This window comes from Microcoleus sp. N9_A2, assembly GCF_036701775.1.
GTDB lineage: Bacteria > Cyanobacteriota > Cyanobacteriia > Cyanobacteriales > Microcoleaceae > Microcoleus.
In genome coordinates this window covers 78,429-136,099 of record NZ_JAUBRH010000003.1, presented here as the reverse complement: position 1 = coordinate 136,099, position 57,671 = coordinate 78,429, and the positions used below count along the sequence as shown (strand labels likewise).

Sequence of the window (57,671 nt, the reverse complement as noted above, 5' to 3'; positions counted from 1 at the left end):
TTTCGTTTGTCCGTAAAAATTCATGGTATCATCAGGGCGATCGCTCAGAGATGACGATATCTGACAAAGATACTGCCCGTTTGATTGAGCGCAAACGTCGATCGCAATTGTACCAGCAGTGCGATCGGGATTTATTTGAGTCATAAGCTGTTCGGCATTTAAAAGACGATAGTAGGCTGCGTCAGTCCATAAGCGTTTCCCTTGTCCCGTAACTATTCTAACTGACGCACCCTACAAGGCTGAAACTCACCACAGCACAAGTTTTAGGAGCCGGGGAAGCATGACCTATTTTAGGATATGTCGAAAAAAAAGCTAAAATATAGATTAGTTTTCGTTGCACTTGTCATGTCGAAGAATAAATATAAATTGTCACAAATCGTTGACTTGCCACTGATAGGGTCTGCTGAACAATATCTCTTCTCAGTCGAAGACAATCGAGAGCGTGCTGATAAGCTAAAAGAATTACTTGTACCTAAGCTTAAAATACTCATTGAACAAGCTTGTGACCTTATTCACCAAGTTTATGGCACAGATGTACTCTCAGATTGCCGAATAACGACTACACCAGCTCATCGCCCTGAATCCAAGAAAACAATGCCCTTCAAACTAGCAACCGCTGGCTTGGCTATAAAAGGAAAACTTTGGATTTTTCAACTGAGATTCGAGTGTACTTCTGATAGTTTATGTGTGAAATTTTTTGGATTAAGAGGGCTAGAAGCCAATCCGATTGTCCAAGTTTTGAAGAACCATGTGGAAGATGTTACTCGGATTTTGGAGCAGGGTGGATATGAACTTTACTCTGAGGCTATTGCACCGGGAGAACCTGAAAAGTTAGAGTATGATGAGTTAATTAACAAGATGCAATTAGTTCCTGAACGAGAGTGGCAAGCTACCTCTATTACGAGTCCACATCTAGTTCTTCCTATTAAAGACCTAGATGCAGCTCAGCCAGTGATTGATAACTTTGTCGAACTCTTTGCGATCTTTCGTGCTGCAATAAATGTGTTTCTTGGTGAGGAAGATCGTTTTGAGGAATACCTAAAATGTTTGTGGGATTGGCAAAATCCGCTTCAAGTTCAGGAATCTGTAACTCCTACTAAATTCTTTCCTGATGAAGTAGATTTAGTACAAACATTTCGTGAGGGGGCAGTACGGCAAGTTTCAGTCAACGCCTATGAACGAGAGCCTAAAGCTAGGCAAAAATGTATTGATTATTACGGTTCAACTTGCTCTATTTGTGGTTTCGATTTTGGCAGAGCTTTTGGGCAACTGGGAAAAGGTTTCATTCATGTTCATCATCTAAAACCCCTTTCAGAAATTGCAGAAGAGTATGAAATTGACCCTATAAAAGATTTGCGTCCTGTTTGCCCAAATTGTCACGCTATGATTCATCGTAGTTCACCACCATTAAGTCTTGAACAAATCAAGATGTTGTTGAAGTCTGCTCGTGATTCTACTATCTAATATGTTTTGTTGACTTATTCTAACCGATAGTTTACAAAAATTAGATCCCCGATTTCTTCAAAAAGCGGGGATCTAATTTTTCTGTTTGACTCCAGATAGCACCTACCAGGAGTCAAATACACTACTTCGCAGCTTGACGCTCTTTCGCTTCCTTGATCACTTCCTCAGCGATGTTGCTCGGACAAGGAGCATAGTGCGAGAAGGACATGGAAAACTGGCCGCGCCCAGATGTCATAGTACGCAAGTCGCTAATGTAACCAAACATTTCGCTCAACGGCACATCTGCCTTGATCCGTGCTCCTGTCTGGCTTGTCTCCTGAGATTTCATCATCCCCCGGCGGCGGTTGAGGTCGCCGATCACGTCGCCCATGTAATCATCTGGAGTGAATACATCGACATTCATAATCGGTTCGAGCAACTGAGGGCCAGCTTTCGGCAAAGACTGCCGATAGGCCGCTTTGGCCGCAATTTCAAATGCCATCGCTGACGAGTCAACGGGGTGGAAACCGCCTTCTAGAAGCGTGAATTTCAAGTCTAGGCAGGGGAATCCGGCCAAGACGCCTTTGTCGATGCAGCTTTCAAAGCCTTTTTCCACGGATGCCCAATATTCTCTCGGCACGCTACCACCCGTCACTTTTGACTCAAATATGAAGCCGCTTCCAGGCTCACCAGGCTCGATCACGTAGCCGATTTTGGCGAATTGACCGGAACCACCTGATTGCTTTTTGTGGGTGTAATCGTCTTCGAGGCGCTTGGTAATTGACTCGCGGTAGGCTACCTGCGGTTCGCCGACTTCTACTTCGACGCCGTGGGTGCGCTTGAGAATGTCTACTTTGATGTCGAGGTGTAACTCGCCCATCCCCTTCAGAATCATTTCGCCGCTTTCTTGATCCGTCACCATGTGGAAGGATGGGTCTTCTTGTACCATCTTGGTGAGGGCTGCTCCCATTTTTTCTTCGCCGCCTTTCACCTTCGGTCTGACCGAAATCGAAATGACGGGATCGGGGAATACCATCGGCTCTAGGGTTGCGGGATTTTTGGGGTCGCAGATGGTGTGTCCGGTGCGGACATTTTTCATGCCGACGATCGCCACAATGTCCCCTGCTTGCGCGGATTCAATTTCTTCGCGAGAGTTGGCGTGCATCTCCACCAAACGGCTGATGCGCTCGGTTTTGCCTGTGGCGGTGTTGAGTACGGTGTCGCCTTTAGACAGCTTACCGGAGTACAGGCGCGTGAAGGTTAGAGCACCGTAGCGATCGTCCATGATCTTAAACGCCAGTGCCCGCAACGGCCTGTTGGGATCGACGATCGCAAACTCGCCGGTTTCTTCGCCATCGAGATCGACTTCTGGCTGCGGTGTGACTTCCATCGGGTTCGGCAGGTAGTCAACTACAGCATCGAGAACCAACTGCACGCCTTTGTTTTTAAACGATGAGCCGCAGTATGTGGGGAAAAATGCCCGATCGCGAGTACCTTTGCGAATACAGCGCTTCAGGTCGTCAATACTCGGTTCGTTGCCTTCGAGATATTGTTCCATCAGAGCGTCGTCTTGCTCGACGGCCAGTTCGATCAACTGTTCGCGGTATTTTTCGACATCATCGACCATATCGGCGGGGACATCTTTGATTTCGTAGTTCATCGGGTCGCCGGAGTCATCCCAGATCCAGGCTTTGCGGGTCAGCAAATCGACTACGCCGCAAAACTTTTCTTCTATGCCGATCGGCAATACCATCACCATCGGCTTAGCTGCGAGGATTTTATCAACTTGCTTGACAACGCGGTAAAAATCTGCACCTGTGCGATCGAGCTTGTTGATGTAGACGATGCGAGCGACTTTGGAATCGTTAGCGTAGCGCCAGTTGGTTTCAGATTGCGGTTCAACTCCACCGGAACCGCAGAACACGCCGATGCCACCATCGAGAACTTTCAGCGAACGGTAAACCTCGATCGTAAAATCGACGTGTCCGGGAGTATCAATGATATTGAGCTGATGCTCGTTCCAGAAGCAGGTGGTAGCAGCGGACTGAATCGTAATACCGCGCTCTTGCTCCTGTTCCATGAAGTCAGTAGTCGCCGCGCCTTCGTGAACTTCACCAATTTTGTGGATTTTACCTGTCAGTTTGAGGATTCTTTCTGTTGTGGTGGTCTTGCCAGCATCTACGTGGGCGAAGATGCCGATATTTCGATAACGAGTGAGATCTTTCATAATTACTGTTGAGATTAAATGCGACGAACCGTCGGCGACCACCTGCAAGCGTGACAAGCGAGGAATCAATGTTGCCTGGTAAGGCCAGTACAGGCCGGATTTCCTTTTCCCTGTTTCTGGCAGGACTATCTTAATTTTGACACTTCCTCGTCATTCCTGCGAAGGATTCTTGGGTCAATAAGTGCTTGAACCATGATAATTCATAAAAATAACCCAGACAAAGCTGAAAAACCCGGTTTCTTTGGTCGGAGAAGACCGGGCGGTTGAAACCGCGTCTACACAAAACCTGCCTCCGCAGGTTGAAGACCTGGCGATTTAAATTGCGTTATTTTATTCAGTCCGCGGAGGCGGACTTCGTTTTTGTAGACGCGGTTTCAACCGCCGTCTAAGTCAAAATCGACCCACTCATCATCCGCTGATATCTCCGCTCCAATTCATCGCGCACCACCGGCCACTGATTCAAACTTTCATCATTCTCAATTACCATTTGAGCCGCCGCCCTCGCCAACTCCAAAACCTCCTGATCCTCCACCAAACTCGCCAAAGCAAAATCCGGCAAACCCGACTGCCGAGTTCCCAAAACCTGACCGGGCCCGCGCAATCTCATGTCCATTTCCGCAATAAAAAAACCATCTTGAGATTGTTCTAAAACCTTCATTCTCTGCATAGCTTCCGCAGTCTTAGAACCGGGCATTAACAAACAATAAGAACGATCGCGCCCCCGACCGACTCGCCCCCGCAACTGGTGCAGTTGCGACAGTCCAAAACGCTCAGAATTTTCAATCAGCATTACCGTTGCATTCGGCACGTCTACTCCCACTTCAACCACAGTAGTAGATACTAAAATATCAGTTTCTTTGTCCCGAAATTTAGTAATTGCCTCATCTTTGTCAGCACTGCTCATCCTACCGTGGAGCAAACCCACCTTAAACTCAGGAAATACACTTTTTTCAAGTTTCTCTTTTTCCTCAATTGCCGATCGCACGTCCAACTTTTCCGACTCCTCCACCAGCGGCAGCACCACATAAACTTGACGCCCGCTTGCCACTTCCCGCCGAATCAAATCGTAAGCTTGAATACGTTCTTTGGCAGACAGTACAGTGGTTTGAATCGCCTGCCTACCGGGGGGAAGTTCATCAATTTGACTCACATCTAAATCCCCGTGCAGCGTCAGCGCCAGCGTCCGGGGAATGGGAGTTGCCGTCATCGTCAAAACGTGTGGAGCTTCGCCTTTTTGCTGCAACTTAGCGCGCTGCTGCACACCGAATCTGTGCTGTTCGTCAATTACCGCCAAACCCAATTTATGGAAATTCACCGTATCTTGAATCAGCGCGTGAGTTCCCACTAAAACAGGCAATTCTCCGGTTTCTAACTGGCTGTGAATTTCGCGGCGCTTTGCTACTTTTGTCGAACCAGTTAACAGTTCGACAGACAAGTGCATCAAGTTAAACCAACCTACCAATTTGCGGTAATGCTGTTCTGCTAAAACTTCTGTCGGTGCCATCAAAGCGGCTTGATAGCCGGATTGAATTGCTGCTAGCATTGCGACTACGGCGACTACAGTTTTGCCAGCCCCGACATCGCCTTGCACTAATCGGTTCATCGGTTGCGGCGAAGCTAAATCGTTGAGGATGTCATTGATGACTCTTTCCTGAGCATTAGTCAAGGCAAAAGGCAAGATTTCATAAAAATGTTCGATCAATTTGCCACTAGGAAGGATGACTGCACTAGCTTGAGCTTTTCTTTGGGTTTGGCGACGCTTTAAAAGGCCTAATTGCAGGTAGAAAAATTCGTCAAAAACTAAGCGGCGGCGGGCGGCGGCGAGACAATCTCGATCGAGCGGAAAGTGAATATTAGTCACAGCATCCGCTAAACCCATTAAACTGTAACGCTCGCGCAAATCCTCCGGTAGCGATTCTGGCAACATTTTCGCCGCCGGCATTGCAGCTAAGATCGATCGCCTCACCGAACCGGCATCCACCCCCTCAGTCAGCGGATAAACAGGTATCAGGCGGCCGACTTTCATCGATTCGATCGCACCGCCGGAGTCGTCTAATACTTCTAACTCGGGATTTTCTAAAGTAATTCCATATTTACCCTGCTTCACCAAGCCCGAAGCTGCTAGCACTGCACCGGTACAATACTCGCGCTTTTTGAATTCTTGCCAGCCGCGATTGCTGTAGCGAGGCCCTGCAAAAAAACGACTAATTTTTATTTCTCCGGTGCGGTCTTTTAAAATTACTTCTAATATGGTTAACTTCTTATTTTTTGGACTAGAAAAGCAATTGCAGCGCTTTACTTCAGCGATTAAAGTTACAGTTTCCCCGGCTACTAGCTCGCGAATTTGTACTTGCTTTGCATAGTCGATGTGGTTGCGTGGATAGTAGTAAAGCAAGTCATATACAGTGTATAAACCCAGTTTTGCCAAGCGGTTGCCGTTGGCAGGGCCGATGCCGGTGACGCGGGTTAACTGTTGGTCTAGAGTCAGGCTGGGGGGTGGGGGTGCTGTACTCAGGGGTGCAGTTCGGGGAACGGAAACTGCTGGGGCGGTTGGTTCAGAAGCGTTTGCGGGTCTGACTTGTCCTGCCTGTTCTTCTTGGTGGCGAGTTTCTTGTTCCCAAACTTGCTCCATTTGTCTCAGAAAACTGACCGTAATGGCGATCGAATGTTGGCGCTGTTCGAGATCTTTCTGAGGGTAGATGTCAAATTCAGCGGCTAGTTGTCTAGCTCGATCGCGCGAAGAACCTGCTACAGAACCTGCCAACTGTCTCAAACTCAGGCCGAGAAACTCGCTGAAGCGGTATTGACTGCCTTGGATGTCGTTAAATCCGCGATCGGCTTCTACTGAAAGAGCTTTTTGCAATCGCTGCCATTCGGGTTGGTTATTAGTCATCAGTCATTAGTAATTAGTCATCAGTCATCAGTCATTAGTCATTAGTCATTAGTCATTAGTCATTAGTCATTAGTCATTAGTTATTAATCATAGCTCAAGAATTCCAGACAACTGACAACTGACAACTGACAACTGACAACTGTCAACTGTCAACTGTCAACTGACAACTGTCAACTGACAACTGACAACTGACAACTGACAACTGTCAATTGACAACTGACTAATCTTCAAACCAACTCGATCTCCAAGCGGACTCAGCCTCCGCCACAGCGAGTTCCCGCTGCTTTTTCTGGTAATCGCGGCCCAGCGAGTTCAACTTTACAGACAGGTTACGAATTTGCTGGCGCCAAGCCGAGGTTCCCGCATCGGCAAACTCTATTTCCGATAGCCGCAGTTTAATCGCTGTAATGTGCAGGGCCCTACTACTAAAGGTTGCTGCCAATTTTCGCGATGCTGATGAGGCATCGGTTTCAATGATTAAGTTTAATAAGTTAGGCGGCCCAGCAACACTATCGCCGGAGGATTCAGCACCAGAAGCAGCTTCTAGAACCGGTTCTGGCAATTGACTCGGCAAGATTCCCGACTGTTGCAGCAAGCGGTTGGTGTCGCGAGAAAGCAGCTTGAGTATATGGACGATCGACTTTTCAATACTCTTTTGCCAGCGTGCCAAACTTTCAGGGGAATTGGCGTTTGGCAATTGATAATTTGCCAATGAAAATAGATAGTTAATTGCGGAAACTTGGTTTTTTTCCTTTTCGTCTTCCTCTTCTTCCTCTTCTTCCTCTTCCTCTTCGTCTTCGTCTTCGTCTTCGTCTTCGTCTTCGTCTTCGTCTTCGTCTTCGTCTTCCTCTTCCTCTTCCTCTTCCTCTTCCTCTATTTCTTCCTCTGCTTCTAATTCAGTCACCAGCGATCGCAATTTTTCCTCCGACGCCGCAGCCAAATCCCTTACAGACTGCTGCATTTTTTGCCTCCCCTCGAAGGACAACTTAAGAAACGACTCCGGTACTGCTTGAGTGCAAAGGTGATAGCAAGCCAAAATTAACTGCTGCCGCACCGCTTGTCCCAACGCAGTTAAATAACCTTCGTAGGTACTGCGAAACTCCAAAGTCAAGGCTGCTAAAGCCTCTTCGAGTCCTGCCAAATCTTGCTCTATTCGCTCTCTTGGTCGCACCATATCTCTCGTATAAAATTAAAATAGGATTTACGCAAGTTTTAAATTTTTACAATTTTTACGCTATCTGTCTGTAGTAGCAAGGTTTGCAGTGTACCTCATACAAATATAGTCTGTCCATAAGTCCTGTAAAAATTAACAATTTAAAATGTGAAAAATTAATTTTTCACATTTTAAATTGTTAATTCTCAATCTTAATTTGGGATTATTTAGCACCCATTTGGGCTGCCACTTCATCGGCAAAGTTAGCTTCTACCTTTTCAATGCCTTCGCCCAAGACAAAACGCACGAAGCGGCGCACTTGGACATTTTCGCCAATTTGGGCGATCGTTTGTTTCACCAACTCTTCCACCGAGATATTCTGATCTCTAATAAAAGGCTGATCCATCAAACATAACTCTTTCATGCGCTTCTCAATCCGCCCTTGAACAATCTTTTCTTTGATGTTGTCCGGCTTGTTGCCCAAGTCATCCTTGCCCATTTCAATTGCCTTTTCTCTTTCGACAATTTCGGCGGGGATATCTTCAACTTTCACGTATTCCACATTTGGGCAAGCTGCAATTTGCATTGCAATATTGCGTACCAAAGTTTGGAAATCTTCGCGGCGGGCGACAAAATCGGTTTCGCAGTTAACTTCCACCAACACGCCGACGCGGCCGCCGGTGTGAATATAGCTGCCTACTATACCTTCTGAGGCAACTCGTCCACCTTTGTTACCTGCCGAAGCCAGACCTTTTTTCCGCAGCCACTCAATGGATGTTTCGATATCGCCATCGTTTTCAACCAGGGCTTTTTTGCAGTCCATCATGCCCGCGCCGGTTTTCTCGCGCAGTTCTTTAACAAGTTTTGCAGATATATCCGCCATCTTCCTTAAGTTCCCAATCAAAATTAGTTATTAGTCATTAGTCATTAGTCACCAGTCATCAGTCATTAGTCATTAGTCACTAATTTTAATGTTAATGATTAGACCAAAGTGAATAAATACCCACTCGATCTTAGTACCGACTTTGTACGTGTAGCACCATAATTAATTTTGGTGCTAACACTAACACAATGAATGCTTTTGCCAGAATTATACTAATGACTTAGACTCGTGCCATGTACAATTAAAAATTAAAAATATCCAACTAAAAATAATAATTATTTTTAATTTTTAATCTTTAATTTTTAATTTCCTGGTGTTAAATTCCGATCGCAATATTAGCTTTCGGTTTCTTCGCTTTCAGCCTCAGCTTCGTCGGGATCTACATAATTGGGGTCATCCAATTCTTCGATTTCGCTATCATATTCAGCGCCTTCATAACCACCTTCGTAGTCGTAGTCTTCGTCAGCGTCGCCGCCCTGCTGACCGTGACGACCTTCGTAAATGGCATCAGCCAACTTGCCGACAATCAGCTTGATCGATCGAATAGCATCGTCATTTGCCGGAATCGCAATGTCAACCAAATCCGGGTCGCAATTGGTGTCCAACAGAGAGACGATGGGAATTCCCAACTTTTGGCATTCCAACACAGCATTATACTCGCGGCGTTGGTCTACCAGCACCACTCCGTCAGGAATCTTACGCATAGTTTTGATTCCGCCCAGATACTTCTGGAGTTTTGCCATTTCTCGGCGCAGCACCGAAGCTTCTTTTTTCGGCAACATATCGAGAGCACCGATTTCCTCGCGGCGCTCCAAATCCTTGAGGCGCTCGACTCGCGACTTAATCGTCGTCCAGTTGGTGAGCATTCCACCAAGCCAGCGCTGGTTGACGTAGTAAGCGCCGCAGCGTTGAGCTTCTTGGGCTACAATCCCGGCAGCTTGGCGCTTCGTACCCACGAACAAAAACTTTTTGCCTTTTTCCGAGGCCACTCTCATGTACTCGTAGGCATCTTCCATAAGCTGAGCGGTTTGCACGAGGTCGATGATGTGAACCCCGTTGCGCTCTGTAAAAATGTAGGGAGCCATTTTCGGGTTCCACCGACGGGTTTGGTGTCCGAAGTGAACTCCTGACTCTAGCATTTGAGCCAAACTGACTACTGGCATTGTATTTTGAACTCCTGTATTCGGGTTAATCCTCCACCCGGTAGTATTTCTCAAGGCTTGCGCCCTCGAAACACCCGAAAACCCGGATGTGCGAATTTAAACAACTTTTCTAGTTTATCACAGCGCGCGCTACTTTTTCTAACAATCTGATATCTGTAGGGTTGGCTTGGCACTCGGATGTGAGATTTAATGGGCGGGTTGGGTGCGGGGTGTGCACGATGCGGTTAGAGTTACTCGCAAGCGCTTCTTAAAAACGAAAAATCTAGGTGGGAGGTTGCCAAAGCCTTTGTTCGCTTGCTTGTGAGAGAATGGCGTTGTTGGTGCCTCTGGCGCCTTTTACCTTCGATCGAGCTGGTATCCATTTTTTCGATCGGCAATTCAGTCAGCTTTAGTAGCCTGCCCTCTCGATCCGCAAAAATCCCAAAGCTAAAAACGCCATGCCCATCCCCATTCTCGTCTTGCTTGAAGTTCTAATTGTGATCGCACTTTCGAGACTTGTCGGTTTAGCATTTCGATCGATCAAACAACCTCAAGTCATTGGAGAGATTGTCGCAGGAATTATGCTCGGCCCTTCTCTGTTGGGCTTAATTGCACCAGATTTAGCAACAGCACTTTTTCCCGCCGAAGCCGTTCCATTCCTCAACGTCCTATCTGAAGTGGGGCTAATATTTTTCATGTTTTTAATTGGTTTGGAACTGAATCCCAAGTATCTCAAAAGCAATTTAGATATAGCAATTTTAACTTCCCACGTCAGCATTTTAGTGCCGTTTTCCCTGGGAAGCATCCTAGCACTGCTGCTGTATCCGATCGTTTCAAATAATAGCGTTTCCTTTACCGCCTTTGCTTTGTTTTTGGGCGCTGCGATGTCAATTACGGCCTTTCCGGTGCTGGCAAGAATTATTACCGAGCACAACTTGCAGAATACAAAATTGGGGACGCTGGCCCTGACTTGCGCTGCGGTAGATGACGTAACGGCGTGGTGTTTGTTAGCGGTGGCGATCGCAGTTACTCGAACTAATTCGATGTTGGGCGCTTTGCCGACCATTATTGCATCTTTAATTTACATTGGTTTCATGATGACTGTAGTTCGCTGGTTCTTGCAGCGGCTTTCCAAGCACTACAACCGCACGGGCAGATTAACGCAGTTAGTGCTGGCGGGAATTTACATGGGAGTTGTAGCTTCTGCCTTAATTACTGAATTGATCGGCATTCATTTAATCTTCGGTGCATTTTTGCTTGGGGCTGCAATGCCAAAAAATGCCGGACTCACCAGAGAATTAGCTGAAAAAACCGAAGATTTTGTCCTAATATTTCTGCTGCCAATCTTTTTTGCTTACAGCGGTTTGCGTACTCAAATCGGCCTGCTCAACAGTCCCGAATTATGGCTGCTGTGCGCCGCAGTTTTGGGAGTAGCAATTGTCGGCAAATACGTCGGCACTTATGCGGCTGCTAGAGTCTGCGGCATTAGCAACCGGGAAGCTTCTGCGCTTGGTTGGATGATGAATACTCGCGGTTTGACTGAACTAATTGTGCTGAATATCGGTCTTTCTCTGGGTGTAGTTTCGCCGCTACTATTTACAATGTTAGTCATCATGGCTTTAGTGACAACTTTTATGACTTCGCCGCTGTTGGAGTGGACTTATCCAAAACGGTTAATTAGATTAGATATTTCAGAAGTTAACTCTGAGGATTCAGAATTAGAAGATTCACAAAGTGGTGACAGCAGCGAAGAAATTGCTAACAAATTGCTGCACACTTATCGAATTTTAGTACCTGTTGCCAATCCCAGCACGCAGAAAGGTTTACTGCGACTAGCGGTAGCGCTGGCGCAGCCGGCTGCTGGTATGGGCGGTGATGATTTAAAGTCGGCGGCGGTTCATCCTCTGAGTTTGATAGAATTAAATGATGACTATGCATTTGAAAGTACGCCTGCAGAAGCCGATCGCATTATTCAAGAACGCCACTCGAAATTATCAGAATTGATTGATAGTTTGGAACTGGCAGAGGCGAGAAAATTCGTACATCCCATCATTCGGGTTACTAATGATGTGGCGCGGGAAACGGCACAAATTGCGGAAATCGATCGCGCGGATTTGATTTTGGTAGGATGGCACAGGCCGACTTTTAGCAGCAACCGTTTGGGAGGACGTGTCGGCCAAATTCTCAGCAATGCTAAGGTGGATGTAGCAATTTTTGTTGACAGAGGTCGGGAAAAATTGAATAACTTGTTAGTACCTTACGCGGCAAATATTCATGATGATTTGGGGTTAGAATTGGCGCTGAGACTATTAGTTAATAGCGAGGAACGCCGTTTGACGGTGCTGCGGGTGGCGGTTGACGGGGAATCTGGAAACGAGCTGAGTTACGAGTTTCAACGAGTGATGGAACAGTTGCCGGTTGAGGTACGATCGCGCATTGAAACTCCAATTGTGGAGGCTGCTGAGCCAATTCAAGCGGTGATTGCTGCTTCTGCTAATGCTGATTTGACTATTGCGGGTACGAGTCGGGAGTGGGGAATTGAGCGCCAAACTTTGGGACAGTATACTGATGAATTGGCGGTGCAGTGTCATTCTTCGCTGCTGATTGCACGGTGTTACGTTAAAGCGCGATCGCACTTGGCTTCGGTACTTCCTCAAATGTAGTCAGTTGACAGTTGGCAGTTGACAGTTGGCAGTTGGCAGTTGGCAGTTGGCAGTTGACAGTTGGCAGTTGACAGTTGACAGTTGACAGTTGACAGTTGACAGTTGGCAGTTGGCAGTTGTTATTAGTTATTGGTTATTGGTGAGTTAGTACCAATGCCCAATGCCCAATGCCCAATTCCCAATTCCCAATTCCCAATGCCCAATGCCCAATGCCCAATTCCCAATTCCCAATTCCCAATTCCCAATGCCCAATGCCCAATTCCCAATTCCCAATTACTAATTACCAAGATTATGAATCATTTAAGCCTTAAATCGCTGGCATTTTACGGGATTGCGATCGGCTCAGTTTCACTGCTGTTTAAAGTAGTAACTGCTTATGGGGAAGCAAATTTAAACGCTCCTCCGGCAATTGCGGGAAATTATCGCTTCGATCCTAACAGTTTGCCCGAATGTCTGAAATCTGATGTTTTGGTATTGACAATCGAGCAATCGGGTGTTTATTTGAGCGGTAATTTGCGATCGGGTACTAACGAGGGCGATCGCGAAAAAAGAGCCGAGGACACACCTTCTCTACATGGCAAATGGGAAACTCAAGGATTGAGTTTGTCGGGTGCGGTTCCTAATTTAACGGGTTGCCGCGATGCCACAGCAACGGGTCAAAACAGTTCTGTTAGAATGCGAGGAATTGTGGAGGGAGAAAGCCTCAAGGGAAAAATTAGTCTAACTGATAAGGCGGGGGCTACTGATTTTACGGCTCAAAAAGAAGCGCCGCCGAAACCCCAGAAGAATGAGCATTGATCGATCCCTATTGGGATCGATAATTGTCACATTCATTGTCAGTTTCCGACTCTGTGATATTAAATCCGGTTAGGTCGGAAGGATGTCGAGGGTGCGATCGTCCCGCTCGCTTTCGGGAACTACAGCGCGACCCTGGAAAAATTATAATTTCAGATACGGGCGATCGAACTCTCGCCGGAACTCGCCCGCGACGGTCGGTTGCTGCTAGATTGTAAAGATATACATAAAAGTCAACGATCGAAATAAAGTATCGCTGAGGAGTCGTCGGTTCTGAATTTGTCATGCCCGATACCCCACATACCCGTATAGTTTGTTTGGAATGGATGTTGCCGTGATCTTAATGCCGTCAGAAACTTCGCTTACCCAGTCAAACCCGTTGATTTTAGACAGTTTGCCAGACTTGTCGCCGAACGATGGCGGGTGTCCCCGCCGGGCCAGATTGCAAATTGACTTGATGTTGCTGGCGATCGAAGCCTTGTATCTCGGAGGTGCCGAAGAAATGCTGGCAGTGTCAAAAGACCTGGAATTGGAATCAATTATCAAAAATCGGGTTGCCCTTTGGCTGATGCGTAATACTAACCCGCTGAGACGCTATACCCAGCGCCGCTCCCTTACCATTGTGGAGGCAAAAGCGCTGGTGGCGATCGCCTGTAATATGGCGCGTAAGTTAACCGCCACAATTCGCCAGTTGCTGCTAGACTCGCAGCAGTTGCGATCGAGAAATATCCCCCTCAGCGAGAACTTGCAGCTTGCCGAGTATTTAGAACGCTTTCGAGCTCATTTTCGATCGCGTATGAACCCCAAGCGATCGCTAGTTGCAGCTTACGATTCCGACGACAAGCTCAACGAACTAGCTTTGAACTTGTTGAGTAAACTGCTATTTTGTACAGGCACAGCCGGAATGCAGCGCTTCTGGGTTAGCCTGTTTGATGGAGAAGTTGAATAAAAAATGACTATTAGGCGTCAGTACAGTCTGCCAAATTGCACCCTAGTTCTAGAAGGGTTGAGCGATGGATCGGCAGCCAGCCAGTTAGATATACGGCCGGTGCTTTCCATATTAATGAGCGCTGAATGCTATGTGAAAGGTCTCGGCGAGCCCCTGACGGGGGGGCGGGAGTTTTTTGAAAGCTTGGTGAGGGCCGTCAGCAGCTACGCCCAAGAATTTATGAGCGGAGTGCATTATCCCGATCGCTACGGCCCGAATGTGGGTATGGTGCAGTTACACAGAATTGACGGGAATTTGCACCGATTGACCGTTCTACCCGCCTCCACAGGCAGCGCAACCCAAATCGATCAAAAAACAGAACTGTCGGCAAAAGTTGATTTGACGACGGTACAGCTATTTGACTTGGTAGAGGCGATCGATCAATTTTTTGCCGACACCCAGACGCTGCCGGAATTGTCGCTGCAATTAACCCCAATTTCCAAGCGTTATATCAAGTCGGCCGAACCTTTGGCGAAGCGGAGTTTGCCTGCTGTCGTGGGGGTGTCGAGTTTGGCTTTGGCGGCGATGGCGTTTTTCTTGGTGCCGGTGCCGGAAGTCCAGCGCCAGAGAGATCCGGTGCCGCAGCCCAATCCAGCGGGCCAGAATCAGGGGACGCGGAATCCGGGCGGATCGGGTTCGCCTAATCCCAATCCCACGCCTCCTGCTGACGGTTTGCTGCCTGGGAATAGGACTCCGAATACTGAACCGAGTTCGCCGACTCCGAACTCCGCGCCGCAGTCGGAGGCTTCACCTAGTGCCACACCGCAGTCGAACACTTCGCCGGAAAGCACGCCCCGTCCTGTTTCTGAAGGTTTGGCAAGCCCTGATGCTGCAGCCGTGCCGATTACCGATCCGGCAGAAATCGAGCTGTTGAAGGGCCAACTTTCCCAGCAAATTGACGGAGTTGTGAAAAATCAGCCTGCTGTTGATGCGGAGTTGGTTTATCGGGTGAGTGTGGCCCAAGACGGCGCGATTGTCGGTTACAAGTCCGAGAATTCCGCAGCAGTCGATCGATCCGAAGCGCCGTTGTCGGAGTTGCTTTACAAACCGATTGGCACCAGGCCACCTGCAGAACCGCTGGCTGATTTCCGAGTAGTTATTGCACCTGGGGGCACTGTTGTAGTCACTCCTTGGTAAGAGTGAATAATTACTCGGCGGTTGAAACCGCTACTACACAAACAAAGTCCGCCTTCGCGGACTAAGAAATAAGCCGGATTTGGTATTAGTTATATCTCACATCTTGCACCATTCTCAAGAACGGGCAAGATGCCCGTTCCACAAAAGATAAATTTTCTTGTGGAACAGGCATCTTGCCTGTTCATAAAAGGCTAATTGATACCATTTCTCTAAAATCGTGCAACACTCTTCGACCCCCCCTAGCCCCCCCTTGCAAAGGGGGGGAACAAGAATACTGTTGCATTCTTTTTTAAAATTGGTATGACAATGGTGCAACCTATGAGTTATATCCCTTTTTCACGAAAGAGTTTTGCAGCTTTTTCTAAGTCTTATACCAAATCGGGCTTAAATGCCTCTCGATCTCTTAGTCTGCGGAGGCAGACTTTGTTTTTATAGTAGCGATTTCAATCGCCGAATCATCTACAAACCGATTGCTGATTCAAAGCCCTGTAGGTGCGATCGGCTCAATATCTGGGTCAAATCCCCCGACTTGATTGGTGCGAATTATCCACAAAAATTCTCCCTGTTTTAAGAGAATTTTGGCGATTTCATCTTGGGTGCGCCTGGGCAGCATTGTTCGGTAACTAATAGCAGTTTTTATCAGGGTTACTATACCAGCAAAAAAGGTTTTTTTCAGTTCAGAATCAATCCCCGCCAATCTCGAATTTTTCCGCCAATCTGGACGGACAATGCCGAGGGGCATTAATACTTTTTCTAAACTCTCTCCTAAAGCCAGCAACTGCTGAAATCTTTGAGTTTGTGCGTGGGTGGGATGTGTTTTCAGCCAGTCTTGAATCTGAGGATTTGACTCGATTTCGGAAGTGATTTTTTTAATTGTCGCGTAAATTGCCTGACTTGAATCTTGCACGCAAGAAGTTGCTGGCGTGACTAAACTTGCGCCGGTGCCGTCTCCGCTGCGGTAGCGGGCCATCATGATATCTAGTTGCTGGTTTAATTCGGTTAAAGGCGACAAGGTGATGCCGCCAAAATCGTAGTCGCAACACACGCAGTCTAATTTACAGATGATATCGCAAACCGGGCGATCGCCCAACCAGCCGCGCTGCAAGTCTCCCATGTAGCTTTGCCATTTGCTGGAACCGGCGACAATTCCGTCGGGATTGTGGGCGTAAACTTGTTTGTATTCTATGTCAAAACGCAGTTCGCTGGTAAAGCGATCGCGCACTACTTTTGCTACTCCCAAAGCAAAATGTCCGGTGACAATTCCCAGCGGTGGCCGTTCGCCTTTTTTGCCACCTATACCCCCGAAACTGTGAATCACTATCCCGATATCTCCTTCTTGCCAAGGAGAGATGGAATCGTTTTCTGTAGCATCATTTGGGGTTAACAATACTCTTTTTGCTTGCCCTTTTTGGGCGGGTGTATTTTCCCAAGTTTTGCTGTTTAAATAAGCGAGAGATTTTTTCAGTCCTAAATGTGTTTCATCTGGTGTTAATTGGGCAATTTTACGGGGTTCGATTGCCTCTACTACAAATATACTGTCTTCGTCTCTTTCGCCGTAAATATACCAGCCGTCTGGATTTAATGGCGATTGTTCGATCAGGTGATTGGTAGACCTCGCTACGCCATTTTTGTCTGGCTGTACTTGTGGAATCCGAATGATTTCGGCTGCGCCGTCAAATTGTTGAGATGTTTTGTTGAAATGCCGGACAATAAATTTGTCGCTGTCGGGTTCTTTTCTCTGTAAAATTGAGACTAAGGCGCAGAAACGTCCGATAATTTGTACTGGTTCGCGATCGATCGTGAGTTCCTGGCGATCGCTGCTGCTATAATTAACCGCAATCACGGGTCTGCGTAGCATCACAGTCACACTGTCTTCGAGTCTGCTGCCTGCTAGAGTTTCTAAAGGGCCGACATTTCGCCAGCCGTTCAATCTATCTGGATGGATGTTGCCAGATTTTTGACTTTTTTTAGTTTCTTGTGTGAAGTTTATATCTTGACTGACTGCGTGGACAAAAAACTGTACTTCGCGATTTGTACTCCACTTCAAAAATGCTGTTTTGCCAATGAAAGTTTTATATTTTTTGGGGGCATTTATTACTTCAAAAAACACTGAACCGTAGGGCTGGCGCTGTTCGTTTGAGGGCAAAATTAAGCGCCCGTGCCAAAGGGCTATCGGCTTGTATAGATAGGCAACCGCTGCTGAATTTTCGCAGATTATATCGGGTTCAAGCGCTTTTGAAATATCGCTTTTGCCTCCAAAAATAGTAGCAGTTAACTTGCCGTCACTTTCTACGAATCGGGGTTCTAAAAAAACCTTTTCAGGTGGTGAAATATTAGCGGTTAAATGACCAGTGTTTCTTGTGAACAAGCGTCTCAAAAAAAGACTGTTGTTTTCCAATTTTGCCTGCAACCAATTGAAAAAAATGCGAATAAAAATAAACGCTGTTAAACCCAAAACAACAGCTAAAATAATCAGCCCCAGGGTCAAAATGAATTGGTTGAAAGACTGACCTGACACTAAAAAAATTGTTGGCCCGATCAAAGAAAATGCCGCCATAATATCTAAAAACGAGTTTTAGGTTCGATCCAGTCTGTGCTGGCTTGACTGCCGAAAACTAGGGGTTTGTCCTCGGTGACAGGTACCGTTTGCCCTGTCATATCCACTGCACACAGAGGCCAAGATCGATCGCCCAAATTGCCTGCGCGGAACAGAACTTTTCCGGGACAAACTTGACTCCAACCCAACAATACAGCATGAGTGTAAAGACTGCGAGCGGGAGCAACGGTATAAGTGTAATTATCATTTTTGTCCCAAATGACACCGTAGTCGGACATATCCGAAGAGTTGAAAAGTGCTTCAAATTCGCGGGCGAGAATGCGGGAACCGTCTTGATTCCAAGAAACAGGCACTAAAATGGCGATCGTCCCGGACATATCTGTATCATCGCTAGCATACATCCCGCTTTCCGCCAGTGGCGAAGCAGCCGCCACTGTTTGCAGTTCGCCGGTTTTGAGATTTTCGACAAACATGACGCTGCTAACCCGACACCGGGCAAATTCCGGCTGTACTTGCAACTCAATTCGACTGTAAGCTGCGTATTGGCCGTTAGTTGAAACTAGGGAAGGGCTGCGATAGTAGCGCAGCCCTGTGCCGACGCTGGAGCTCACTTTAGCATGAGTGGCACTAATCCATTCCCAAGGAACGGGATAAGGGCTATTTAAAGGGTCGGTCATCGGTTTTTTCCCCAAAAGTTCTACCACATTATCTAACAGATTCAGCCTTACACGCAGGGGACTAGAAACCCGGTTTCTTCCTCGATGCTTCGCCGCCCAACCCCAGATTTGTAGAAACCGGGTTTCTTTTTTAGATTTTAGATTAGAGGACAAATCTCAAATCTCAAATCTCAAATTTCAAATCGACAGACAAAGGTGGCAAGGTCTGCTAACTTAATTTAGTTGGTAACAGAACTTAACTCAAGTCCTATGAAAATCCAATAGGTAAGATAGTATCGAAATTAATCTGGTATGTGTACCGAGAGGGAGGAAAAATGCCGCCATCTTTTAACCAAAAACCTTCAATCCCCCCGACTCGCGTCTCCAAGTCGCGGGGAAAAGGTTTGCTTGTACTGTCGCTGATTTTTCGACTGCTGCTGCTGGGGGTGGGCAGCGGTTTTGCGTGGGTTTTGGGGATGGCGATCGCTCAATTTTATCCGTCAGGCGCGACGGAAATGCCGCTGGCAGAGAGATTGCTGCGTGTAACTCAAAATTTGACCTCCAGCCCGAAACGCGCCCCAGCAACGCCAATTCCGGCGCTCCCGCCACCAACGGCTACACCGACTCCCCAGTCAAAAGTCAGTCCTGCCCAGAGAGAGAAATTGCAGTCGGATTTGAGACAGTTGCAGGGCGAACTCAACGCGCTAATTGGTCGCACGGCGGCTTTGGAGAGTCAGTTGGGCAGCAGCCGCCCGACGGAAAGTTTGGAAAAGCGGTTGCAGTTGATGTCGCGGGAATTGGCGACGCCGGAAACGGTGGCAAGTCTTGCCCCTGCTTTACCGGCGATCGGCAGCAGCCCGAGTCTGAACCCTGAAACGGTAAATACTGCCCCACAGAATGCCAATAATCCGGTGTTTGGGGGGGATGGGCTGATGGTAACTCTGCCCAGCGATGTTTTGTTTGATACTGGCAGCATTTCTTTGCGCGCGGGAACAAGTGCGATTTTGGACAATTTGGTGGCGGAGTTGGGCAATCACGAGGGGGCAACTGTGCGGGTTGCGGGGCACACTGATGACGCGGGGGAAGCGGCGGATAATCGCAATGTGTCGTTTGCCCGGGCTCAGGCGGTGGTGCAGTATTTGTCTGGTGTACTCGGTCAGAAGTATCATTGGGTGGCGATCGGCTATGGGGAAAGTAGCCCTTCGGTGGATAATAGTTCTGATACTAATCGGCAGCGCAACCGCCGCATTGAAGTGGCAATTAGTCCTTAGTTTTTAGTCATCAGTCATTAGTTATTAGTCAGCGGACTTGTAGATATTGTTGCAGTGTCAATGGTAGCGATCGAATAATTGGAGTCATATCACATCCGGTTGAACCGGAATGATTTAACCGCAGAGGACACAGAGCACACAGAGGAAGAGAAGAGAGAGATGAATAATTCCGATGCCACCAACGGATTTGATATCAAACGGCTTCTGGGATGTTAAAATTGCTGTTGTGAATTTAATATTAAACCTGGTAACTACGGAATTATACCCAAGTACGAGCGGAAATGCGATCGGTCACGTAAGCGCTGAACTCCGAAAATTATTATTCCGATGCCAACAGAAACGATATAAATTTTATGTTTCAATTCCCTACTCCCCCTCTCCCTTACTCCCCTTCTCCTCTTCTCCCCTGCTGTCACGCCGAAGGTGTAAGAGGTGGCAAGTCAGAATTATTTTTAGCCTGATCTATTGCCTCTCTATGTTCGCTCCTAAGTTTGGGTTTTAAATACAAGTTTTCAATCAAAGCTGCCACTCCCGCAAACCAAGGTGGCACAATTACAGCTCCAATAATTCCTAATACTTGAACGCCTCCCAATACAGAAAGCAATTGATATAAAGGATGCACACCAACCGATGAACCAACCAGCAAAGGATCGAGGACGTAAGTTTCTAAATTCTGGATGATTACAAATAACAGTAATACCCACAAAAGTACCCAGCCACCTTTAGCTAATGCTACGATTAATGCTGGTACTGCACCCAAAACTGGGCCGATGAAGGGAATCAGGTTGGTAACGCCTGCGATCGCACCTAAGCCTAAAGCAAACTCCGGCATTCCCAAAACGCTCAAACCTGTGGTAATAAATATCCCTAAAATTCCCGAAACTAACACCCGTCCCCGAATATAACTCCCCATTCTTTGACCGATGGGAGTTGCTTGGGCGGCTAATCTTTCATCCCAAGGTTTCGGGAAAAACTGCACCAAACTTTTAATTAATGTGTTGCTATCGGCTACCATGTAACCGGAAATAAATAATGCTAAAACTAAACTGAAGACCCCGCCTAGAATGCCTCTCGTTAAACTGTACGATCGCAAAACCAGTTGTTGACTCGATCGAATCAGCCAATTAGTCAGCGATTGAGTGTCTACCAACTGACCTACCAAGGTTGGGGCATCGTCGGTTAGGCGACTCAATACATTAGTTGCCACTGTTCGCAAACTTTCGACATACAGTGGTAACTGCCGCAGCAGTAACTCTATTTGTTCGATGACCGTGGGCCCGATTAACACTACCGTCCCGCTAAATCCGCCGATGAGAGTTAAATAAACCATAATCACCGCCAGCCAGCGGGGAACCCGCATGGTTTCGGCCCAATTCACGATCGGGACGATGGAAGCGGCCAGCACGACTGATATCATCAGAATTACTAGCAGGCTGCGTAATTGCCACAGCAGCACTAGCAGCAAGGACGATGCTACAATGAGCAGCAAGTTTGGTATAGAAATGGTAATCCGCTGTTCTGACATGATTAAATAATAAAGGTTTGTAGTTGCGATCGCACGATCGAAGAATGACCAGTTTATTTATCCCGTAGTCTAAGAGGGCGGGTTTATCTATCTCTTGATTTACCCAAATATTTATGGTAAAACCCGCCCCTACTTATATTATAATAAAATTTAAGATTTGCACAAAAAATTGAACTATTCAAAATTTTCTATGGAACCGCAATATTCAACCCAAGATTTGTCCACCCTTTCGTCTATAAAGTCACCAACGCTGTTTTACGAATGGCAAAATTATCGCTGTGCTTATGATGTTTATAACCCAACTACTGCGACAGAAGATAGCATCCCTTTGTTATTGATTCATCCGATTGGAGTTGGATTGTCAAGAATCTTTTGGCATAGATTTTGTGAGAGTTGGTACAAAGCAGGGAACACTAATCCGATTTACAATCCCGACCTTTTGGGCTGCGGAGATTGCGAAATGCCTGCTGTGGCTTGCTATCCAGACGATTGGGCGGCCCAGTTGCAGTTTTTCTTGGAGACTGTAGTGAAAAAACCTGCGATCGTCCTCGTGCAAGGTGCTTTACTGTCAGTAGGCTTGGCTTTAGCAAAAATGCAGCAGGAAAGCGGCTCAAATTTAATTCGTGGCTTAGTTCTCGCAGGGCCTCCAGCTTGGGCGGTGATGAACAAACATTCGACAGAGAGACAGCAAAGAATCGTTTGGAATTTGTTAGATTCTCCCTTGGGAAACGCTTTTTACCGCTACGCCAGACGCGCTGAGTTTTTGCGTTCTTTTTCCATCAAACAACTGTTTGGCGATGCGGCAAAAGTTGACAGCGAATGGTTGGATGCTTTGCAGGCTGGGGCGGCGAATCCTGACAGTCGGCACGCGGTTTTCTCGTTTTTAGCGGGGTTTTGGCGCCAGGATTATAGCAGTACGATTCAAAAGTTCGATCGCCCCGTACTCGTTGTCATGGGAGAAAAAGCCTCAAGCATCAGTCAATCGGGTAAAGAAGAAAAACCAGAGGAAAGATTAGCGCAATATTTGGCTAACTTTCCCAACGCAGAGGGTTTGTTAATGCCGGGGCGCAACGTTTTACCCTACGAATCAACCCCAGAATTTGTCGGCGCGGTTGCCGAATTTGCAAATAAGTTAAAAAACAACTAAAATCCGCACACATCCGCGTTAATCCGCGTGCATCTGCGGTTGCAAACTCTAAATTTTAACCGCGATGCCAAATAGTTGTACCATCCTTTTGGTCAATCAAAGTAATTCCCTTATCCTTAAGTTGATTGCGAATTCGATCGCCCTCAGCAAAATCCCTAGCTATCCGCGCATCTTTCCGCCGCTGAATCATCACCTCAATCTCCCCATCACTCAAACCGCCAACCGCATCATCGCTGTCAGCTTCCGGCTGAACTTCCAACCCCAAAACCCCCGCCAAACTCACCAAAGTCAGCCAATGAAGCTGCAACAATTCCGGCGATGTGTCAGTTTTGCCTTGATGCACCAAAATATTGCTTTCCTTACCCAATTCCTTAGCCAATTCAAACAAAACAGCCAAAGCAGCCGGAGTATTGAAATCATTATCCATCGCGGCTTGAAACTGCTGCACAGCATCGGTATCTTGTCCGGTTTTCTCAACATCCCAACTCAGTTTATCGGCATATCGGAGCCCAAAAAGCAAGCCTTCATTGATTGTATTCCAGCCATTTCTAGCAGAGGCGATCGCCTCTTCGGTAAAATCAATTTGACTGCGATACTGCGCCATCAAAACAAACAGCCTCACCGCCATCGGTTCCACCGCTTTTGACTTGTCGCTTCCTTCATTTTTACTCCCCCCCTTACCAAGGGAGTCTTCACTCTTACTCCCCCCCTTACCAAGGGGGGGCTGGGGGGGGTTAGATTCCAAATCACCCGACCAATTCCCCTCCAACAAATCGCGAATAGTAATAAAATTGTGCAAAGATTTCGACATCTTTTTGCCGTTGACAGTCACAAAAGCATTGTGCATCCAATAATTAGCCAGAGACTTACCAGTCGCGGCTTCAGATTGAGCAATTTCGTTTTCGTGGTGCGGAAAAGTTAAATCGGAACCGCCGCAGTGAATGTCAATAGTTTCACCCAAGCAATCGCGCACCATAGCCGAACATTCAATGTGCCATCCGGGGCGACCTTTTCCCCAAGATGAATCCCAAAAAGGTTCGCCTGGTTTTGCACTTTTCCACAGGGCAAAATCTGATGAATCTTGCTTTTTTTGAGCTTCTATTTCGGCATTTTCTAATCTGCCGCTAGCCCCTGCTTCCATTTCTTCCAATTTGCGGCCGGAAAGTTTTCCGTAGTTGTCAAACTTGCGGACGCTGTAGTAAACGTCGCCGCTGGAAGCATAGGCAAAGCCTTTGTTTTCTAATTCGTGAATCAGCCGTTTTATGCCGTCCATTGAGTGTGTGGCGCGGGGATATTCATCGGCCCTGAGAATATTCAGCTTGTCCATATCTACAAAATATTCGTCGATGAAGCGTTTCGCCACGGCTTCCATTGTGGAATTTGTTTCGCGGGCGCGATCGAGAATTTTGTCGTCAATATCTGTAAAATTCTGCACGTAGCGCACATCGTATCCCCGCGACATCAGATATCGGCGCACCATATCCCAAACAATGTAGGCGCGGGCGTGGCCGACGTGGCAGTAATCGTATACCGTAACGCCACAGCAATACATCCGCACTTTTGGGGGTTCGAGGGGTTCAAAAGGTGATTCGCGACGGGTTAAGCTGTTGTAAAGCGTTAGGGGCATGGGATTTGAGATTTGGGATTGACGTACTGCTCTAATTTATTATATTGCTGTTGGTGAATCTTTCGGTGTCACTACCAAACATCTGTTAAATCTAAGACAAATCCTGGTAACACATCTTCCCCTGACAAAGTGCTGGGATTATCTAATATTTCCACATCCTGATTTTGTCTGTATATTTCGACTTTCTTATTTTTGCGATCGATTAACCATCCCAAACGCGCACCATTTGCGATGTATTCTCGCATTTTTTCTCGCAATGGTTCCATGTTGTCAGATTTAGAGCGCAATTCTACAACAAAATCCGGACAAAGGGGAGCGAAGCCTTCTTGTTGTTTGGGTGTGAGAGTTTGCCACCGTTCTAATTTAACCCAGGAGGCATCTGGGGAGCGATCGGCCCCATTGGGCAGTTGAAAACCAGTAGAAGAATCAAATACTACTCCTAGCTTGGTTTGGCGATTCCACTGCCAGAGTTGTCCTGACACATCTTGGTTGCGTTTGCCTGTATCGCTTCCTGTGGGGGGCATAACAATTAATTCTCCTGTAGCTGTTCTCTCTAGTCTTAACTCACGGTTGACGGCAGCAATTTGCTGGAACTGTTCGTGAGTTACTTTGAAGGTTTGGGGAATGGTAATGGTAGTTTTGAGCATATTGTGCGGCCTCGCGATCGGCTATCACCTATTCTATTGTGTCACAAAAGCTTGCAAGGTTATATCGGCTTTTTAAAATAACCTTGTACTAATTATACAAAGCTTTGCTATTCCTTCATGATAAAATTATGAAATATTGCGTAGCTGAAATATGTACGAGAAAAGATCGTAAATAACATACCTCAACTACTTCTAGGAGAAGGCGCTGTCGGACGCTACGATCGGTTGCTGCAAACTGGACGTAGAGGCGATAATCTAACACCGCACCACATTCCTTCTAATGCGTTTATGGCTGCAAAAGTTCCTGGCTACACCAAAGGCATGGGTATTGCTATGATGATGGAACACCCTATGCCTGGTCAGGGAGGTCGTCATCGCCAAACTATATCTTATGGACAATCCCCCAATCTCAGTGTTTCCCCAAGAAATGTACTGGCTAGAGAGATTAGGGATGCACGATCGATTTATCGCCGTCAGGGACTTTACAGCTCAGAGATTAGACGCAGCTTACAGGAAGTTATCCGGTTGAATGAATTAGTTTGGTCGAGAATTTTTGACAAGGAAGGTAATAGCTGATGAAAGAAAATATCTGGATTAACATTTTAGAAATAAATAAATTGATGCGATCGCCTGATGAATTGACAGCTTTTGAAAATGCTTTAGCCTCACTTGCCAATCATCCTCAAAATGAAGATTTGCCAAAGTTGCATCTGATTTTAGACGATCGCTGCGAACAACCAGAAGTCATGTTTGGTTTGATTCATTTTCTAGAATCTTTTGATGTGTCAGCACAGATTCAAGCGTTTGTTACAGTTGTACCGCAATTAATGCTCGTTGCTTCGGAATGGACGAGAATCCTCCACGGCCGCATTTTAAATGATGATGATGCTTGTGGTTTGTATCGAGATATTTTGCATTCATTGAACTCCCAAGAACCTAATTTTGTTCGTCAATTGCTGGAAGAAAGTGCTAGTTATCATTTAAACAAGCGGGAGCCAAAATTAGAGTTAGCTAGGTAAGGACGTTTTTAGGCAACAGCAAAATCTGTCAAAGGGTGATCGCGCACGCTTAACAGTTATTTACAGTTTGTAGGGGGAGTTGACAGTGAAATATAAAGAAAACAATAGTTTCAAAACAGGAGTCAAATGGCTACTGTGGTCGAGTTTTCTCACTCTAGGCATCGGCGGCGGCTTATTTGCCTATGGGTTATATCAAAATCGACCTCCCGAACCCATAGGAGTGCGCTTGATACCCGTCAAACTTGGCGATATTGAAGATACGCTTAATGAAAGCGGCACTATTGAATTGGCTGGTCAACAAACTCTTAAATCTCCCGTTGATGCTACTGTTGATGAAGTGTTAGTAAAAATCGGGCAAAATATCACATCGGGTCAGAACTTAATCACTCTTCGTAATCCCGAAAAACAAACAATTCTTAGCAAGCAAGAGTTGGAGATTCAAAAAGAAAAACTCACTCTAGAAAGCTTACGCCAAAAACTTGTCGCAGCCCAGGAAACGCTCAGTATCGCCCAAGGGAGACTTCAAAATTATAAATCCGGGCCAAATAACGAATTATTAGAAATTAAAAAACAGGAAATTGCCTTAGCAAATAATCGCAAAAAAGTTGTTGACGCTGAGGTGGTTTTGGCTGCTGCTGAGCGGAAACTTACCGAGCAAAAAGCATTATTTGAAAGAGGTTATATTTCGGCAGATGACGTGCGCTCCCAAGAAGACGAAGTTCGCAAAGCTAAAGTCAGTTTACGAGAGGCACAGTCTCGAATCAACACCGATTTGCTCGACCTCAAAAGTCGGCAAATTCAGCGACAAGATAAAGAGCAAGGACTTCAGGAACAAGTGATCGCTGCTCAGTCAGGAGTGCGACAAGCTCAGTTAGAGGTTGCTAGAAGTAGCCCCGCTCTCCAAAGCTCTCTGCTTGAGTACCGAAAAAAAGAACAGGAACTAAAAAACAATATGGTGACTGCATCTATTGATGGCAAGGTACTTAATATTCAAGTTAAAAATGGCGACGGAGTGCCGCAGGGAACAGAGCTTTTGACATTAGGCGACCCTTCACAAGAACTGGTAAAACTACAGCTTTCTACGCTCAATGCTGCTAAAGTTAGACCCAAGCAGTTCGTCCGTATCAGCATTATTGGCCCCAATTCTAAGCAGTTTTCAGGAAGAGTAGAAAGCTTGTATATTCTTGCTAAAAGTGGTGATAGTAAAGGAAATGACGGCTCTAATCAAGGCAGTCAACCAACGGTTCCTGCAACAGTAAGACTCGATGCTCCAACCCGGACTTTGATTCCAGGGAGTCAAGTGAATGTGGAGATAATTTTGCAGCAGCGCCAGAAGGTAGTAGTTTTGAATACGGAGGCAATTGTGCGATCGGAGTCTAAGCCTTTTGTGTGGATTCGTGACAGTCAAGGTAAAGCTCAGAAACGGTCAGTTACACTAGGTTTAGAAGGGTTAACTCAGGTAGAAGTAACTTCGGGTTTGCTGCCAGGTGACAGTGTTGTGATACCCCCTCCTGAACCTTCCTTAAAGCCAGGAACTCCTATTCAGGAAGAAAAAACAACTAAAAAGAAAGAAAAAACAGAGGGTGATGATCTGGAATAAAAATTAAAGAGTAGGATCAAATTAGCTAATTTTATTAATGTACGAAATGTTGATTTTTGATTTTTAATTACTTATGAGCCTTTCTCCTTTAGACCTCCTCCGCCTTACTTGCATTTCCCTAAGTGGCAATCTTTTGCGATCTGTCCTAACTACCGTTGGAGTTTTTATGGGTGTAGCTGCGGTCAGCGCAACGCTGCAAGTTGGCAACATTAGCCGCGCCGTGATTGCCAAGCAATTAGCTGAGAGAGAAGCCCCTCAAGTGCGAATCTTTATGTGGGGTGACACAAGCTTGAAATTAGAAGATATGGAATTTTTGCGGCAAAGGCTGAAAGGAATTCGGGCGATTAGCGCCGAAAATTGGTTTGGATTTAATGACAATAAAGTTATATTTCAGGCGCAAACAGCGGAACCTAATATGGTCGCGGTTTCTCAAGATAATTTATTGACATCGGGGCGGCGATTAATGACGGGGCGTTTTTTTTCCCGTAGTGATTTTGCTGACTATCGACCCGTAGTAGTAATCGATGAATGGCTGGGATCGCTACTTTTTACAGGTGACATGGAACCTGTAGGTCAGCGCATTTATGTTGACCGCAGACCTTATATTGTGATCGGCGTGATGGAGAGTAAGCAAGATTCTTCGGAAAAACCAACAGGTGAAATGTTGGTGTCGATGTCGGTTTACAAGGCTATAACAGGGAGCCAGAGAATTAACTCAATTTCGGTGCGCCCTTACAATCTCAAAGATATTAAAGGGATGGAAAAGCAGGCCAAAAAGGTTTTGAAGCAGCGCTTTCCCCAGGCAGAGGTTTATGTTAGCAACAATGTTAAGAAAATTTTGGAGCAGCAGGAAACTCTGGAGCTCTCTTCGCGGGGACTATTGGCGGTGGGGGTAATTTCGCTGCTGGTGGGAGGTATTGGTATTGCTAATATTACGATCGCGGCGGTGATGGAACGTACCCCCGAAATTGGTTTGAGACGTGCGATCGGGGCTACTCAGAGAGATATAATGTTGCAGTTTATTCTAGAAGCAGTAATTCTGAGTTTAGCGGGGGGAATTGCTGCTATTGTGACGGTACACGGGTTAACGGTGGTGGTAGCGGATGTTTTTAAGTTGCCTTATAAATTTGACAGCAACACAGCAGCTTTGGCTCTAGGAGCGGCATTAGCGGTGGGTGTAGGAGCTGGATTTTTCCCGGCTCTGCGAGCTAGTCAACTCGATCCTGTTAAGGCGCTGCGTCAAGGGTAGTCATCCCGTAGGAAATCGCCATAGAATTACTTGCAGAAATCACTGGAGTTAGCATGACTGAGCAACCGCACGAAGATTATCTCCCAAATAGCGATTCCCCTGCTCGCTACGAGATTCCTTGGATATTTCGTTTTAGCCTAGTTATGGTTGCAAGCTGTGGGCTATTGGCGATATTTGCTGTAGCTTTTAAGTCTAGTTCAACAGTCAAAACTGATGTTAGCTCTAAATCGGCGATCGCGCGCAAAATTTTGCCAGTTCCCACTGAAAAATATCTCCCACACATCCAAAATCTATCGCAAAATCAGGCGCTCATTAAACCCCCAAATCAGAGAGAAACGCTAACTACAAACCAGAGAATAGTTATTCCTCAATTCCCCGACGAAAATCCAACAAGTAAAATCAAACACTCACCCATTCCCCATTCCCAATCCCCAATTCCCAATTCCCAAGTATTAACAACTTCTACTCAAAAAAAAACTGGTCAACCAGAATCAATAGTAATTTCTGAAGCTCCACCAAATCCAGAAATAACAGCAGAACCAATACCTGAAAATACCCAAAATCCAACTATTCAACAGCAATCTATAGCGGATGAATTAGGGGTTGAACTGACACTACCAGAAGTTGTGTTTTTAGGCTTAGAAAACAACAGAGATATCAAAAATAAATACCTAGAACGCATCGCCCAAAAACAAGATTTAGCCGTAGCAGAAGGCTTATTTGTCCCTAGTTTTACACCGAAACTGTCCGTGTCATCAATTCGTTGGAGGAATGGGGGAAGAGTCGCCACTACTGGCGAAGTCGATTTATCTGCCCAGGTGAGTGTCAAAATTCCCACAGGAGGAAATATAAGTTTTGTTTGGAGTAGTAAACAAGGACAAGATGCGAATGGTTTTGGCATTAATAGTGAAGGTTCTTTAAGTCAAAATCTAACGTTAAATTTTACCCAACCTCTGTTAAGGGGAGCTGGAGTTGCTGTCAATCGAGCACCAATTGAGATTGCTCGCCTGAGTGAAAAAAGAAATATTCTTAGTTTGAAATCGAGGCTAATTGAGACAATTACTGAAGTGATTTTAACCTATAGAGAGTTGATTAAGGCTCAGGAACAAGTTAAAATTTCACAAAGTTCTCTGGAAATTGCCCGTCAAGAATTGCAGACTAATCAGGTTTTGATTGAGGCAGGAAGGCTAGCAAAAGTTGATATTTTTACAATTGAAAAAGCTGTGGCAGATCGGGAAGTGACAGTATTAGCTAGTGAGGAGCAACTGAAGAAGGCAAGATTAGCACTGCTGCAAGTTATAGACCTCGATCGCAATCTTAATATAATAGCAAGAGAAGATGCGGCTGTACAGACTAACCCTCTGGATTTCGATAATATTTTACCATTAGCTCTGTCAAATAGTCCTGATTATTTACAAGTACAGCTCGACCGGGAAATCGCTAAATATAACTTGTTCGTAGCGGACAATAATCGAAAATGGAAATTGGATGTAAATGCAAGTATTAATAATAATAATAATAATGCTACTAATCTTTCAGACAGCAGCTCGGATTTGAGAGCGGGACTGGTTTTGACTCGCGAATTTGGAAATAGAGGAATTGAGCGAGATTTTCAGAATAGTCGTGTTAAGCTATTACAAGCTGAGAATATGTTAAAGGAGTCCAATCAAAAGCTAGAATTTGAGGTCAGAAATGCAATGAGAGATATAAATTTGAATCTTAAGCAAGTAGAACTAGCTCAAAGGTCAAGGGAGTTAGCGCAAAAGCAATTAGAAATAGAGCAAGACAAGAGAAGATTGGGAGTGGGAACTTCTCGGAGTATCGATATTGTGACTTTTCAGAAGGATTTAATAGAGGCTAGAAATGCAGAAGTTAATGCGAGGATTGCCTATTTTAATGCTTTGACAAATCTTGATAAAATAATAGGTACTACTTTGGAGACTTGGCAGGTGAGGATTGAAAATGAACAATGATGTTAGTTAGTTGTTATCGGATTGAATGAGACTTGTCAGTAATTCCCACCAGCCTCCATCGGATCGGGATCCGTAGAATCAGCCGTCAAGCAGATAGGTAAAAAGCTAAACATTTCATTCTTCACAGTAGAAATCTGAAAGTGTTTCTCAAATGTTACAACTGCGTTGTGCCTACTTGAATGGTTAATTTGCAGTCTAATATTTTTGCAAAATCGGGATGCTCCCGCGAAGCCTTCTTGTTAGAAGGATTATATAGAAAGTCTTCCACTTTGTCATATTCGCAAAGACATATCCATTCTAAACGATCGCCCCCACCCTCCAAACCCATCAAAAGCCCCCTATGCCAATATGTCATCAAATCCTGACATTGGCTTCAACACCGATCCCCTAAACCTCACCAATGTCAAGATTCCCTGACATATTGATCCCCAAAATCACGAAAATGCGTATAAGTACCCAGGATTGAGGGCAAAGACCCCTTGACCCGATCGCAACTTGTCTGCAACATTAAGTCATGACAAAGCGATCCCAAAGAAATGCTTCGATTAAGCAGCTCTGGGAATCGAATAGCGCGTGTGCTGCCAGCACAGCGTTGCTAGCAGCACCGGTCGCACTCACAAAATCGATCTTGTCAATCAAGAATCGACAGATAAAGCTTTATTTAGATCGGACGGTGCGCGCAGAAGCCAATAAGTCCAAACCCCCGATCGCATCGGGAAAAAGACAAGCTAAAAACAAGCAAGGCTTCAAAGGTTGGAGAGATTTGGAAGCTCGATAATATGTGAATTTAAAAGAGTTTCTAACTCAAAAAGTCAACACAAATGTGTTGAAAGGAAAAATCTAACCCGCCATCCTAAATTAGTGGAGAACCAACTCATGGCAAAAGAACGCCCACCATTAGAAGAGATGACTTTGCGACAACTCCGCAGAGTTGCTAGCGAATGTGGAGTCTCTCGCTACAGCCGGATGCGGAAATCGCAACTTCTGGCATCAATTCAAGAAATTCAGCGCACCAAATTTTCCTACAGCCCATCTCGCAAACTAGAGGCACAAGAAGCAGTGGAAGCAGCAAAGTTTGAACTCGGCCAAGAAGATAGAACAGGCGGTTCTTTGTCGTCTGTAGATGAAGGTTTAGCAGATTTGCCCAACGGGTACGGCGAAAGTCGGGTGGTTTTAATGCCCCGCGATCCAGAATGGGCTTACACCTACTGGGACATTCCCAACGATCGCAAACAAGAATTGCGCCGCCAAGGCGGACAGCAACTCGCCCTGCGGATCTACGACGTGACAGATGTTAACCTCGAAATCCAAAGCCCGCACAGCATTCAAGAATATCCCTGCGACGAACTGGCGCGGGAATGGTACGTACCTATCCCCGTGAGTGATCGGGATTATGCGATCGACATCGGCTACCGCTGTGCAGATGGCCGCTGGCTGGTATTAGCTCGATCGGCAGAAGTCCGCGTTCCTCCCGTCTATCCCAGCGACTGGATTGAAGATCAATTCATCACCCTCGATTGGGAAGAAGAGTTGCAAGGCAAAACCTTCGCCGAACTGGTTCCTCCGGCCAAGAAAATGGCACAAGCAGCCAATGGATTCGGTTTCAGCACCGAAAATGCTATCTACGAACAAATCTTCGGCATGGCAGAATCTGCCGAAGGCCTGCGCGTAGCCGGTTCTATCTTCGGTTCCATGCAGCACGTCGCCGGTTCCGTCCAGCAAGTCGGCATCCACGAACAAGCTCTCAGTTCCTACGTGTTCCCCTCCGGCGTCGGAATGTGGGCGGCTCCCACCATGTCCGGCCTCACCGCGTCGGGTGTCGGTATGTCCGGCCTCACCATGTCCGGTGTCGGTATGTCCGGCCTCACGATGTCGGGTGTCGGTATGTCCGGTCTCACCATGTCCGGTTTCGGTATGTCAGGTGTTGGTATGTCGGGAGTTGGCTTCGCCGCCCCGATGCGCCCCCGCCAGTTCTGGTTAGTTGCTGATGCCGAACTGATCGTCTACGGCGCCACCGAACCCGACGCTACCGTCTACGTAGGCGGACAGCCGATTAAACTCAATGCTGACGGCACTTTCCGGTTCCAGATGTCCTTCCAAGATGGCTTAATCGACTATCCGATTTTTGCAGTAGCAGCAGACGGCGAACAAAACCGCGCCATCCACATGAAATTCGAGCGCGAAACCCCAGAACGGCGCACCAATACCCAGCAAGATGCTGTTGTGGAATGGTTGGGCTAATCGCAAAGGTCGAAAGGTCGATCGAGCGGCGGGCGCTCATGCAGGTTTGTGCCAATTTTTGAACCATCACAAGCCATAGCCTCAGCCGATCGCGATTTGTTAAGGTTAATCCCAGACAACAACCCATAACACCCCCTATACACCGTTCTCCTATTTTGAGGAGCGGTGTTTTTTGTATTTAGAAGGAAGATTTGACAGTTGACAGTTGACAGTTGACAGTTGACAGTTGACAGAGGGAATAAGGAATAAGAATTATTTCTTTGTAGGGTGCGTGAGAGCGAGAAATCTTTACATTTACACTCTGAGACTATGACTCACGCACCGGCATAACGATTAAATCATAGCAATGCCAGCCGCAACGATATTAGACAATGCTCTCAATATCTATCTGTAGATAGATGTTGATTTAACTCGCCATCTAATCAGTTAAATCAAAATTTGCACTTTCCACTCAAGCATTATTAAGTAAGCTAAAGTTTACTTAAATTTTTATTACATAAACTCGCTAAATCCCTTGAAACATCAGAAACCGAGTTAAGAGAGAAATAAGGCGATCGCACAGCCACTTCTCAAAAGCAAATGCAAAAAATAAATTCCCCGCCGCAACGAAGGCAGAAGCCTCGCCTTTTAGCCTTATTCGCTGTCACATTAGCAGCCATCTTGCTGTTATTTATTCTGCCCGCACTGAGTAAGCAGCCAGTAACCCTCACCATGTTAATGCAAGGTCAAGACCTTGTTAATTGGAAACCCTTTGTCAAAGAATTTGAACAGAAAAACCCCGACATTCGCATCAACCTCATAGAAGGACCTTTTGACAGCAACCTCATAGAAAATCTTTACACATCTGCCTTTCTTTTAGGCGACTCGCCCTACGATATCATCAACATGGATATTGTTTGGGTTCCCAAATTTGCCGCCGCAGGTTGGGTGATGGATTTGACAGACAGAATTCCCCCCAAACAACTATCAAAGTTCATTCAAGGTAACGTCGAAGGCGGCCGATATCGAGGCAAACTTTACCGAATTCCCCACGCTTCCGATGCCGGAATGCTTTATTACCGCAAAGACATTTTAGAACAAGCGGGAATTCCAGCGCCGAAAACCTTTGAAGAGATGGCAAAAATCTCTCAAAACTTGCAGAAACAGGGAAAAGCAACTTGGGGTTATTTGTGGCAAGGCAAACAATACGAAGGAGTATCTGCGATGTTTGTCGAAGTGCTCTCCGGTTTCGGTGGCTTCTGGGCTAACCCTCAAACATTTGAAGTTGGGTTAGACAAACCGGAGGCAATTCAAGCAGTAGAATTTCTCAAAAATACGATCGCCTCTGGCATTTCTCCACCGGGTGTTACTACCTACGGCGAAGAAGAAACCAGGCTGTTGTTTCAAAACGGGAAAGCACTGTTTTTGCGAAATTGGCCCTATGTTTGGAAGCTAGCAAATGCGGAGGGCTCGAAGGTGAGAGGCAAAATTGCGATCGAGCCAATGCTCAGCAGTACCGGAAAAACAGGCGGTTCCTGCTTGGGCGGCTGGGGCTGGGGAATTGCCAAAACCTCAAAACATCCAGAACAAGCGTGGAAAGCAATTAAATACCTTACAAGCGAAGCCACCCAGCGCAAATTTATTTTAGAAACTGGTTTAGTTCCCAGTTACAAATCCCTATTTACCAACAAAGAAATAGTCGCCAAATATCCCCACTACCCGCAACTGCTAAAAGTAGTCGAAAAGCCAGTTTTGCGCCCGCCCATAGCACAATACGCTCAAGCTTCTGATATTTTGCAGCGCTATTTGAGTTCAGCTTTTACCGGGAGAATGAGTTCAGAAGAAGCAATGAAAGCAGCAGCTAGCGAAACTCGTAATTTATTAAGCAGTTTGAAACAATCGAAAGCTTCGTAAAACAAGGAACCTACCGAAGAGAATTCGCCGAAGAGAATTCGCCGAATACAACGAGAATGGAACCCGCCGAACGGAATTCGGGGCTATACAAACAATGTCCCCCTCTGCAGACTGGAAGAACCATGAACTGGGAAATGAGGAAGAAATTAGAGATTCATATCAATTCTGGTTGCACTCATACATGATGTCAACAGTCAACAGTCAACAATTAACAGTCAACAGTCAACAATTAACAGTCAACAGTCAACAGTCAACAGTAAATTTACTATTCCGATACTAACGGATTTGATATCAAATATGCAATTAGACAAAATGCGACAGCGCGAACAAAAAACAGGATGGATATTAGTAGCACCAGCATTGATAATTCTGCTGCTAGTGTTTGCTTACCCAATATTGCGCGCTTTTTGGCTGAGTTTATTCACCCAAAACCTCGGTACAGAATTAAAACTGGTTTTTTCCGGTTTTGCTAACTACAGTCGAATGTTAGGCGACGGGCGTTTCTGGCAAACTTTAAGCAATACCGCAATATTTACAGTCGCCTCTGTTGTGCTGGAATTAATTATCGGCATGGGCATTGCCTTAGTCTTAAATCAATCTTTCAGAGGGCGCGGCATCGTGCGGACAATTTCCTTACTGCCTTGGGCGCTGCCGACTGCATTGATGGGTGTAGCTTGGGCGTGGATTTTTAACGACCAATACGGCGTAATTAATGATATTTTGCTCCGCTTGGGATTGATTAAAAATAGCATTAGCTGGTTGGGAGATCCGACTTTGGCAATGATGGCAGTGATTACAGCAGATGTGTGGAAAACTACGCCATTTGTCAGCCTGCTTTTGTTAGCGGGATTGCAATCGATTTCCGGTGATTTGTATGAAGCACACGCCATTGACGGCGCGAGTAGTTGGCAGAGTTTTCGTCAAATTACCTTGCCGCTGCTGATGCCCCAAATTGTGATTGCTATGCTGTTTCGATTTGCCCAAGCTTTCGGCATTTTTGACTTGATTCAGGTGATGACGGGAGGGGGGCCAGCGGGGGCAACGGAGACGGTTTCTATCTACATTTACAGCACGGTAATGAGGTATTTAGACTTTGGCTACGGGGCGGCTTTGGTGGTGTGTACTTTTTTGCTGTTGGTTGCTGCTGTGGCGATCGCCGCTTATCTGTTATCTAGAGCCCGCATCAATGCAGCCGGAGGAAACTAAGACGATTTATATTTTGGATTTTGGATTTTAGATAACCAACACTTGCAATTTCCTTTCATTGGTACAAAAAATTATGTCGATCGCCCGCGAACAATCTAACAAAAAAACCTTTGACATCCGGCAACTAATCTTGCCAATCTCAGCGATATTAATCGTCGCATATTTCCTCGCACCCATTATCTGGCAGGTACTGACATCTTTCAAAATAAATGCAGATATTTCAGCCATTCCCAACGTCTACATACCCAAACAAATCACCTTAGAGCATTACATCTCCTTGTTCCAACGCCGCCCCTTTGCACTTTACATTTTAAATAGCACTTTTGTTTCCATTACTTCCACATTGCTGTGTTTAGCTGTAGGCGCGCCTGCAGCTTACGCTTTGGCTAGGTTGCGGCTGTGGGGCGAGAGAATCATTTTGGCAATTGTAACAATTGTGACGCTATTTCCGGCGGTGCTGCTATTCTTGGGTTTGTTAGAAATAGTCAAAGCTTTGAGTTTAGGAAATAATTATTTAGCCTTAATTATTCCTTACACAGCTATCAACTTGCCCTTGACAATTTTGGTAATGCGGAGTTTCTTTCAACAACTGCCAAAAGATTTAGAAGATGCGGCAAAAGTTGACGGCTACAACACTTTTCAAATGCTGTGGCAAATCGTGCTACCGATGACATTTCCCGCCTTAGTCACAACCGGAATCTTGACATTTATTTCAGCTTGGAACGAATTTATATTTGCCCTGACATTTATAACTCGCGAATCCATGAAAACAATCCCCGTTGCTACCGCTCAACTCAGCGGGGTGTCAGTCTTTGAAATCCCTTACGGCCCGATCGCCGCCGCCACCGTTTTAGGAACCTTACCCTTAGTTTTCCTAGTTTTGGTGTTCCAGCGGCGCATCGTTCAGGGTTTAACAGCCGGAGCAGTCAAAGGATAGTCAGTAGTCAGTAGTCATTAGTCAGTAGTCATTAGTCATTAGTCAGTAGTCATTAGTCAGTAGTCATTAGTCAGTAGTCATTAGTCAGTTGGTAGGGGCGGTGGATGGTACGTGCGGGCCCTCCTAGTTAGATTCTTCCCTCTTCCTTCGCGCCCTTCGCGCCTTCGCGGTTAGTAATTCCTTATTCCCTATTCCCTCTTCCTTCTTCCCTCTTCCGACGGACTTACATCCGTTACATCCGTTACATCCGTTACATCCCGTACATTGCTCGTTGCCGAACTTCCCTCTTCCTTCTTCCTTATAAAAATCATGGCAAAACTACAACTAAAAAACCTCAATAAAACCTACAGCCCCAAAGTTGTACCGGTAAAAGATATTAGCTTAGAAGTCAGCGAAGGCGAATTTCTCACCTTGCTGGGGCCCTCCGGGTGTGGCAAATCTACGACGCTGCGGTTGATTGCAGGATTGGAACAGCCAACTCGCGGCGAGATTAGAATTGGCGATCGCAATGTGACTAATCTCAGACCGGGCGATCGGGATATTGCAATGGTTTTTCAAAGTTACGCGCTTTATCCGCACATGACAGTATACGAAAATATGGCATCCAGCCTCAAACTTCGCAAAATCTCCTCCGGCGAAATCAACCGGTTAGTGACGGAAGTTGCAACATCCCTCGGATTGACGGAATTAATCGATCGCAAACCCGGTAAATTATCAGGCGGACAGCGGCAGAGAGTAGCCCTAGGACGCGCCTTAGTGCGCCAACCCGAAGTATTTTTGCTCGACGAACCCTTGAGCAATCTCGACGCATTATTGCGGGAAAAAGTGAGGGCAGAACTCAAACAATTATTTGCATCACAAAAAGCTCCTGTAGTGTACGTAACTCACGACCAAACCGAAGCAATGACGCTTTCTACAAAAGTCGCAGTTCTCAACAGTGGTACTGTCCAGCAACTAGATCCCCCACACTTAATTTATAACCGTCCTGCCAATCAATTTGTCGCGGGTTTTGTGGGCAGTCCGCAAATGAATTTGTTTGAGCTTAAATGCCAGGGAAATTCGGCGATGTTGGGCGATTTTAAAGTTCCTTTGCCAAATTGGCCTAGTGTGCCGCCAGAGATTGTCTTGGGAATTCGCCCGGAACACGTCGGTTTTGCAGATGCAGAGGCCGGCAAGATAGCGGCCCCAGAGGCAATTAAAGGTGAGGTTTATTTAGTGGAAAACTTGGGAATGCAAAATTTGGTTAGCGTCCGAGTTAAGGGTGTGGAGTCGGTAACAGTGCGGCTTTTGGTGCCAAATGACCGCCAGTGGAACTCTGAAATTGTCGAGCTGGTTTTGCCGGCTCAGTTCCTGCACTGGTTTGATGTCAGAACGGGCGATCGGCTGCAATAAAAATCGCTCTTGTATAGCGCGATCGAGCTAAATTTGTCTAACTATGTGCTGAATTTTGGTTGTTCGGCTTCTAACTAACTTATGACTTTAGTAAGAGGTAGAAGCATTTTGATGCTGTTAACGTGATATTTGTGTTTGAAAAAGCTAGTTGACTCACACATGGGTTTGGTGTTGAAGAGATTTTATCGCTCACCTATAACTCTATTGATGTGGCTAATTGCAAGTAACATCATTTCCGGTCGATTGCGGTAAATCGAACGGACAGGATCTAAAAGCTAAGTTCGGCTTAAGCTGGCGTTAGCTGCGGATTTTGGAGCGAGTCAATTAGATGAAAAAATGTTGAAAATTATCGCCAATTAACTGACGGAGTATTACCGAGATGAATTTGATTTCTACAGCGATCGCTCGCATCAATTCCCTGCTGAAGGGCTTTCAAATCAAGAGTTTTTTGAGTGTTGTCTTAGTCGGTTTCATGCTGATGACAACGAATGTTGATGCGGGAAACAGCAACAAAGCTTATAACGCACAAGTCGGTTCAAATGGGGAGCTCAACAATCCTGACAGACCTCAAACAACTCGGGAATGGAGACAAGAAGCTCGCGAAACTAAAAACGATCCGGGCGAGAGAGCTCAAAAGATCGGGCAAGAAGCAGGAGCTGCTGTGAAAGAATTTGGGGAAATGTACCAAGACACCGCTAAGAGAAGTATCCGCGAATTAAAGGATTAGGAATAGTTTTTTTGGTGGCAAGGAAGGGCCGAAGATCCCGTTCCTAATATAGTGCAATCCTAAATCATTCATGCAGATATGTAGGGGCGGTGGATGGTGCGGGCCCGCCCTCCGAGAGATTGGGCAACCACGGGGGGATTGCCCCTACAAGAACTATGCAAATGATTTAGGATCGCTATAGTGTAAGATGTGCATTTAACCTCACATCTCGCACTATTTTTTTAGCTAAATTTAAGTTTTAAATTATTTTAAACGATGTAAGATACAAATTTTATTGGTATTGACAGTTTTGGTGAGTGTATGTTTGCCAGTAGTTTAAGCAACGAGGCGTTAAAAATAATATATGAAGAAACATCTTCACAGTCTTTGCTTGACTTGTCTGCTGTTAGTCCTGCCTGTGTTTCCGGCGACAATTGCCCGCGCTAAACTGCCCGAAACTTCGGATCATAACAGCAAACAAATTTCCTCAAAGATGAACTGTGTTTTGGTTTAACTAAACCGGGAGGCGAGATTGTTTCGGAATCAGAATGGCAGCAGTTTGTCAAGACAGCTATCACCCCTCGTTTTCGGGAAAAACTAACTGTATTAGACGGCTCCGGGCAGCTTTTTAACAGTTCGGAAATTCTGATTATATAAAAATCAAACATAGTGATTTTAATTTATGAAAATAGCCCGCAAAAAACTAAATCTATTCATGAAATTATTGGCAGTTACAAGCGCAGTTTTCAGCAGGATTCAGTGCTGCGGACAACCAGCGAAGTTAAGATTTCTTTCTGATGCGATCGGGCAATTAGCGTATTTATGATATTATTTATGGTGAGCGAGGTCATATCCTCAAAGATCAGTAGGGTGCGGGTGCAAGAAAAATCAAAGTTTGTGGTTATCGATCGCACATTGCCTGCCATTCGCTAGAAAAACCAGCCCTGGAGAAAACAAAAATATGACGGACGACGGCAACCCCAAAGCACCAGCGCCCGAAAGCGATGATTCCAAAAATTTTGACGGCATTGCCAAAGCTTTTATTGTGAGCGTAGCTTGGTCTTACGCAGAGGCTTTGGAGCGAACTAAACGCTCGGAAAATCAACAGGAAGCAGCGCAACAATCTCAGACACAATCTGAAACAGAACAAGTCGATCGCGCTCCTGAACGCAATTAATGAAATAGCATTAATAGCAGAAGGACAAAATTCTCTGGTGGCGCTCCTGAACGCAACAGTCAGTAAGCTGTTCTGGGTTGAGAACGATCGACTTAGGACAGCGAGCTGTGCCTTTAAAGCCAGCTTTGTATTGGACTTTACCACAAAAAAACTGACAGCCCGTGATTCTTCAACAAGCTCAAGACAAGCTTTAATCTGGGATGAGAACCGCGTTGCAGGTTTGAATATCCACCTATAGCGGTTCTCAAAAAAGTGAGGTATGCCCACGGACGCCTATGCCCACGGAGGCCCATGCCGCCTAGTACCTCCTATGAGAGCTTGAAAGGCTATATATCTATCTCTAAAAGAAATTAAAGCTAAACAATTTACGCTTTAACCGCTAGAGTGTACAAAAGAATAACCAATTTTTAGATCGGTCTCATGTCTAATTCAAAAATGATTGGCAAAGCGATCGCAACTGGCATTTGCTTCGGCATCCTCGCCAGCTTCAACGCTTCACCGGGCCCGGCATCCGCAGCAGAACCAACAATTACCGAAGCAGCCCCCCCGGCCGCTAGCAACATCGACCTGCAACTCCTAGGTCAATGGCAAGGTACAGTCCCATCCGGTCAGTCTTTCACCTTCGTCTTCGCCCCAGAAGGCAAATTGTTTCTCATGGCTAAAGGCCCCGATGGAGCAGCCCGCGCCAAAGAAATGAGATACAAAGTGAATCTCGGTCAAAAACCAATGCACCTGGATGTTGGCCTCAGCAGCACAGAAACCGTTGAAACTATTTTTGAGTTGACTCCCGAAGGACAAATGCGCCTTCAGTTGCAAGGCACCAATCCCGGACAGGCGAGACCTAATTCCTTAAACGAGCAAGCAACCGTGTTTAAAAAGGTCTCCGAGGCCACTGCACTGCCTGCTGACACTCAAGTCATAGGTTTTTGAGAAAATTCCTCTCTGTCAGAAGGCACTTAAGTAGTTCCGACTTGTCAGTTTTGAGTTCGATCGCAGTTTTTCATTCTATGAAATATAGTAGGGACACAGCAGTGCCGTGTCCCTCCTACCCAAGCATCTATATTTCACTCATCAGCGCAAAAATCGCCATTAGTTAAAAAATTTCTAATTTAAAAATTCAGACTTTCCCCCTGCCTTCTGCCTTGAGCGAGCCCTGCTACAATCCACTTAATCTGTATTTAACTTTTGCCGTAGATATCCATGAGTGAAACCGTCCTCGAAGTTCGCAACCTGCGGGTTGAATTTCCATCTGCCGCCTCCGCCGATGCGTCTGCAACAGTAAAAGCTGTTGACGGCGTTTCGTTTGAGGTCAAGCGAGGGCAAACTCTGGGCATCGTGGGAGAATCGGGGTCAGGAAAATCGGTAACATCCCTGGCCGTGATGAATTTGCTGTCTAGTTCGTCAACGAAGATCGAAGGCGAAATTTGGTTTTCTCCCACCAAAGACGGCGCTAGCCACGGGCCCGTGAATCTGTTGGCCATGCCGGACAGGGAAAAACAAACCTACCGGGGCAGCCAGATTGCGACGATTTTTCAAGAGCCGATGAGTTCGCTAAATCCTGTTTATACGATCGGATTTCAACTCACAGAAGCCATTTGTCTGCACCAAAAAGTATCGCAGACACAAGCGCGGCGCAAAGCTGCTTCGCTGCTGCAAGAGGTGAAGCTGCTACCGGGCGACGAAGAACTCCGGCAAACGTGTTTGGCCCGGCAGCAAGAAGCTGTTCGGGAGGCCGATCGCGATTTGATGCAGCTCATCAACGGCCAAAAACAAGCTATGCTCGATCGCTACCCCCACGAACTCTCCGGCGGTCAAATCCAGCGCGTGATGATTGCAATGGCCATTTCTTGCAATCCGACATTATTAATTGCTGACGAACCGACAACGGCTTTAGACGTAACCGTCCAAGCCACAATCTTAGCTTTGCTGCGCGAGTTGCGGGACTCTAGAGGCATGGCAATGATTTTTATTACCCACGATTTGAGCGTCATTGCTGAAATTGCCGATACGGTGGCGGTGATGTACCGAGGCAAGATTGTTGAGTGCGCTGCGATCGAACAAATTTTCAGCACTCCCCAACATCCTTACACAAAAGGTCTGTTAGCTTGCCGCCCAACTCTCGATCGGCAAATGCGCCGCTTGCCGACGGTTTCCGATTTTATGGATGTCACCACAAATGCCAGCGGCGAATTGGTAATTGTCGAGAAAAATATCGATTTAGACGGCGACAGCAGCGGCGGACTATCCGCTTTTGTCGCCGGAAAACCGCCCCGGCTGCCGAATATTTCCCAGCCTTTGCTAGCTGTTAATAACTTGCGAGTAGGTTTTCCCATGCAGGGAATGTTTGGCGAAACTAAACGTTTGTTTATGGCGGTAAACGATATTTCTTTTGAGGTTTACCCCGGGGAAACTTTGGGTTTGGTGGGCGAATCCGGCTGCGGGAAATCAACTTTAGCGAGAGCTTTGCTGCAATTAATTCCGATCGCCAGCGGTCAAGTATTTTTTGAAGGTCAAGAAATTACTCCTCCTGCGAAAAGTAGTTCGGGATTGCAGTGGATGGCTAATTATCGAATCAAAAAAGAGTACGATCGCAAATTGCGGTGGCTACGACGCGACTTGCAAATTATCTTTCAAGACCCTTTTAGTTCTCTCGATCCGCGCCTGAGTGTTGGGGATGCGGTGATGGAACCGATGGTGATTCACCGCTTTGGCAAGAACCAGAAAGAACAGCGCGATCGCGCGGCTTATTTGTTGGATAGAGTGGGTTTGAATCCCGATATTATGCGGCGCTACCCCCACGAGTTTTCTGGCGGACAGCGGCAGCGAATTTGTATTGCTAGAGCTTTGGCTTTGAATCCAAAGTTTATTATTTGCGATGAGTCGGTTTCTGCCTTAGATGTGTCGGTACAGGCGCAAGTTTTAAATTTGCTCAAGGAGTTGCAAACAGAGTTTGGACTGACTTATATTTTTATTTCTCACGATTTGAGTGTGGTTAAGTTTATGAGCGATCGGGCGATCGTCATGAACAAAGGTAAAATCGAGGAAATTGGCACAGCCGAGCGCATTTACCGCCAACCGCAACAAGCTTACACCAAGCAACTTATAGCTGCTATTCCCGCCGGGAATTTGGAACGAATTCGGCAACAGCAATTAGGCCGCGAAGCAGCGGACAAGAGTGCCTAAATCTTCGATCGCGAGGCTGACGGCAGATTAAGACCCATTTACACTGATGGACGCAGATTATTTCAATATCTGTCGGCGATTGGCAATTTTATCGGGAATTGCTCGCCCGCGTACCTCGATAAGATTTGGTTCGCAGTGCGTCAGTCAGTGTCCGCTTTCGTTCTGCGGACACTGACTGACGCGCTACGAACCCTTTTTGTTTTGGCAATCGGCCGGACATGATATCATTTAACAATGCGCTTCTAATTTACTGTAGATAATTAATTTTTGTGTCGGGACTAGCTAGATTAGGCCAAATGTCCAATGACTGACAGCAATGTTTAGTGCATTATAAGAAATAAACCCTCTAAGCCTGTTGAAAAAACAATTATAAAATAGGTGCGTTAGCTATTAACAATAACTGCTAATTGCGTAAATATACTTAATTCGCTTGTGGGAATGCTGAGATTTAGGTAGGACTTACAATACTAAAATTCGCAAATTTAAAATATTTTACAATATTTAGATATTTTTATTTTAAGTTTTTAACAGCCAATATTCCTCTTGATTTTGGAGTGAAAAAATGACAGATTCAGTTCATATCAAAAAAAGAAATAATAAATTGTTGCACTTTCTGCAAATGCGGTTGAGAGAAATCACGGCTGCAGAAGTCAACAGAAAACAAAAGACTAAATCCAGAATGCTGTATAAAAAAAACATCAACTTAGGGACGATCGCCCGCAGCAGCCAATTCTCAGTTTTGATAGTCGTACTGTTGCTACTAAACGGGTGGCTGGTAGCAAGCGGTGCCTGTGGTTTGTACGATCGCCCGATCGCCCTGGCATTTTTGGTAATAGCAAATATTGTCCTGCTGGCTGCAGCAGCGGGATGGAACAACTCTGCTGCTAAGAAAAACGATCGCCAATCGGGCAAAACTGACGAGGGCGATCGCTTTTTTAGTCTCTCGCCAGATATGTTGTGCGTCATTGGTTTTGACGGTTATTTCAAACGCATCAACCCAGCAGCAGAAAAAATCCTCGGCTATTCCCCAGCCGAAATGGTTGGCCAACTCTTCATTGAATTCGTGCATCCAGACGATCGCCAAGCTACTATCAAAGAAGCTGAAAGCATTGCTGCGGGCAACAGTAGCGTTGGTTTTGAAAACCGCTGGCTGTGTCAAAATGGGTCTTACAAGTGGGTAGCCTGGACTGTGAGCCCTTTCTGCGAAGAAGAATTGATGTACGCGATCGGCCGCGACGTTACCGATCGCAAACAAGCCCAAGAGTCTCTCCAACACAGCAATTCTATTTTGCGTTCCGTGATAGAAAGCACGCCGGATCTGATTTTTGTCAAGGATCTTGAAGGCCGGTACGCGATCGCAAATTCTGCAGTAGCTCAATTTTCTGGAAAACCGATCGAGGCCATTATAGGCAAAGACGATTCAGCATTATTTCCCGGTGAAATACCCGCTCAAGTTATCGAAGGAGACCGCAGAGTGACTGCTACGGGAGAATGTTTTACTTATGAAGAAGATATACCAAAAAACGGAGTTGTGCGAACGTTTCTCACAGCGAAATACCCTTGGCGTGACTCGGAAGGAAAATTTATCGGCGTTGTGGGCATATCTCGCGACATCAGCGATCGCAAAGAAATAGAAGCCGCGCTACTAGAAAAAAACATCCTCTTGGAAAGCGTCATCGAAAGTACAGGTGACAGCATTTTTGTCAAAGATATTCAGGGCCGCCACCTATTGGTAAATTCTCAGGCTGCAGCCATTATTGGCTTGCCAAAATCGGAAATTATTGGCAAAAAAGATGCAGAATTATTTCCGCCGGAGATTGCAGATATGCTGGTGGAAAATGACCGCCGGGTGTGGCAATCTGGGATTGAGGAAACGATCGAGGAAGCAGGAAAAGATAGCGAGGGTAACATCCGAACATTTCTCTCTACCAAAAGTCCTTTGCGCGATCGAGCCGCAAACATCATCGGTGTAGTCGGAGTTGCTCGCAATATTAGCGATCGCAAACAAGCAGAAAAAGCCTTGGAAGAAAGCGAGGAACGCTATCGCTGCTTAATTACAGCCACATCCCAAATTGTTTGGGATACTAAAGCAGCAGGCGAATTTGTCACCGAACAAACAGGATGGAGTGCATTCACCGGAGCGACTTACGACGAAATCAAAGGATGGGGGTGGCTCAATCATGTCCATCCAGACGACAGAGAATATACTGCCAGGATGTGGTCTGATGCACTTGCCAACAGCACCTTATACCAAATAGAACACCGCTTGCTGCGGCACGACGGCGAGTACAGGTACATGAGCGTGCGCGGTGTGCCCCTATTGAACGCAGACGGCAGCGTTCGCCAGTGGGTGGGAATACACTCGGATATTACAGAGAGCAAAATCATAGAACAAGAAATACAGCAGCAAAAAGAATTTTTGGGCAGCATTTATGACGGCGTAGACTACAGCATTTTCGTAATAGATATCGGCGCAGATGGAGAGTTTCGCTACGCCGGCTGGAACCTAGCAGCCGAATTACTCGGCGGCATCAGCAGCGAATTCGGCCGCGGCAAAACTCCCCAAGAGCTTTTCGATCCAATTACCGCAGGAATGTTCCAGCAGAATTTCATCGAGTGTCTGGAAAAAGGCAGCTCGATTTCCCGCGAATATCCCGTTATTTTTGACGGTAAAGAAGTCTGGTTTATAACAACTATGACTCCCCTGCGGAATGCTTCGGGCAAAATTTATCGCATTGTCGGCAGTTCAAGCGACATTACAGAACGCAAAAAAGCCGAAATCCAATTGCGCGAACAAGAAGAATTTTTAAACAGCATCTATAACGGCTCTAATCAACCTATTTTCGTAATAGATGTCGGCGCAGAAAGAGAGTTTAGCTACGCTGGCTGGAATGCTGCTGCAGAAGCGTCTACAGGTATTTTGAGTGCCGATTTCAAAGGCAAAACCCCAGAAGAAATTTTTCCCCCGCCAATAGCAGCAATTTTTCGACAAAGTTACGTAGATTGTTTGACAGCCGGCAGCTCGATTGCTTACGAAACCAGCGCCGAGTTGGAAGGCGCAGAACGCTGGTATATCGTCACTCTGACACCGCTGCGGGATGCCTCTGGCAGCATCTACCGCATAATTGGTAATTCGATCGACATTACGGATCGCAAACAAGCAGAAGCAGCCCTGCAAGAGAGCCAGCATTTTGTCGAGCGCATTGCTAATGCAACTCCAAATATTCTCTATGTTTACGATGATATCGAGCATCGAAATGTCTACAGCAACCGCGAACTCGCTGAAACTCTAGGCTATAGCCTCGAAGAAGTTGCCACAATGGGCCGCAATCTGTTGCCGACCATTATCCACCCTGAAGATTTAGCTCAATTTCCCGAATATTTGCAGCAATTAAAAAATACTCCCGACGACGAGGTTGTTGAATACGAATATCGGGTGCGCGACAAACAAAATAATTGGCACTGGTTCGTCAGTCGCGAAATTGTATTTAGCAGAACTGCAGAGGGAAAAATCAAGCAGCGTCTCGGTGCTGCTACGGATGTTACAGAGCGCAAAAAAGCAGAACAAAGTTTAGCAGAACAATTGAAAATTTCTTTATTCACAGCAGATATTGGAATTGCTCTAACTAAAAACCAGAGTTTACCGGCCACTTTGCAACAATGCACCGATGCAGTTGTGCGCCATTTGGATGCTGCGTTTGCTCGGATTTGGACGCTGAACGAACAGGGAAATGTCTTGGAATTGCAAGCAAGTGGGGGGATCTATACTCATATTGACGGCGCTCACAGCCGCATTGCTGTCGGCCAGTTCAAGATTGGTTTAATCGCCCGATCGCGAAAACCTCACATCACTAATTTTGTGGAAACAGATCCCCTAGTCAGTGACAAAGAATGGGCGAAACGAGAAGGAATGGTAGCTTTTGCTGGATATCCGCTAATTGTTGACAATCAGTTGCTGGGAGTAATCGTGATGTTTGCTCGCCATGAGTTGCAGGAATCAATACTAATTGCTTTAGCATCAAGTGTTGATTCGATCGCCTTGGGAATCAAGCGCAAACAAACAGAAATGGCTCTCGCCGCCCAAAAGCAAACTATGAGGACAATTATTGATAACGCTCCGATCTGGGTGTGGATGGCAAATCCTAGCGGGCGGATGTTATTAGTTAACAAAACTTTCTGCGAAGATGTCGCTGTATCCGAAGATCAATTTTTGGCAGCTTCTCACTATTCCGAAGTTTTGGGATTAGAAGCATCTGCTAACTGCATGGCATCTGACGCGCAAGCGTGGAGCCAAGAGACTCCCTGTTATTCTGAAGAATTGCTCCAGTTGGCTGACGGCGAGTATCACCAGGTGGAGACAATTAAAACTCAAATCAAAGATGATTGTGGCAGGGCGATCGGCTTAATTGGTTTAGGTTTGGACGTTACAAAACAAAAAGAATCTCAAAGACAGTTGCAAGAGTCGGAAGCGAGATTCCGCAAATTAGCGGAGCAGGAAGCGCTGCTGAACCAACTAGCTAGCAATATCCGCAAATCGTTGAATTTAGATACTATTTTGGCGACAACTGTGGAGCAGATTCGCGACTTGCTGCAACTCGATCGCTGTCTGTTTATTTGGTATTTGCCTGACGCATTGCCGCCAGTTTGGGCTGTGCAGTACGAGGCGAAAAATGCCAGCTTACCTTCGGTGTTGGGTTTATTTCCTATTGGTGCAACTGGTTCTCATGCCGAGCGAATTGCCAATTTAGAAATAATTCGGATCGATGATTTTGAGACTGTTACCGATCCAGTCGAGCGGGAGTTTTTCAGTTATATAGGATTCCACTCTCTGCTGAACATTCCGGTTCAAACATCTGCTGGTAAAATCGGGCTGATTTGCTGTAGTGCTTCTAGCAGTGTGCGGTGTTGGAGCGATGAGGAAGTGGAACTGTTAGTGGCGGTGGGCAATCAATTGGCGATCGCCATTAATCAAGCAGAACTCTACACTCAAAGCGTCGATTCAGCGCGGATCGCGCAAGAACAAACTGCCCAACTCGAAGCAACTCTGTGCGAACTCCAGCAAGCTCAAACTCAACTCGTCCAAGCCGAAAAAATGTCCAGTCTCGGTCAGATGGTAGCAGGAATTGCCCACGAAATCAATAACCCAGTCAGCTTTATTTTCGGCAATCTTACCTACACAGAAGAATACACCCGAAACTTGATGAAACTGCTACAAATGTATCGAGATGAATACCCGAAACCTTCTCCAGCTCTTCAAGAAGAAATAGAGGTTTTAGAGCTGGATTTCTTGTTAGACGACTTGCCGAAAATGATATCTTCCATGCAGGTGGGAGCAACTCGCATCCGGGATATTGTGCGGAGTTTGCGGAATTTCTCTCGCCTCGATGAATCTGACATGAAAAAGGTTAACATTCACGAAGGTATCGACAGCACGTTAATGATTTTAGAACACCGTCTGAAAGCTCAGCTTGTTAGCGTAGCGGGTAGGGAGTACCATCGCGCTGCAATTCAAGTCATTAAAGAATACGGAGAATTGCCACTGGTGGAATGCTACGCCGGACTGTTGAATCAGGTGTTTATGAATATTATCGCTAACGCGATCGACGCTTTACAATATCCGCCCGAAAATCCGGGAATTATCCGCATTCGTACAGAGGTAGAAGGTACTTGCGTTGCGATTAGAATTGCTGATAACGGTTCAGGTATCGCCGAGAAAATCAAGCAGCGGATATTCGACCCTTTTTATACTACAAAACCGATCGGTTCGGGTACGGGGATGGGTTTAGCAATTTCCCATTCAATTATTGTCGAAAAACACAAAGGTAAAATCAACTGTTTTTCGGCGGTCGGGAAAGGTACTGAATTTGCGATCGAGATTCCGATTAAAAGAATAGAAAATTAAATAGGTTTGTAGTGAGGACTTTAGTCCTCAGAGTTTGATATAATATTAAAAATCTAAAATTTAAAATCTAAAATGGCATTACCTCCAGGCAGTTTAGGTTTACCGCTAATTGGCGATACTCTCAACTTTTTGAAAGATTCTCAGTTTGCCAAAAAACGCCACCAACAGTACGGGCCAATTTTCAAAACCAGCATCTTCGGACAACCTACCGTGTTTGTGTGCGGCCAGGAGGCGAATTTGTTTGTTTTAAGCAATGAAAACCAGTATTTTGTTGTGAGTTGGCCTCCTAGCACCAAAGCGCTGTTAGGGCCGCTTTCCTTGGCGCTGCAAACGGGTTCGGAACACCAAAATCGACGCAAGCTACTATATCAAGCATTTCAACCGCGAGCTCTGGCGGGCTACATCGGCGGGATGAAAGATATCACGGGGCGCTACTTGCAAAGGTGGACTCAAATGAGCGAGTTTGCGTGGTATCCCGAACTGAGAAATTATACTTTTGATGTTGCAAGTAAGCTGTTAGTTGGAATTGACAATGGTTCGGATACTGCGCTAGGACATTATTTTGAGATTTTCTCGGATGGTTTATTTTCTATTCCTTTGGATTTGCCTTTTACTCGGTTTGGCAAAGCTAAAAATGGCAGAAAGTTGCTGTTAGCTGAACTAGAAAATATTATTCGTGACAGACAGCAAGGAACCCCCGGCGGTAATGATGCTTTGGGTTTGCTAATTAGCGCTCGCGATGATGAGGGCATTTCTCTGAGTTTGGAGGAGTTGAAGGATCAAGTGCTGTTGCTGTTGTTTGCGGGACACGAAACTCTGACTTCGGCGATCGCCTCTTTTTGTCTTCTGGTGGCTCAAAACCCCGATGTAATGGCAAAAATTCGCGCCGAACAACAGCAGTTTCCTGCAACTGAACCGCTAACTTTGGAACAGCTCAAACAAATGACTTATTTAGAGCAGGTGATGCGAGAAGTGCTGCGCTTGGTGCCGCCGGTGGGAGGCGGTTTTCGGCAGGTAATTAAGGCTTGCGAGTTCGGTGGCTACGAAATTCCCAAGGGTTGGAGCGTTTTGTATGAAATTAATCAGACGCATCAGGATAGCGCAGTTTATCCCGAACCCGATCGCTTTGATCCCGATCGATTTACGGGCGATCGATCGACAAATGCGAAACCTTTCAGCTACGTACCCTTCGGCGGCGGTTTGCGGGAATGTTTGGGAAAAGAGTTCGCCCGCTTGGAAATGAAATTGTTTGCGGCGAGGATGGTTCGGGAGTGCGAATGGGAGCTTTTACCGGATCAAGATTTGAATTTAATCCGAGTACCGACTCCGCACCCGCGCGACGGTTTGCGAGTGAAATTTTGGCAAACAACTATGAATCTGAAGGATTAAACCACAGAGGACGCAGAGAACGCAGAGGAAGAGAACAGAGAGGTCGATAATTCCGATATTTGATCTAACAGGGTTCTCGAAGAGCGATCGCATTTTATGAATCAACATCCAAGTGCATCGGCCCCAAATACTTAGTTAAATAAGGTGAAAACACCTCATAAATCAGAGTCAGCGACTTCCCGTGATGCCAAAACAAATAGTGTCGCCCCCAAAAAGGCCCCGATTGTTCAAAAGCAGACTCCAAAACCGCCGAATCGCCGAGATAAATGCCTTGCACGTCGCGATACAATTCTGTCCGCAGCCGCGCTAAACTTGCCCAAATTGGCAAAGATTTATTTTGCAAATATTCATCTACGTGACTCGCTTCCCACCAAGAAGTCGCGTAGGCGAGGCGCTGTCCCGAAGCTGTCCGCAGCCACACTTGGCGGCGCAGGCGGGGCCCTGGAACGGCGACAATTTGCTGGGGTGCGCCGTCTGCGTCCTCACCCACTAAGGACATATCGATCACGTCTACTTCTGTGGGTTCCCCTGTCAGCAGTTGCAGGTGACGGGTGGGGGAACCGTCGCCTAGCAGCATTATTTGCCACGCCGGTGCTAGTTTGGTGTGGGGCAAACCCTTCTTTACTGCGTCTTCTGCTCCTTCCCACAGGGGGTTGAGAGCGTGCCAGGTTTGGTTGTTTTTGAATGTGAATGTTGCAGTCAAGGGTCTTTACAAAACTTAATTTTTTGTTTATTGTAACGCTTATGCAATTATCCGATCTAAAATCTAAAATCTAAAATCTAAAATCGACGGGCGATCGCCCATAGAATGTCCAGTCAAATAGTTATAATAAAATTCGCGATCGCACTCCGACTCTCATAACCGGGTTTTGGAAGAAAAAAACGCTTTTTAGCTACCCGTGCATAATTCCTAAATACTTTTATTCGACTGATTTTATTCAATTTTTCAACTGACAATTGACAACTAAGATGGCGGGCACGGGGGCACCGCCCCTACCAACTAAGAGGGCCCGCACGCACCATCCACCGCCCCAACTGACAACTAAGAGGGCGGGCACGGGGGCACCGCCCCTACCAACTGACAACTGACAACTGACAACTACTATATGTTACGAATAACCGAAATCAAACTTCCCTTAGATCATCCTGAAGATGCGATCGCCGACAGCATTCTCAAAAAGCTGCAAATACCCCCCGAAGAATTGCTCAGCTATACCATCTTCAAGCGCAGCTACGATGCTCGCAAAAAAGCAGAAATCGTCCTTGTTTATATTGTGGATGTGGAAACGACACAGGAAAAACAACATCTGCAACGCCTCAAAAAAGACCCTCATGTCACGGTAACACCAGACATGAATTATCGCTATGTAGCCGAAGCCCCCAGCAATTTGACCGTTCCCCGCCCCATTGTGATCGGTACGGGGCCCTGCGGTATCTTTGCAGGCCTGATGCTGGCACAAATGGGATTTCGCCCCATCCTTTTAGAACGCGGCAAAGCAGTGCGCGATCGCACAGTTGACACCTTTGGATTTTGGAAGAAAAAAACCGAATTCAACCCAGAATCTAACGCTCAGTTTGGCGAAGGCGGTGCAGGTACTTTTTCCGACGGTAAACTCTACAGCCAAATTAAAGATACCCAGCATTACGGGCGCAAGGTGCTGACGGAACTTGTGAATGCGGGAGCTTCACCGGAAATCTTATATATTAATAAGCCGCATATTGGCACTTTTAAACTGGTAGGAATTGTCCAAAGTATGCGGGCAAAAATTGAATCGTTAGGCGGAGAAATTCGTTTTCAAACTCGTGTAGAAGATATCCATATCGAAAATGGCAAAGTGCAGGGAATTACCACAGCCAGCGGAGAATATATTGCGAGTAATTATATAGTATTGGCGGTGGGACACAGCGCCCGCGATACTTTTGAAATGTTGTTTTCGCGCGGTGTTTACATCGAGGCTAAACCTTTTTCTATTGGTTTTCGGGTGGAACATCCGCAGCAGTTAATCGATCGCTGTCGTTTTGGTGATCGCGCGGCCCACAAACTTTTGGGTGCCGCCGATTACAAACTGGTGCACCATTGCCAAAATGGCCGTTCTGTTTACAGTTTCTGTATGTGTCCCGGTGGTTTGGTAGTGGCTGCTGCGTCGGAACCGGGGCGACTTGTCACTAACGGGATGAGTCAATATTCTCGCAACGAACGCAATGCTAACAGCGGGATTGTGGTGGGTATCACGCCGGAAGATTATCCCGGTCATCCTTTGGCGGGAATTGAATTTCAGCGTCGCCTAGAAGAACGGGCATTTGAGTTAGGAGGAGGTACTTACAGCGCCCCTGGGCAGCTTGTAGGAGATTTTTTAGCGAATCGCCCTTCGATCACGCTAGGAAGCGTGCAGCCTTCTTATACGCCGGGGGTTGTGATGACTGATTTGAGCGAAAGTTTGCCGGATTTTGCGATCGCAGCCATCCGCGAAGCGCTTCCGGCTTTTGACAAACAGATCAAAGGATTTGCGATGGATGATGCGGTTTTAACTGGGGTGGAAACGCGCACTTCTTCGCCGATTCGGATTAAGCGCAGGGAAGATTATCAGAGTTTGAATACAGAAGGCCTTTATCCTGCTGGGGAAGGTGCGGGATATGCGGGTGGAATCCTGTCGGCGGGGATTGATGGGATTAAGGTGGCGGAGGCGGTTGCTTTGAGTATTTTGCGATCTTCAAATCACAAAGTTTGAGGCTGGATTTGAGGATTTTTAGATGATTTGAGGATAGCCGTCAACCGTCAACCGTCAACTGTCAACTCTTTTCAAACAGTAGCTAAGCGCGATCGAATTTCCGTATCCGTATACTCCGGCGTCCAGCCTTCTGTGGTGGTAAAATATCGCACAGCTTTAATTTTCCGGGCCGCAGTCAAATAAAACCAATGTTCTGTATTCGCCGGTACGTTGATAAATTCTTCCGGCTGCACTGTGACTTCCACTTGGCTGCCGTCGGGCCGCACGAAGCCAAAAATGCCCTCGCCTGCTACGATATAACGCACTTCATCGTCAGCGTGGATGTGGCACTTGTTGAATTTCGACAGCACGGTGTCGATGTTGGGAATGTCTGGGTGCAGTACGATTAAGTCGCGCTCTTGATAGCCTGCGGTTTCCGACAACTGTTGAAAGTAGCCGTCGAGGGCTTGCAGGATTTGCTCTTTTTGATTGTCGTCAAGAGCATCTTTCGCTAGCAATTCCAGAATTTCAGCGCTGTCACCCACGGGCCAGCGGTTGAGTTGAATGTTTAAAGGCGCGAGTTCGCGCGCAATATCGCTTAATTGAGTGTAGGTTGTACCGTTTTCGAGTTGCAGGATAGCCATTATTTCACGTTTTTATTTTTGATTCACAGACGGCGAAAGATATTGGTCGATCGCCCTTGTAGCAGAAAAACAATTTTAACGCTATTTTTAGGATTTGTGGGTGTTCGCAAGTTTGGTCGATCGACTCAACACAATTTTCCAATTAATTTGTCAGTATTTAATCAGAACCCAAAAAAGTCAGGTGTCCGTCTGTACCGCCAGCGGTTCAGTATACTGATTTTATTCATGTAATTTTTGCAACAACCATGCCTACTTATACTGGAATTTCTAGCGAAGCATTTCAGCATCCCCTCGATCGCCAAGCCGAAGAAGCGTTACGCAGCGTACCGGGATTTGACTTAATTGCCAGCAAATTTGTAGAATTTATCTACGAACGACCGCAATTCGTTTACTTAATGGGAAATAGCATTCAGGTCGGGCCGCGCCAGTATGCCAGCATTTATCACATATTTCGGGAGTGCGTGCAGGATTTAGATGTTTTTCCAGAACCGGGTTTGTTTGTGTCTCAAAATCCCGCAGTTAACAGCTACGCCCTAGGAAAAAACCAGCCTTACATAGTGTTAAATACGGGTCTTTTAGACTTATTGGACGAGGCAGAAATCAAGGCAGTGCTAGCTCACGAGTTGGGACACATAAAATGCGGCCATCCAATTTTAAATCAAATGGCGATGTGGGCGATGAGCGTCGCCTCGACCATTGGCGAGATGACTTTCGGGCTGGGAAATATGGTCGGAAGCGGTTTAATTTACGCTTTTTATGAGTGGCGGCGCAAGGCGGAATTATCCGCAGATCGGGCGGCTTTGTTAGTAACTGATGATTTGAATAGCGTGATGAAGACGATGATGAAACTTGCGGGAGTTAGCAGTAAATATGCTGACCAATGCAGTTTGCAAGAATTTATCCGCCAGTCTGATAACTATCAAGAGCTCGATCGCGACAATCTCAATCAAGTGTATAAATTTTTACTGTACAACGGCGGTCAAGGCGTGATGCTGAGTCACCCTTTCCCGGTGGAGCGCCTGCGGTATTTGCGAGACTGGGCCGCTTCTGAGGAATACCGCCAAATTAAGCTGGGAAACTACAAGCGGGCTGTAGCTGAGGGTGCGGTTGATGTGAAGTCCCAAGCGCCTAACAGCGAGACGGAGGCTTTGCGCCGTCAGATTGAAGAATTGCAGCGGGAGATCGATCGACAAAAATCTCAGCGAAACTAAGTTTAAGTTCCTCGTCCCCAGGCTCTGCCTGGGAACCAGCTAAATGTTTTGTTGAAGATTTACCGGATTTGAGGGAGGGAGAAACGTAAAAGGAAGGTAAACCAGTGAGAGACTTACTCGCAACGGGCCTCCAATCTAAAAACTGTCCCCTCCTTTCTGAAATCGGTTTCTGGAAACGTGTAGTTTAAATCAAGAGAAGCTTATAACTCAACGGGGCTAAAAAAAATGATTATTGATAACGCAATGAATACTAACAAGTCAACTTCTAATTTTTTCGGCAATGTGGGAAAAGTCGCGATCGCGCTAACTGTTCTGGCTGCTGGCATGGTATTTACAAATCCTCCGAGAGACAAATACCTAACTTATGCTTCCGGCGTACTCGAAACCGAGTTTAAAAACACTGTGCGCAATGATTCTCGCGTACCCAAAGCTTTGAGTGGCGTTGCAGAGACTTTGCTGACTTCGCAGCGGGGATCGATCGAAAGCTTGCTCGACAATACAACGCAGCGTCAGAATTTAGGCGTTGTCAGCATTTATACAACAGAACTGGGCAAAAAAAGCTATCAAACGGTTGGAGCTTTTGGCAATTTCGTGACGTTGCCACCTAGTTCTGAAAATGCTCAAAAGTAGAGTCAAATTAAGTTCTATAGTAGAAACCGGGCTTTGTAGAAAGCCCGGTTTTTACTTACGTAATCCTAGCTAAGTTAATTTCACTAAAGTCAGATATATGCAGCACGTATTTTAAATCTAGCCCGCTATTATAAAAAAATATTAAGTTTTATCAAATATGAAAGTTCTTGTGCCATTTAATATTAACATTAGGACTATAAAATTGTATGTTTGACAAATAAGCAAATGGCAATGCAATTAAGTAAAGGTGAGAGATTTAATATCTCTATAGAAGCGCCGGATTTAAAAAAAATGGCGATCGCCCTCGGTTGGCAGGTAACTGAGGCAGGACAAAGCTACGAGATTGATGTCTCGGCGTTTATGCTAGGTGCTGACGGCAAAATACCTAACGAGCAATATTTTATCTTTTACAATAATCTGCAATCCTTTGACAGTTCGGTACTGCAATCGATTCCTGACAAAAACAACCGAAATCAAGAGAATAAGACTATTTACGGCGTTATCTTAGAAAGAGTTAATCCTGAAATTGAGGAAATAACTTTTGTGGCCACTATTCACGAAGCAGATAAAATCAAGGCAAATTTTAGCAATATCAAAAATGCTTTTATCAAAATTACCAATTTGGATACAGGAAGCGAACTTGTTCGTTATGAATTAAAAGATAATTTTTCGCGAGAGACTGCTGTAGAATTTGGTCGTTTTTATAGAAAGAATGGAGAGTGGAGATTTCAGGCGGTAGGAGAAGGATATCAAGCTGGATTAAAGAGTTTTGTTGACAAGTATTTTAGCTGAAATAGGAGCGTTGAAAAAATCTCGCCTGCAAATTATGATACCAGCAGCACAAGAAATTCCAGCAGGAGAAGAAGTAAAAGGTAAACCCCCCTCGCATTAGTCAATATAGCAACCGCCAAGACGGTTAGAACGTTGTTAATGGCTGAAACGATTGATTTTATTGCTTCTTCCTTCTTCCTTCTTCCTTCTTCCTTCTTCCTTCTGCTATAGATGACAAAATCTCCTGGTAAGCATCGATGGTTTGTTGGGCGATCGCCTCCCAGTTATAATACTTTTTAGCATACTCTTTGCCATTCAATCCGCGCCGTTGGCGCTCCTGTGGATTGAGAAGTGCTGATTTGATTGAATTGGCGATCGCCCCTACTTCCAAAGGCCCCACCCAACCAGCTTCTGCTTGCTGTATGTCTTCCGCAATATGTATGCGATCGGAAATTACGACAGGTACACCAGCGGCCATCGCTTCTGCAACAGCAATGCCAAAGTTTTCGTAATAAGAAGGCAACACAAATAAGTCAGCTTTTGTCAATAGTTCAACTTTTAAATCACCGCTCACAAAGCCAGTTATTGTTGTGTATTTTGCCAAGCTTGAATTCTCAACTTGTACTTTAATTTGTGTTTCATACTCAGCATCTTGGGGATTTGAACCAGCTAAAATAAAGTGAAACTCTATGCCTGATTCCAAAATACTTTCTAATGCTGGAATTAACAAATCAAGCCCTTTTTTAGGTTCAATTCGCGACATAAATAAGATGGTTGGCACTTGAGATTGTCGCAATCTCTTAGGAAACAAATCTGCTGTCACCCCCAATGGAATCACCAAATCCCGTGGCGCAGGCATCTTGCCTGTGCAGTCCAAATCCCGTGGCACGGGCATCTTGCCTGTGCAGTTCAAACCAAATCTTTCTGAGATTTTAGCTTCTTCTTTACTTGTGAAGTGAATTGCGGCTGCCCCTGCTAAATTATGGCGTTCTAAAAGCGTGGCATAAATCTGTTTCAAGCGTTTTTTTTTCTGCAAGTCTGCGGGGTCAAGCATACCGCAGGGACGCATAATATATGGCAACTTGT

At 46.0% G+C, this 57,671-nt stretch carries 44 protein-coding genes and 1 pseudogene (2 of these 45 cut by a window edge); 28 read left to right on the top strand and 17 right to left on the bottom strand.

Annotated features, from left to right (window positions below; genetic code table 11):
• A protein-coding gene (locus QUA44_RS02955) for a hypothetical protein (protein ID WP_333100235.1) crosses the window boundary here: on the bottom strand, positions 1-144 show its beginning. The gene continues 291 nt to the left of window position 1, outside the view; the window shows 144 of its 435 coding nt (coding positions 1-144); the start codon lies at positions 142-144; its stop codon lies off the left edge, out of view.
• 153 nt (positions 145-297) lie between these two features.
• Between QUA44_RS02955 and QUA44_RS02950 the strand changes: the two genes are divergently transcribed.
• Positions 298-1,464 carry an HNH endonuclease gene (locus QUA44_RS02950; RefSeq protein ID WP_333248142.1) on the top strand — a complete coding sequence of 389 codons (1,167 nt, stop codon included), beginning with the start codon at positions 298-300 and terminating at the stop codon, positions 1,462-1,464.
• A gap of 121 nt (positions 1,465-1,585) precedes the next feature.
• Here the strand turns inward: QUA44_RS02950 and fusA are convergent, their stop codons facing one another.
• The 5 genes from fusA to rpsB all read right to left on the bottom strand — a co-directional run bounded on the left by fusA (position 1,586) and on the right by rpsB (position 9,762).
• Positions 1,586-3,670: an elongation factor G gene (fusA, locus tag QUA44_RS02945; RefSeq protein ID WP_333248140.1), complete on the bottom strand. Its 2,085-nt coding sequence runs from the start codon at positions 3,668-3,670 to the stop codon at positions 1,586-1,588.
• A 385-nt stretch (positions 3,671-4,055) separates the two neighbouring features.
• Positions 4,056-6,563 carry an ATP-dependent DNA helicase RecG gene (gene recG, locus QUA44_RS02940; RefSeq protein ID WP_333248138.1) on the bottom strand — a complete coding sequence of 836 codons (2,508 nt, stop codon included), beginning with the start codon at positions 6,561-6,563 and terminating at the stop codon, positions 4,056-4,058.
• A 220-nt stretch (positions 6,564-6,783) separates the two neighbouring features.
• Complete coding sequence (locus tag QUA44_RS02935) at positions 6,784-7,737, bottom strand: hypothetical protein (RefSeq protein ID WP_333248136.1); 954 nt, start codon at positions 7,735-7,737, stop codon at positions 6,784-6,786.
• A 202-nt stretch (positions 7,738-7,939) separates the two neighbouring features.
• Complete coding sequence (gene tsf / locus QUA44_RS02930; RefSeq protein ID WP_333248135.1) at positions 7,940-8,599, bottom strand: translation elongation factor Ts; 660 nt, start codon at positions 8,597-8,599, stop codon at positions 7,940-7,942.
• A 335-nt stretch (positions 8,600-8,934) separates the two neighbouring features.
• Positions 8,935-9,762: a 30S ribosomal protein S2 gene (gene rpsB, locus QUA44_RS02925; protein ID WP_333248133.1), complete on the bottom strand. Its 828-nt coding sequence runs from the start codon at positions 9,760-9,762 to the stop codon at positions 8,935-8,937.
• Between the two features lie 437 nt (positions 9,763-10,199).
• Between rpsB and QUA44_RS02920 the strand changes: the two genes are divergently transcribed.
• Positions 10,200-12,404, top strand: coding sequence for a cation:proton antiporter domain-containing protein (locus tag QUA44_RS02920; RefSeq protein WP_333248131.1), 2,205 nt, complete (start codon positions 10,200-10,202; stop codon positions 12,402-12,404).
• Positions 12,405-12,557: 153 nt separating this feature from the next.
• On the top strand, positions 12,558-13,202 hold the full coding sequence (locus tag QUA44_RS02915; RefSeq protein ID WP_333309480.1) for a hypothetical protein: 645 nt from the start codon (positions 12,558-12,560) through the stop codon (positions 13,200-13,202).
• 7 nt (positions 13,203-13,209) lie between these two features.
• Here the strand turns inward: QUA44_RS02915 and QUA44_RS02910 are convergent, their stop codons facing one another.
• Positions 13,210-13,485 (bottom strand): hypothetical protein, encoded by a 276-nt coding sequence (locus QUA44_RS02910; RefSeq protein WP_333248125.1) that lies wholly within the window; start codon positions 13,483-13,485, stop codon positions 13,210-13,212.
• A gap of 36 nt (positions 13,486-13,521) precedes the next feature.
• Here QUA44_RS02910 and QUA44_RS02905 point away from each other — a divergent pair, with 36 nt between their 5' ends.
• Positions 13,522-14,148, top strand: a complete 627-nt coding sequence (locus QUA44_RS02905; RefSeq protein WP_333248123.1) for a DUF3038 domain-containing protein — start codon at positions 13,522-13,524, stop codon at positions 14,146-14,148.
• A gap of 3 nt (positions 14,149-14,151) precedes the next feature.
• Positions 14,152-15,324: a DUF4335 domain-containing protein gene (locus QUA44_RS02900; RefSeq protein ID WP_333248121.1), complete on the top strand. Its 1,173-nt coding sequence runs from the start codon at positions 14,152-14,154 to the stop codon at positions 15,322-15,324.
• 478 nt (positions 15,325-15,802) lie between these two features.
• Here QUA44_RS02900 and QUA44_RS02895 read toward each other — a convergent pair whose 3' ends face one another.
• Positions 15,803-17,881: an abortive infection protein gene (locus QUA44_RS02895; protein WP_333276368.1), complete on the bottom strand. Its 2,079-nt coding sequence runs from the start codon at positions 17,879-17,881 to the stop codon at positions 15,803-15,805.
• A gap of 5 nt (positions 17,882-17,886) precedes the next feature.
• A complete protein-coding gene (locus tag QUA44_RS02890; RefSeq protein ID WP_333248117.1) occupies positions 17,887-18,558 on the bottom strand; it encodes a hypothetical protein in 672 nt (223 codons plus the stop codon).
• 314 nt (positions 18,559-18,872) lie between these two features.
• On the opposite strand from QUA44_RS02890, the gene QUA44_RS02885 reads away from it, so the two are divergent.
• Positions 18,873-19,808 (top strand): OmpA family protein, encoded by a 936-nt coding sequence (locus QUA44_RS02885; RefSeq protein WP_333248115.1) that lies wholly within the window; start codon positions 18,873-18,875, stop codon positions 19,806-19,808.
• Positions 19,809-20,220: 412 nt separating this feature from the next.
• On the opposite strand, the gene QUA44_RS02880 is transcribed toward QUA44_RS02885, so the two are convergent.
• Positions 20,221-21,333: an AI-2E family transporter gene (locus QUA44_RS02880; protein ID WP_333248113.1), complete on the bottom strand. Its 1,113-nt coding sequence runs from the start codon at positions 21,331-21,333 to the stop codon at positions 20,221-20,223.
• Positions 21,334-21,523: 190 nt separating this feature from the next.
• Between QUA44_RS02880 and QUA44_RS02875 the strand changes: the two genes are divergently transcribed.
• Positions 21,524-22,480, top strand: a complete 957-nt coding sequence (locus tag QUA44_RS02875) for an alpha/beta fold hydrolase (RefSeq protein WP_333248111.1) — start codon at positions 21,524-21,526, stop codon at positions 22,478-22,480.
• A gap of 55 nt (positions 22,481-22,535) precedes the next feature.
• Here the strand turns inward: QUA44_RS02875 and cysS are convergent, their stop codons facing one another.
• Together cysS and QUA44_RS02865 are read right to left on the bottom strand one after the other, a co-directional pair.
• Positions 22,536-24,107 (bottom strand): cysteine--tRNA ligase, encoded by a 1,572-nt coding sequence (gene cysS / locus QUA44_RS02870; RefSeq protein ID WP_333248109.1) that lies wholly within the window; start codon positions 24,105-24,107, stop codon positions 22,536-22,538.
• 71 nt (positions 24,108-24,178) lie between these two features.
• The gene (locus QUA44_RS02865) at positions 24,179-24,754 is read right to left on the bottom strand and encodes a Uma2 family endonuclease (protein ID WP_333248107.1); all 576 of its coding nucleotides are present in this window, start codon (positions 24,752-24,754) and stop codon (positions 24,179-24,181) included.
• Positions 24,755-24,979: 225 nt separating this feature from the next.
• Between QUA44_RS02865 and QUA44_RS02860 the strand changes: the two genes are divergently transcribed.
• The 5 genes from QUA44_RS02860 to QUA44_RS02840 all read left to right on the top strand — a co-directional run bounded on the left by QUA44_RS02860 (position 24,980) and on the right by QUA44_RS02840 (position 30,595).
• Positions 24,980-25,330 carry a hypothetical protein gene (locus tag QUA44_RS02860; RefSeq protein WP_333248105.1) on the top strand — a complete coding sequence of 117 codons (351 nt, stop codon included), beginning with the start codon at positions 24,980-24,982 and terminating at the stop codon, positions 25,328-25,330.
• On the top strand, positions 25,330-25,773 hold the full coding sequence (locus QUA44_RS02855; RefSeq protein ID WP_333248103.1) for an Imm30 family immunity protein: 444 nt from the start codon (positions 25,330-25,332) through the stop codon (positions 25,771-25,773). Before QUA44_RS02860 ends, QUA44_RS02855 begins: the two co-directional genes overlap by 1 nt.
• Before the next feature lie 85 nt (positions 25,774-25,858).
• A complete protein-coding gene (locus QUA44_RS02850) occupies positions 25,859-27,373 on the top strand; it encodes an efflux RND transporter periplasmic adaptor subunit (protein WP_333248101.1) in 1,515 nt (504 codons plus the stop codon).
• A 73-nt stretch (positions 27,374-27,446) separates the two neighbouring features.
• The gene (locus tag QUA44_RS02845; RefSeq protein WP_333248099.1) at positions 27,447-28,622 is read left to right on the top strand and encodes an ABC transporter permease; all 1,176 of its coding nucleotides are present in this window, start codon (positions 27,447-27,449) and stop codon (positions 28,620-28,622) included.
• 53 nt (positions 28,623-28,675) lie between these two features.
• On the top strand, positions 28,676-30,595 hold the full coding sequence (locus QUA44_RS02840; RefSeq protein WP_333248097.1) for a TolC family protein: 1,920 nt from the start codon (positions 28,676-28,678) through the stop codon (positions 30,593-30,595).
• A gap of 154 nt (positions 30,596-30,749) precedes the next feature.
• Here the strand turns inward: QUA44_RS02840 and QUA44_RS02835 are convergent, their stop codons facing one another.
• Positions 30,750-30,950, bottom strand: a complete 201-nt coding sequence (locus tag QUA44_RS02835) for a hypothetical protein (RefSeq protein ID WP_333248096.1) — start codon at positions 30,948-30,950, stop codon at positions 30,750-30,752.
• Between the two features lie 521 nt (positions 30,951-31,471).
• On the opposite strand from QUA44_RS02835, the gene QUA44_RS02830 reads away from it, so the two are divergent.
• The 4 genes from QUA44_RS02830 (at position 31,472) to QUA44_RS02815 (ending at position 36,872) form a co-directional block, all read left to right on the top strand.
• Entirely contained in the window at positions 31,472-32,836 is a 1,365-nt protein-coding gene (locus QUA44_RS02830; RefSeq protein ID WP_333248093.1) for a DUF4912 domain-containing protein, read from the top strand.
• A 579-nt stretch (positions 32,837-33,415) separates the two neighbouring features.
• Positions 33,416-34,729 (top strand): ABC transporter substrate-binding protein, encoded by a 1,314-nt coding sequence (locus QUA44_RS02825; protein WP_333248091.1) that lies wholly within the window; start codon positions 33,416-33,418, stop codon positions 34,727-34,729.
• Between the two features lie 297 nt (positions 34,730-35,026).
• A complete protein-coding gene (locus QUA44_RS02820) occupies positions 35,027-35,935 on the top strand; it encodes a sugar ABC transporter permease (protein ID WP_333248089.1) in 909 nt (302 codons plus the stop codon).
• Positions 35,936-36,008: 73 nt separating this feature from the next.
• A complete protein-coding gene (locus tag QUA44_RS02815) occupies positions 36,009-36,872 on the top strand; it encodes a carbohydrate ABC transporter permease (protein ID WP_333248087.1) in 864 nt (287 codons plus the stop codon).
• A 188-nt stretch (positions 36,873-37,060) separates the two neighbouring features.
• Here the strand turns inward: QUA44_RS02815 and QUA44_RS02810 are convergent, their stop codons facing one another.
• A complete protein-coding gene (locus QUA44_RS02810) occupies positions 37,061-37,183 on the bottom strand; it encodes a hypothetical protein (protein ID WP_333248085.1) in 123 nt (40 codons plus the stop codon).
• Between QUA44_RS02810 and QUA44_RS02805 the strand changes: the two genes are divergently transcribed.
• The 8 genes and pseudogenes from QUA44_RS02805 (at position 37,182) to QUA44_RS02770 (ending at position 50,621) form a co-directional block, all read left to right on the top strand.
• Positions 37,182-38,264, top strand: a complete 1,083-nt coding sequence (locus tag QUA44_RS02805; RefSeq protein WP_194008833.1) for an ABC transporter ATP-binding protein — start codon at positions 37,182-37,184, stop codon at positions 38,262-38,264. The two genes, QUA44_RS02810 and QUA44_RS02805, sit on opposite strands and share 2 nt — an antisense overlap.
• A 379-nt stretch (positions 38,265-38,643) precedes the next feature.
• Positions 38,644-38,991 carry a hypothetical protein gene (locus QUA44_RS02800; RefSeq protein ID WP_333248082.1) on the top strand — a complete coding sequence of 116 codons (348 nt, stop codon included), beginning with the start codon at positions 38,644-38,646 and terminating at the stop codon, positions 38,989-38,991.
• Between the two features lie 477 nt (positions 38,992-39,468).
• Positions 39,469-39,768 (top strand): annotated as a pseudogene (locus QUA44_RS02795) (DUF3574 domain-containing protein).
• Positions 39,769-39,931: 163 nt separating this feature from the next.
• Entirely contained in the window at positions 39,932-40,147 is a 216-nt protein-coding gene (locus QUA44_RS02790) for a hypothetical protein (protein ID WP_194008835.1), read from the top strand.
• 420 nt (positions 40,148-40,567) lie between these two features.
• Positions 40,568-41,077 (top strand): hypothetical protein, encoded by a 510-nt coding sequence (locus tag QUA44_RS02785; RefSeq protein ID WP_333248080.1) that lies wholly within the window; start codon positions 40,568-40,570, stop codon positions 41,075-41,077.
• Between the two features lie 270 nt (positions 41,078-41,347).
• Positions 41,348-43,330 carry an ABC transporter ATP-binding protein gene (locus QUA44_RS02780; protein WP_333248078.1) on the top strand — a complete coding sequence of 661 codons (1,983 nt, stop codon included), beginning with the start codon at positions 41,348-41,350 and terminating at the stop codon, positions 43,328-43,330.
• Positions 43,331-43,892: 562 nt separating this feature from the next.
• Complete coding sequence (locus tag QUA44_RS02775) at positions 43,893-49,232, top strand: PAS domain S-box protein (protein WP_333248076.1); 5,340 nt, start codon at positions 43,893-43,895, stop codon at positions 49,230-49,232.
• A 72-nt stretch (positions 49,233-49,304) separates the two neighbouring features.
• Positions 49,305-50,621, top strand: coding sequence for a cytochrome P450 (locus QUA44_RS02770; RefSeq protein WP_333248074.1), 1,317 nt, complete (start codon positions 49,305-49,307; stop codon positions 50,619-50,621).
• 94 nt (positions 50,622-50,715) lie between these two features.
• Here the strand turns inward: QUA44_RS02770 and QUA44_RS02765 are convergent, their stop codons facing one another.
• The gene (locus QUA44_RS02765) at positions 50,716-51,324 is read right to left on the bottom strand and encodes a chorismate lyase (protein WP_333248072.1); all 609 of its coding nucleotides are present in this window, start codon (positions 51,322-51,324) and stop codon (positions 50,716-50,718) included.
• Between the two features lie 403 nt (positions 51,325-51,727).
• On the opposite strand from QUA44_RS02765, the gene QUA44_RS02760 reads away from it, so the two are divergent.
• Positions 51,728-53,350: an NAD(P)/FAD-dependent oxidoreductase gene (locus QUA44_RS02760; protein ID WP_333248070.1), complete on the top strand. Its 1,623-nt coding sequence runs from the start codon at positions 51,728-51,730 to the stop codon at positions 53,348-53,350.
• Positions 53,351-53,421: 71 nt separating this feature from the next.
• Here the strand turns inward: QUA44_RS02760 and QUA44_RS02755 are convergent, their stop codons facing one another.
• Positions 53,422-53,973 carry a 1,2-dihydroxy-3-keto-5-methylthiopentene dioxygenase gene (locus QUA44_RS02755; protein ID WP_333248068.1) on the bottom strand — a complete coding sequence of 184 codons (552 nt, stop codon included), beginning with the start codon at positions 53,971-53,973 and terminating at the stop codon, positions 53,422-53,424.
• A 245-nt stretch (positions 53,974-54,218) separates the two neighbouring features.
• Here QUA44_RS02755 and QUA44_RS02750 point away from each other — a divergent pair, with 245 nt between their 5' ends.
• The 3 genes from QUA44_RS02750 to QUA44_RS02740 all read left to right on the top strand — a co-directional run bounded on the left by QUA44_RS02750 (position 54,219) and on the right by QUA44_RS02740 (position 56,606).
• Positions 54,219-55,184, top strand: coding sequence for a M48 family metallopeptidase (locus tag QUA44_RS02750; protein ID WP_333248067.1), 966 nt, complete (start codon positions 54,219-54,221; stop codon positions 55,182-55,184).
• Between the two features lie 225 nt (positions 55,185-55,409).
• Positions 55,410-55,814, top strand: a complete 405-nt coding sequence (locus tag QUA44_RS02745; protein WP_333248065.1) for a DUF4359 domain-containing protein — start codon at positions 55,410-55,412, stop codon at positions 55,812-55,814.
• 231 nt (positions 55,815-56,045) lie between these two features.
• The gene (locus tag QUA44_RS02740) at positions 56,046-56,606 is read left to right on the top strand and encodes a TerD family protein (protein ID WP_333248063.1); all 561 of its coding nucleotides are present in this window, start codon (positions 56,046-56,048) and stop codon (positions 56,604-56,606) included.
• A 157-nt stretch (positions 56,607-56,763) separates the two neighbouring features.
• Here the strand turns inward: QUA44_RS02740 and hpsP are convergent, their stop codons facing one another.
• Positions 56,764-57,671 carry the 3' portion of a hormogonium polysaccharide biosynthesis glycosyltransferase HpsP gene (gene hpsP, locus QUA44_RS02735; protein ID WP_333248061.1) on the bottom strand. Its footprint extends 349 nt past the window's final position, so 908 of the gene's 1,257 nt are visible here — the last part of the coding sequence; its start codon lies off the right edge, out of view — the gene reads right to left on this strand; it ends in the stop codon at positions 56,764-56,766.

Bases quoted from the DNA above. Each gene is read 5' to 3' on its own strand.
- cysS (WP_333248109.1), bottom strand. From the start codon at position 24,107: ATGCCCCTAACGCTTTACAACAGCTTAACCCGTCGCGAATCACCTTTT.
- QUA44_RS02840 (WP_333248097.1), top strand. From the start codon at position 28,676: ATGACTGAGCAACCGCACGAAGATTATCTCCCAAATAGCGATTCCCCT.
- rpsB (WP_333248133.1), bottom strand. From the start codon at position 9,762: ATGCCAGTAGTCAGTTTGGCTCAAATGCTAGAGTCAGGAGTTCACTTC.
- QUA44_RS02755 (WP_333248068.1), bottom strand. From the start codon at position 53,973: ATGGCTATCCTGCAACTCGAAAACGGTACAACCTACACTCAATTAAGC.
- QUA44_RS02890 (WP_333248117.1), bottom strand. From the start codon at position 18,558: ATGACCGACCCTTTAAATAGCCCTTATCCCGTTCCTTGGGAATGGATT.
- QUA44_RS02835 (WP_333248096.1), bottom strand. From the start codon at position 30,950: ATGACATATTGGCATAGGGGGCTTTTGATGGGTTTGGAGGGTGGGGGC.
- QUA44_RS02865 (WP_333248107.1), bottom strand. From the start codon at position 24,754: ATGCTCAAAACTACCATTACCATTCCCCAAACCTTCAAAGTAACTCAC.
- QUA44_RS02950 (WP_333248142.1), top strand. From the start codon at position 298: ATGTCGAAAAAAAAGCTAAAATATAGATTAGTTTTCGTTGCACTTGTC.
- QUA44_RS02805 (WP_194008833.1), top strand. From the start codon at position 37,182: ATGGCAAAACTACAACTAAAAAACCTCAATAAAACCTACAGCCCCAAA.
- QUA44_RS02900 (WP_333248121.1), top strand. From the start codon at position 14,152: ATGACTATTAGGCGTCAGTACAGTCTGCCAAATTGCACCCTAGTTCTA.
- QUA44_RS02845 (WP_333248099.1), top strand. From the start codon at position 27,447: ATGAGCCTTTCTCCTTTAGACCTCCTCCGCCTTACTTGCATTTCCCTA.
- QUA44_RS02785 (WP_333248080.1), top strand. From the start codon at position 40,568: ATGTCTAATTCAAAAATGATTGGCAAAGCGATCGCAACTGGCATTTGC.
- QUA44_RS02750 (WP_333248067.1), top strand. From the start codon at position 54,219: ATGCCTACTTATACTGGAATTTCTAGCGAAGCATTTCAGCATCCCCTC.
- QUA44_RS02770 (WP_333248074.1), top strand. From the start codon at position 49,305: ATGGCATTACCTCCAGGCAGTTTAGGTTTACCGCTAATTGGCGATACT.
- QUA44_RS02830 (WP_333248093.1), top strand. From the start codon at position 31,472: ATGGCAAAAGAACGCCCACCATTAGAAGAGATGACTTTGCGACAACTC.
- QUA44_RS02855 (WP_333248103.1), top strand. From the start codon at position 25,330: ATGAAAGAAAATATCTGGATTAACATTTTAGAAATAAATAAATTGATG.
- recG (WP_333248138.1), bottom strand. From the start codon at position 6,563: ATGACTAATAACCAACCCGAATGGCAGCGATTGCAAAAAGCTCTTTCA.
- QUA44_RS02745 (WP_333248065.1), top strand. From the start codon at position 55,410: ATGATTATTGATAACGCAATGAATACTAACAAGTCAACTTCTAATTTT.
- QUA44_RS02915 (WP_333309480.1), top strand. From the start codon at position 12,558: ATGCCCAATGCCCAATGCCCAATTCCCAATTCCCAATTCCCAATGCCC.
- QUA44_RS02820 (WP_333248089.1), top strand. From the start codon at position 35,027: ATGCAATTAGACAAAATGCGACAGCGCGAACAAAAAACAGGATGGATA.
- QUA44_RS02825 (WP_333248091.1), top strand. From the start codon at position 33,416: ATGCAAAAAATAAATTCCCCGCCGCAACGAAGGCAGAAGCCTCGCCTT.
- QUA44_RS02935 (WP_333248136.1), bottom strand. From the start codon at position 7,737: ATGGTGCGACCAAGAGAGCGAATAGAGCAAGATTTGGCAGGACTCGAA.
- QUA44_RS02905 (WP_333248123.1), top strand. From the start codon at position 13,522: ATGGATGTTGCCGTGATCTTAATGCCGTCAGAAACTTCGCTTACCCAG.
- QUA44_RS02815 (WP_333248087.1), top strand. From the start codon at position 36,009: ATGTCGATCGCCCGCGAACAATCTAACAAAAAAACCTTTGACATCCGG.
- QUA44_RS02800 (WP_333248082.1), top strand. From the start codon at position 38,644: ATGAATTTGATTTCTACAGCGATCGCTCGCATCAATTCCCTGCTGAAG.
- fusA (WP_333248140.1), bottom strand. From the start codon at position 3,670: ATGAAAGATCTCACTCGTTATCGAAATATCGGCATCTTCGCCCACGTA.
- QUA44_RS02880 (WP_333248113.1), bottom strand. From the start codon at position 21,333: ATGTCAGAACAGCGGATTACCATTTCTATACCAAACTTGCTGCTCATT.
- QUA44_RS02875 (WP_333248111.1), top strand. From the start codon at position 21,524: ATGGAACCGCAATATTCAACCCAAGATTTGTCCACCCTTTCGTCTATA.
- QUA44_RS02885 (WP_333248115.1), top strand. From the start codon at position 18,873: ATGCCGCCATCTTTTAACCAAAAACCTTCAATCCCCCCGACTCGCGTC.
- QUA44_RS02760 (WP_333248070.1), top strand. From the start codon at position 51,728: ATGTTACGAATAACCGAAATCAAACTTCCCTTAGATCATCCTGAAGAT.
- QUA44_RS02775 (WP_333248076.1), top strand. From the start codon at position 43,893: ATGACAGATTCAGTTCATATCAAAAAAAGAAATAATAAATTGTTGCAC.
- QUA44_RS02920 (WP_333248131.1), top strand. From the start codon at position 10,200: ATGCCCATCCCCATTCTCGTCTTGCTTGAAGTTCTAATTGTGATCGCA.
- QUA44_RS02780 (WP_333248078.1), top strand. From the start codon at position 41,348: ATGAGTGAAACCGTCCTCGAAGTTCGCAACCTGCGGGTTGAATTTCCA.
- QUA44_RS02740 (WP_333248063.1), top strand. From the start codon at position 56,046: ATGCAATTAAGTAAAGGTGAGAGATTTAATATCTCTATAGAAGCGCCG.
- QUA44_RS02810 (WP_333248085.1), bottom strand. From the start codon at position 37,183: ATGATTTTTATAAGGAAGAAGGAAGAGGGAAGTTCGGCAACGAGCAAT.
- QUA44_RS02910 (WP_333248125.1), bottom strand. From the start codon at position 13,485: ATGACAAATTCAGAACCGACGACTCCTCAGCGATACTTTATTTCGATC.
- QUA44_RS02790 (WP_194008835.1), top strand. From the start codon at position 39,932: ATGACGGACGACGGCAACCCCAAAGCACCAGCGCCCGAAAGCGATGAT.
- tsf (WP_333248135.1), bottom strand. From the start codon at position 8,599: ATGGCGGATATATCTGCAAAACTTGTTAAAGAACTGCGCGAGAAAACC.
- QUA44_RS02895 (WP_333276368.1), bottom strand. From the start codon at position 17,881: ATGGCGGCATTTTCTTTGATCGGGCCAACAATTTTTTTAGTGTCAGGT.